This is a genomic window from Flavobacterium plurextorum (assembly GCF_002217395.1).
Taxonomy (GTDB): domain Bacteria; phylum Bacteroidota; class Bacteroidia; order Flavobacteriales; family Flavobacteriaceae; genus Flavobacterium; species Flavobacterium plurextorum.
This window is the reverse complement of sequence record NZ_MUHD01000016.1, coordinates 57,672-115,342: the sequence shown is the minus strand read 5'-3', so window position 1 is coordinate 115,342 and position 57,671 is coordinate 57,672. Positions and strand designations below refer to the sequence as shown.

48 protein-coding genes (2 of these 48 cut by a window edge) are annotated in these 57,671 nt (G+C 33.2%); 9 read left to right on the top strand and 39 right to left on the bottom strand.

The window, feature by feature from the left end:
* The 6 genes from B0A81_RS09170 to B0A81_RS09145 all read right to left on the bottom strand — a co-directional run.
* Nucleotides 1–639: the 5' portion of an acyltransferase family protein gene (locus B0A81_RS09170; RefSeq protein ID WP_089057747.1), read on the bottom strand. 510 nt of this gene lie to the left of the window's left edge; 639 of the gene's 1,149 nt are visible here — the first part of the coding sequence; it begins with the start codon at nt 637–639; its stop codon lies off the left edge, out of view.
* A 401-nt stretch (nt 640–1,040) separates the two neighbouring features.
* Nucleotides 1,041–1,691, bottom strand: a complete 651-nt coding sequence (locus tag B0A81_RS09165) for a DUF1349 domain-containing protein (RefSeq protein WP_089057746.1) — start codon at nt 1,689–1,691, stop codon at nt 1,041–1,043.
* Between the two features lie 161 nt (nt 1,692–1,852).
* Nucleotides 1,853–4,069 (bottom strand): glycoside hydrolase family 3 C-terminal domain-containing protein, encoded by a 2,217-nt coding sequence (locus tag B0A81_RS09160; protein ID WP_089057745.1) that lies wholly within the window; start codon nt 4,067–4,069, stop codon nt 1,853–1,855.
* A gap of 206 nt (nt 4,070–4,275) precedes the next feature.
* Nucleotides 4,276–5,919 (bottom strand): DUF6377 domain-containing protein, encoded by a 1,644-nt coding sequence (locus tag B0A81_RS09155; RefSeq protein WP_089057744.1) that lies wholly within the window; start codon nt 5,917–5,919, stop codon nt 4,276–4,278.
* 204 nt (nt 5,920–6,123) lie between these two features.
* Nucleotides 6,124–8,385 (bottom strand): acyl-CoA dehydrogenase family protein, encoded by a 2,262-nt coding sequence (locus B0A81_RS09150; RefSeq protein WP_089057743.1) that lies wholly within the window; start codon nt 8,383–8,385, stop codon nt 6,124–6,126.
* Between the two features lie 320 nt (nt 8,386–8,705).
* A complete protein-coding gene (locus B0A81_RS09145; RefSeq protein ID WP_089057742.1) occupies nt 8,706–9,623 on the bottom strand; it encodes an EamA family transporter in 918 nt (305 codons plus the stop codon).
* Between the two features lie 102 nt (nt 9,624–9,725).
* Here B0A81_RS09145 and B0A81_RS09140 point away from each other — a divergent pair, with 102 nt between their 5' ends.
* Nucleotides 9,726–11,144, top strand: coding sequence for an aminotransferase-like domain-containing protein (locus B0A81_RS09140; protein ID WP_089057741.1), 1,419 nt, complete (start codon nt 9,726–9,728; stop codon nt 11,142–11,144).
* Nucleotides 11,145–11,225: 81 nt separating this feature from the next.
* Here B0A81_RS09140 and B0A81_RS09135 read toward each other — a convergent pair whose 3' ends face one another.
* The 7 genes from B0A81_RS09135 to aspA all read right to left on the bottom strand — a co-directional run bounded on the left by B0A81_RS09135 (nt 11,226) and on the right by aspA (nt 18,843).
* Nucleotides 11,226–12,173: a bestrophin family protein gene (locus tag B0A81_RS09135; RefSeq protein WP_089057740.1), complete on the bottom strand. Its 948-nt coding sequence runs from the start codon at nt 12,171–12,173 to the stop codon at nt 11,226–11,228.
* 43 nt (nt 12,174–12,216) lie between these two features.
* Nucleotides 12,217–12,939, bottom strand: coding sequence for a hypothetical protein (locus B0A81_RS09130; RefSeq protein ID WP_089057739.1), 723 nt, complete (start codon nt 12,937–12,939; stop codon nt 12,217–12,219).
* Between the two features lie 77 nt (nt 12,940–13,016).
* Entirely contained in the window at nt 13,017–14,420 is a 1,404-nt protein-coding gene (locus B0A81_RS09125; protein ID WP_089057738.1) for a HAMP domain-containing sensor histidine kinase, read from the bottom strand.
* Nucleotide 14,421: 1 nt separating this feature from the next.
* The gene (locus B0A81_RS09120; RefSeq protein ID WP_089057737.1) at nt 14,422–15,096 is read right to left on the bottom strand and encodes a response regulator transcription factor; all 675 of its coding nucleotides are present in this window, start codon (nt 15,094–15,096) and stop codon (nt 14,422–14,424) included.
* 164 nt (nt 15,097–15,260) lie between these two features.
* A complete protein-coding gene (locus B0A81_RS09115; protein WP_089057736.1) occupies nt 15,261–15,881 on the bottom strand; it encodes an outer membrane beta-barrel protein in 621 nt (206 codons plus the stop codon).
* 129 nt (nt 15,882–16,010) lie between these two features.
* On the bottom strand, nt 16,011–17,279 hold the full coding sequence (locus B0A81_RS09110; RefSeq protein WP_089057735.1) for a BamA/TamA family outer membrane protein: 1,269 nt from the start codon (nt 17,277–17,279) through the stop codon (nt 16,011–16,013).
* A 154-nt stretch (nt 17,280–17,433) separates the two neighbouring features.
* Nucleotides 17,434–18,843: an aspartate ammonia-lyase gene (gene aspA / locus B0A81_RS09105; protein WP_089057734.1), complete on the bottom strand. Its 1,410-nt coding sequence runs from the start codon at nt 18,841–18,843 to the stop codon at nt 17,434–17,436.
* A 158-nt stretch (nt 18,844–19,001) separates the two neighbouring features.
* Here aspA and B0A81_RS09100 point away from each other — a divergent pair, with 158 nt between their 5' ends.
* Nucleotides 19,002–19,580, top strand: a complete 579-nt coding sequence (locus B0A81_RS09100) for a pentapeptide repeat-containing protein (protein WP_089057919.1) — start codon at nt 19,002–19,004, stop codon at nt 19,578–19,580.
* Here the strand turns inward: B0A81_RS09100 and B0A81_RS09095 are convergent.
* The 6 genes from B0A81_RS09095 to glyA form a co-directional block, all read right to left on the bottom strand.
* Nucleotides 19,577–20,992, bottom strand: a complete 1,416-nt coding sequence (locus B0A81_RS09095) for an MFS transporter (protein ID WP_089057733.1) — start codon at nt 20,990–20,992, stop codon at nt 19,577–19,579. The genes B0A81_RS09100 and B0A81_RS09095 overlap by 4 nt on opposite strands.
* 39 nt (nt 20,993–21,031) lie before the next feature.
* A complete protein-coding gene (locus tag B0A81_RS21950) occupies nt 21,032–21,598 on the bottom strand; it encodes a TetR/AcrR family transcriptional regulator (protein WP_089057732.1) in 567 nt (188 codons plus the stop codon).
* Nucleotides 21,599–21,698: 100 nt separating this feature from the next.
* Nucleotides 21,699–22,196, bottom strand: coding sequence for a GNAT family N-acetyltransferase (locus tag B0A81_RS09085; RefSeq protein WP_089057731.1), 498 nt, complete (start codon nt 22,194–22,196; stop codon nt 21,699–21,701).
* 20 nt (nt 22,197–22,216) lie between these two features.
* Entirely contained in the window at nt 22,217–23,257 is a 1,041-nt protein-coding gene (locus tag B0A81_RS09080; protein WP_089057730.1) for a GMP reductase, read from the bottom strand.
* Between the two features lie 246 nt (nt 23,258–23,503).
* Nucleotides 23,504–24,097, bottom strand: a complete 594-nt coding sequence (gene miaE, locus B0A81_RS09075; protein ID WP_089055797.1) for a tRNA-(ms[2]io[6]A)-hydroxylase — start codon at nt 24,095–24,097, stop codon at nt 23,504–23,506.
* Between the two features lie 124 nt (nt 24,098–24,221).
* On the bottom strand, nt 24,222–25,496 hold the full coding sequence (glyA, locus tag B0A81_RS09070) for a serine hydroxymethyltransferase (RefSeq protein WP_089057729.1): 1,275 nt from the start codon (nt 25,494–25,496) through the stop codon (nt 24,222–24,224).
* Nucleotides 25,497–25,605: 109 nt separating this feature from the next.
* Between glyA and fahA the strand changes: the two genes are divergently transcribed.
* The gene (gene fahA / locus B0A81_RS09065) at nt 25,606–26,889 is read left to right on the top strand and encodes a fumarylacetoacetase (protein WP_089057728.1); all 1,284 of its coding nucleotides are present in this window, start codon (nt 25,606–25,608) and stop codon (nt 26,887–26,889) included.
* A gap of 106 nt (nt 26,890–26,995) precedes the next feature.
* On the opposite strand, the gene B0A81_RS09060 is transcribed toward fahA, so the two are convergent.
* Both B0A81_RS09060 and B0A81_RS09055 read right to left on the bottom strand, forming a co-directional pair.
* Nucleotides 26,996–28,180 (bottom strand): endonuclease/exonuclease/phosphatase family protein, encoded by a 1,185-nt coding sequence (locus tag B0A81_RS09060; protein ID WP_089057727.1) that lies wholly within the window; start codon nt 28,178–28,180, stop codon nt 26,996–26,998.
* A gap of 214 nt (nt 28,181–28,394) precedes the next feature.
* Nucleotides 28,395–29,435 carry an agmatine deiminase family protein gene (locus B0A81_RS09055; protein WP_089057726.1) on the bottom strand — a complete coding sequence of 347 codons (1,041 nt, stop codon included), beginning with the start codon at nt 29,433–29,435 and terminating at the stop codon, nt 28,395–28,397.
* Between the two features lie 186 nt (nt 29,436–29,621).
* On the opposite strand from B0A81_RS09055, the gene B0A81_RS09050 reads away from it, so the two are divergent.
* Together B0A81_RS09050 and B0A81_RS09045 are read left to right on the top strand one after the other, a co-directional pair.
* Nucleotides 29,622–31,142 carry a choice-of-anchor I family protein gene (locus tag B0A81_RS09050; RefSeq protein ID WP_089057725.1) on the top strand — a complete coding sequence of 507 codons (1,521 nt, stop codon included), beginning with the start codon at nt 29,622–29,624 and terminating at the stop codon, nt 31,140–31,142.
* A gap of 201 nt (nt 31,143–31,343) precedes the next feature.
* Entirely contained in the window at nt 31,344–32,606 is a 1,263-nt protein-coding gene (locus B0A81_RS09045) for an OmpA family protein (protein ID WP_089057724.1), read from the top strand.
* A 397-nt stretch (nt 32,607–33,003) separates the two neighbouring features.
* Here B0A81_RS09045 and B0A81_RS09040 read toward each other — a convergent pair whose 3' ends face one another.
* The 4 genes from B0A81_RS09040 to clpB form a co-directional block, all read right to left on the bottom strand.
* Nucleotides 33,004–33,894 carry a carbon-nitrogen hydrolase gene (locus B0A81_RS09040; RefSeq protein ID WP_089057723.1) on the bottom strand — a complete coding sequence of 297 codons (891 nt, stop codon included), beginning with the start codon at nt 33,892–33,894 and terminating at the stop codon, nt 33,004–33,006.
* 203 nt (nt 33,895–34,097) lie between these two features.
* Complete coding sequence (locus tag B0A81_RS09035) at nt 34,098–34,508, bottom strand: hypothetical protein (RefSeq protein ID WP_089057722.1); 411 nt, start codon at nt 34,506–34,508, stop codon at nt 34,098–34,100.
* A 335-nt stretch (nt 34,509–34,843) separates the two neighbouring features.
* Nucleotides 34,844–35,725, bottom strand: coding sequence for a DUF808 domain-containing protein (locus B0A81_RS09030; protein ID WP_089057721.1), 882 nt, complete (start codon nt 35,723–35,725; stop codon nt 34,844–34,846).
* A gap of 386 nt (nt 35,726–36,111) precedes the next feature.
* Complete coding sequence (gene clpB, locus B0A81_RS09025; protein ID WP_089057720.1) at nt 36,112–38,715, bottom strand: ATP-dependent chaperone ClpB; 2,604 nt, start codon at nt 38,713–38,715, stop codon at nt 36,112–36,114.
* 204 nt (nt 38,716–38,919) lie between these two features.
* On the opposite strand from clpB, the gene ytxJ reads away from it, so the two are divergent.
* Nucleotides 38,920–39,309 carry a bacillithiol system redox-active protein YtxJ gene (gene ytxJ / locus B0A81_RS09020; protein WP_089057719.1) on the top strand — a complete coding sequence of 130 codons (390 nt, stop codon included), beginning with the start codon at nt 38,920–38,922 and terminating at the stop codon, nt 39,307–39,309.
* Between the two features lie 96 nt (nt 39,310–39,405).
* On the opposite strand, the gene B0A81_RS09015 is transcribed toward ytxJ, so the two are convergent.
* The 14 genes from B0A81_RS09015 to B0A81_RS08950 all read right to left on the bottom strand — a co-directional run bounded on the left by B0A81_RS09015 (nt 39,406) and on the right by B0A81_RS08950 (nt 55,912).
* Nucleotides 39,406–40,569, bottom strand: a complete 1,164-nt coding sequence (locus B0A81_RS09015; protein WP_089057718.1) for a hypothetical protein — start codon at nt 40,567–40,569, stop codon at nt 39,406–39,408.
* A complete protein-coding gene (locus tag B0A81_RS09010) occupies nt 40,569–41,564 on the bottom strand; it encodes a DUF2157 domain-containing protein (RefSeq protein WP_089057717.1) in 996 nt (331 codons plus the stop codon). The genes B0A81_RS09015 and B0A81_RS09010 overlap by 1 nt, the downstream gene beginning before the upstream one ends.
* A gap of 142 nt (nt 41,565–41,706) precedes the next feature.
* Nucleotides 41,707–42,987 (bottom strand): argininosuccinate lyase, encoded by a 1,281-nt coding sequence (argH, locus tag B0A81_RS09005; protein WP_089057716.1) that lies wholly within the window; start codon nt 42,985–42,987, stop codon nt 41,707–41,709.
* 205 nt (nt 42,988–43,192) lie between these two features.
* Nucleotides 43,193–44,263 carry a M20 family metallo-hydrolase gene (locus tag B0A81_RS09000; RefSeq protein WP_089057715.1) on the bottom strand — a complete coding sequence of 357 codons (1,071 nt, stop codon included), beginning with the start codon at nt 44,261–44,263 and terminating at the stop codon, nt 43,193–43,195.
* Between the two features lie 280 nt (nt 44,264–44,543).
* Complete coding sequence (gene argB / locus B0A81_RS08995) at nt 44,544–45,317, bottom strand: acetylglutamate kinase (RefSeq protein WP_089057714.1); 774 nt, start codon at nt 45,315–45,317, stop codon at nt 44,544–44,546.
* 102 nt (nt 45,318–45,419) lie between these two features.
* Nucleotides 45,420–46,367: an N-acetylornithine carbamoyltransferase gene (locus B0A81_RS08990; RefSeq protein WP_089057713.1), complete on the bottom strand. Its 948-nt coding sequence runs from the start codon at nt 46,365–46,367 to the stop codon at nt 45,420–45,422.
* 86 nt (nt 46,368–46,453) lie between these two features.
* Entirely contained in the window at nt 46,454–46,843 is a 390-nt protein-coding gene (locus B0A81_RS08985; RefSeq protein WP_089057712.1) for a GxxExxY protein, read from the bottom strand.
* A 108-nt stretch (nt 46,844–46,951) separates the two neighbouring features.
* Complete coding sequence (proB, locus tag B0A81_RS08980) at nt 46,952–47,713, bottom strand: glutamate 5-kinase (protein ID WP_089057711.1); 762 nt, start codon at nt 47,711–47,713, stop codon at nt 46,952–46,954.
* A gap of 99 nt (nt 47,714–47,812) precedes the next feature.
* Nucleotides 47,813–49,006 (bottom strand): glutamate-5-semialdehyde dehydrogenase, encoded by a 1,194-nt coding sequence (locus B0A81_RS08975; protein WP_089057710.1) that lies wholly within the window; start codon nt 49,004–49,006, stop codon nt 47,813–47,815.
* A gap of 89 nt (nt 49,007–49,095) precedes the next feature.
* Nucleotides 49,096–50,229 carry an aspartate aminotransferase family protein gene (locus B0A81_RS08970; RefSeq protein ID WP_089057709.1) on the bottom strand — a complete coding sequence of 378 codons (1,134 nt, stop codon included), beginning with the start codon at nt 50,227–50,229 and terminating at the stop codon, nt 49,096–49,098.
* Nucleotides 50,230–50,387: 158 nt separating this feature from the next.
* Nucleotides 50,388–51,365 (bottom strand): N-acetyl-gamma-glutamyl-phosphate reductase, encoded by a 978-nt coding sequence (gene argC, locus B0A81_RS08965; protein WP_089057708.1) that lies wholly within the window; start codon nt 51,363–51,365, stop codon nt 50,388–50,390.
* Nucleotides 51,358–52,551: an argininosuccinate synthase gene (locus tag B0A81_RS08960; protein ID WP_089057707.1), complete on the bottom strand. Its 1,194-nt coding sequence runs from the start codon at nt 52,549–52,551 to the stop codon at nt 51,358–51,360. The genes argC and B0A81_RS08960 overlap by 8 nt, the downstream gene beginning before the upstream one ends.
* A 4-nt stretch (nt 52,552–52,555) precedes the next feature.
* On the bottom strand, nt 52,556–53,173 hold the full coding sequence (locus B0A81_RS08955) for a GNAT family N-acetyltransferase (RefSeq protein WP_089055819.1): 618 nt from the start codon (nt 53,171–53,173) through the stop codon (nt 52,556–52,558).
* A gap of 468 nt (nt 53,174–53,641) precedes the next feature.
* Nucleotides 53,642–55,912 carry a M1 family metallopeptidase gene (locus tag B0A81_RS08950; protein ID WP_089057706.1) on the bottom strand — a complete coding sequence of 757 codons (2,271 nt, stop codon included), beginning with the start codon at nt 55,910–55,912 and terminating at the stop codon, nt 53,642–53,644.
* A 187-nt stretch (nt 55,913–56,099) separates the two neighbouring features.
* Here B0A81_RS08950 and B0A81_RS08945 point away from each other — a divergent pair, with 187 nt between their 5' ends.
* The 3 genes from B0A81_RS08945 to B0A81_RS08935 all read left to right on the top strand — a co-directional run.
* Nucleotides 56,100–56,951, top strand: coding sequence for an aldose 1-epimerase family protein (locus B0A81_RS08945; RefSeq protein WP_089057705.1), 852 nt, complete (start codon nt 56,100–56,102; stop codon nt 56,949–56,951).
* Nucleotides 56,952–56,954: 3 nt separating this feature from the next.
* Nucleotides 56,955–57,503, top strand: coding sequence for a GNAT family N-acetyltransferase (locus B0A81_RS08940; protein WP_089057704.1), 549 nt, complete (start codon nt 56,955–56,957; stop codon nt 57,501–57,503).
* A 124-nt stretch (nt 57,504–57,627) separates the two neighbouring features.
* A protein-coding gene (locus tag B0A81_RS08935) for a DUF3575 domain-containing protein (RefSeq protein WP_089057918.1) crosses the window boundary here: on the top strand, nt 57,628–57,671 show its start. Its footprint extends 511 nt past the window's final position; 44 of the gene's 555 nt are visible here — the first part of the coding sequence; it begins with the start codon at nt 57,628–57,630; its stop codon lies off the right edge, out of view.

The window sequence follows — 57,671 nt, the reverse complement described above, 5'->3', positions numbered from 1 at the left end:
CTCAAGATTTAACGACCAACCTCCAATAACATCACCTTTTGGTCCAAAAACAGTTAAATTGATAAGCATTCCCGCAAATATCAAAACGAAGATTGATAACACAGTATTTGAAAATTTACGAAAGAATAATGCGTATAAAATATTACCAATATATTCAAAGAATAACGACCATGCCGGTCCATCTAACGGATGCATTTCTCCCCATCCTCTGATTTCTAATGATGGCGGAATTGGCAATAAAGTAAAACCAATTACCATGGTTAAAATTACTTTCCACACTTCCATTCCTGCAATTTGTGGAAACATTATATCTGAAGCTTGAAAATAATAGAAAATCGCTCCTATTATCATTCCCATAATAACCATGGGCTGTAAACGAATTAAACGACGTTTGTAAAACTCCCATTGTGTCAATTTGCCCCAGCGGTCATCATAAGCATATGCTACAACAAAACCTGATAAAAGAAAAAAGAAATCAACAGCCAAATAACCGTGATTCATAAGTTGTTTAAATCGGCTTCCCTCATTAAAAGCCTCGAAAATGTGAAAAATAACGACTAGAACTGCGGCTACTCCTCGTAAACCGTCTAAAATTTCATAATGTTTTTTTGGTTTAATGTCAATAGAAATTGAACTCATAAAATACTTTTTTTTGTGGTTAAAAGATTAATTTATGTTATTTGGCATTGGCTAAAATAGCGCTTTTTTTTACAATTAATGGCTGGTTTTTGACTTAGCCGCAAATTTTTTGCATTTTTTTTGCAATAAGAAGAAAAAATATAGCAACTTAATATTTATCTGTCAGTCTCTGCTTAAAGCGTACTATTTTTTTGATACTTAAAAAATAGTACGCTTTATTTTACAAAATAATACAAAGAAGAAATATATTTCTTTCGCATTCTAAACTTTGTGTTTTTCGAATAAGTGAAATACATTTTTAATATTTTAAATCTATGTTTCTATGCGTTAGAATTAATTACCACCGGCAAAGTAAAATAGAAAGCTGTTAAAGTAACCAATTATCTAATTTTCTCAATTAACTACTCTTGGTGATTTTTAAGCCATTCTGCTCTGCGTTGATCAGGTAGATGTTTTACAGAGAAATTTTCAAATTTTGCTTCAAAACCCTTTCCGTCTGGAGAAGCGGCCATTAATCCTACCATCACGGGCTTATTATCCTGTAAAGGTGCATTTCTGGTCATCATATAATTTTTATCGTCGTAAGAGAAAAATACTTCAACAGCATCTAATCTTCTTACTGCTTTTATCCAAATAAAAGGCGGTGCTTTTTCTAGCGTTGTAACACTCCAATCACTTTTGTCGTGAGTCACTACGGTGCTAATATTAAACTTGCCGTCTACAAACTCAACTCCGGTTTTAATATAATTTTTTTCATCAACGCGAATCATAAGTCCCATTTGGTCAAAACGAGCAATATAGTTTCCTGTCAATTTTACCTTTACTTCAAACTCTCCTCCGTAATTAGCATAATAAAAAGGGGCGTCATCAACCGTAAAACCATAATGTGAAATACGCCAGTAATCACTGTTTGCAGTAACATTCATAATTAAAGCATTGTTTTTAATTTCCCATTTTTCAGGTTCATTAAACCATTGCATTTTGTTCAGGCTTTGCGCCGATAGATTTTGGGCTAAAAACAAAGTCATTGCCCCAAGTAAAGCTTTTTTCATAATAACAATTTAAACAATAAAGTATTTTATTTTTACCCTGTAAGATAGCAAGTTCAATCCTTAAATTAGATAATATCTTAATGATAAGTTTAGTTCAAAAGCAAAGCTGCAACTTTTTACACTTGCAGCTTTACTAACCAACCAATTTAGAAATAATGAAATTATTTAAGTGAGAATCCCACTTTAGATTTTATATCTGTTGAAGAAGCTCCAATAATTGCTTCGAAATCTCCAGGCTCCGCAACCCAGTCATGTTTTTTATCATCAAAGAAACTTAACGCTGTTTTATCAACCGTAAAAGTTACTGTTTTTTCTTCTCCAGCTTTAAGCGAGATTTTCTCAAAACCTTTTAGTTCTTTTATCGGACGCGGTAATGAAGATTTCAAATCACTAATGTAAAGCTGTACAACTTCTGATCCTTCTCTGCTTCCTGTATTTTTTACTTTTACAGAAAATGTAATTTGATCTCCTGCTGTCATTTGTTTTTTGTCAGCCGTAACTTTTCCGTATGCAAAAGTGGTGTAACTCAAACCATGACCAAACGAGAATAATGGTTTTGCTTTTTGTTTATCAGCCCATCTGTAACCAACAAAAATACTTTCGTTGTATTTTACAGTATCTCCACCCGGAAACTCACCTAAAGCGTGCGCTCCATTGTCTGATAATTTGGCTGGAAAAGTAAAAGAAAGTTTTCCTGATGGATTTGCATCTCCAACTAAAATTGCCGCTAGAGCAGTTCCTGCCTCTGTTCCTAAGAACCAACCTTGTACAATTCCCGGAACTTCTTTAATCCAAGGCATTGCAACTGCATTTCCAGATATATTTACAAAAACGATGTTTTTATTTACTTTGGCTAAATCAGTAATTAATTTATCCTGATTGTAAGGAAGTCCAAGTTCTGTACGGTCGAATCCTTCAGCATCTTGTTTATCGCTTTTGTTTAAACCGCCGATGAAAAGAACAATATCTGCATCTTTAGCTGCCTTTAAGGCTTCTGCAGTCAATTCTGCAGGAGAACGTTTGTCTTCTAAGCTTACTTTGGCGATAACTCCATTATAATCGCTTGTTGGATCTCCTACATAACCACGAGCGTAAACAATTTCAGCTTGACTGCCAATTCTTTTCTTTAAACCTTCAAGAGGTGTAATCTCATATTTTGCTTTAAGCGAAGAACTTCCACCTCCAACAGTCATCATTTTAATTGCATTCTCTCCAATCACCGCAATTTTCTTAGTTTTAGAAAGATTAATTGGCAGAATGTTATTTGTATTTTGAAGTAAAACGATTCCTTCTTCGGCAATTTTACGGCCAGCTTCAGCATGTTCTGGTGTTCCAAAAGATCCAAAAGGACGATTTCTATCCATTGTAGTCAAGAAAGATAAACGTAAAACACGACGTACTTTTTCATCTAGTTCTTTAGTTCCAACTTCACCTTTTCTAATCATTTCAGAGTAAGGTTTTGCTAAGAAATAATTATCATAAGCATTACTTGTTCCCCAAGAAAGTCCGTTTGTCCAAGAACCAAATTCCATGTCCAAACCATTATGAATAGATTGTTTTGTATCGCTGACACCTCCCCAATCTGAAACTACAGCTCCTTTAAAGCCCCATTCACCGCGCAGAATGTCATTTAATAAAAACTCGTTATGACAACATTGCTGACCTTTATATTTGTTGTAAGCTCCCATGATTGACCATACGTCGCCTTCTTGTACTGCAGCTTTAAAAGCAGGAAGGTATATTTCGTACAAAGCACGATCATCTACGATTACATCAACAGAATTACGTTTTGTTTCTTGATTGTTTAAAGCAAAATGTTTTACACAAGCCGCTACTCCGTTCGATTGAACTCCTTTGATATAAGGAACGACCATTTTTGAAGCTAAAAACGGATCCTCACCCATATATTCAAAGTTACGACCGTTTAATGGGCTTCTGTATATGTTTACTCCAGGTCCTAATAGTACATTTTTGTTACGGTAACGTGCCTCTTCTCCAAGTGATTTACCGTATAAATGAGCCAGTTCTTTATTCCATGTTGCCGAAAGTGCCGTTAAAGCTGGAAATGCAATACAAGAATCGTTTGTCCAGCCAGCTTGGTCCCATTCATCCCATTTTACTTCAGGACGAATCCCGTGAGGTCCGTCAGTCATCCAGTTTTCTGGAATTCCTAATCGCGGTACACCTGGAGAGCTGAATTTTGACTGCGCATGAATCATGGCGATTTTTTCCTCGATTGTCATTCGCGAAAGCGCATCCTCTACACGTTCACTAATTGGCTTTTTATCATCTAGATAAACAGGAACTTTATTTTGTGCATTCAATCCGAATGAACTCAATAAAACTAAAACAACGATTGTTTTAACGTTTTTAAACATAACTATTAATTATTTAAGCATTCAATTTAATTAAAGACACAAGTAATCATTTTGCACCTTTTAATAATATTGTAAAACTAAAACGTTATAGTTCGTGTTAGATTTTTAAACGAAAAAAAGTAGTGAATTAAAAATGCAAAATATTGATTATTAATATTTTAATAAAAATTAAGAAGCTAAAAAAGTAGTGGTTTTAAAACAAAAAACTATGCTTTTTGTGTAATCAAACCAATTTTTATGACCATTTCTTCAAAATCATTTCTCGAAACTGCTGCTTTATTACGAGCTCTTGTTCGATAATTGTAAATTGTGCTTAAAGAATAGCGAAGAAATGCAGCAATCTTAACGCTGTCTGTAATTCCAAGTCGGATTAATGCAAAAATTCGAAGCTCTGTATTTAGTAATTCTCCCTGTTTTAAAACGATCTGTTCCTCCTTGATCAAAAGCGCATTAAAGTCCTTTACAAATGTTGGATATAAATTCAAGAAAATAATATCAAAGTTTTTATACAACTCTTCAAGCTCATTATCTACAAGAGTCGTAGATTTTAGAATTTTATAAATCTCATCGAATTGTTTTGCTGTAGCTTTCTTATTCAGAATGATTCGGTAATTTTCTAATTTATTGATGTAAGTCGAACAAAGACTGAAAAAATGAGCAATATACTCCTCTTTAATATGGTTTGATTCTGATAATTGCGCGTTACGCTCTTGTAACTGCTTGTTTGTTTTGGAAATATCTTGATTTAATTCTGCTAATTTCTGACTTGTTTCATAAAGTTCTCCACGAATTTTAGAAACTCTTTTCATTTGTTTGTAAACATAAATCACAGCTACAATCAAAAAAGCCGATAATAAACTGATACATAACAAATACAGCTGCAATTCTGTTTTACGTTTTGCCTCTTTTTCTAAATAAACGGTATTAATAATCGAATATACTTCGGACATTAATAAGGTCCGAAATTGTACATTGCAGTAAAGAGCATCTTCAATAGCTGATTGTGTAAGTTTGTAAGCCATATCGACATCTTCTATTTCATAAAAAACTAAAGCCAGTTCCTGAATAGATGCATTGTCTTTGTTTACATTTTTAATATCTGCGGTGGCTGACAGCGCATAGTATTTTTTTTGTAATTCTACTTGATGTGTCTGCTCATAAATTTTCCCCAATAAATAGGTAATCATTGCATATTGAGGTTCTTCTTCTTTTGAATTTTTCAATAGAAACAGCAGCTGTTTTTGAGCGCTTGATAACTTTTTATGATAAATATCCTGCTGAATTTTATTGATTTTATAAGTTATCGATTGCGGATCTAAAATGGTTAATAAAGAATCTCTATATTTTTGTATCTGTTCAATATACTGAATACTATAACTGTTGGCCGCATAGTGCTCAAAAAACTCGCGATAAGCGATGAAATAATTTGGCAGTAAATTTTTTGATAATTTACTCTTGTCAATACTTTTTAAAATGGCTTCAGATTCGCGATATTTTCCTGATGAAGAATAAAGTGTTACTAACTGTAATTGAGCCAAATGCAGTAAATCCTTGTTTTGAAGCTGATCTGCAATTTTCAAGTTCTTTTTTACATAGAAAATAGCTGAATCAGAATTGAATTTTTGATATTCTGTATATAATGTTTTGTTGTAATTGTATTCCTGTTCCTTTGTTAAACTATCCGATTTAATCTTTTTGAAGTTTAAAATTCGTTCTTCTTTAAGTTTAACGTAATGTTCTTTGTTTTCTAAAGCACGATTTAGTTTAGCTAAAATATCATCAATGCTGTCGGCAGCAAATACGGGAACGTTTACAAAAACGAATAATAAAAACAGTAAATATTTTTTCAAGTTGATTTAAGGTAAATAAGAGTTACAAATATAATAAAGTATTCACATTGCTCTTGTTCCTAAATATTTTATTTAAAAAACTAGGAGAAACATAGTTCGGAGGCTTTGGGCACTTTCATTATGTTCAGGTATTTTTATTTGAACACCAGTTGGTACTGAATTTTTATTTGTTTTGAAAGCCCCAGCGGAGCATTTTTTTTAATGCTACAACTGTGAAATTGGCGCAGACAAACAACTTTCAGGAATATCGAAAGCATTTACGAGAGCCAAAGCATCTGGACGAATATCCCAACATAATTGATTTACCATTTTCCTGATGGCTTTTGTTTTTGCCGCTTCCATATATCCATCTTCAAGAAACCAAGCTTTGTTTTTCTCTAATTGAGAAAGTGCATATAACTGACTTAATTTTGTCAATATTTCTTTTGTTTTTAAATCTTCTACAGCTTTAACAGCGATTTGAAACTGTTCTAAAACTACTCTTTCTAAGTAAGCTTGAGACACATCTATCATTTGATGCTGCACTACATTAAACGCATCATAAGTATCTAATCCCTCATCAATTAGTCTTTTTATACGTTTTGCTGCTGATGCTAGAATTGTTTTTTCTCTATGAATGAAAGCCTGTAAATGGAATTCTCCATCAAGTAAATGCTCGTCTTCTGTTCTGCGAGTGGCAATTGGGTTCTTTTCGGTAATTGCAGTCTTTGCATTTTCATACACATAATTTATAATTCCCAGTGATCCCATTTCACCAAAGGATTTTCTAAATTCAGATAAACGATTTTTTGCTGTTAACTGCATTAAAACGGTATTATCACCTTCAAAAGTGGTGTATATTTCGGTGTCATTTTTTAACGCATCAATTCTGTTCTCAGACAGATATCCTTTTCCACCGCAAGCTTCACGGCATTCCTGCAGAATATCTCTTGTGCTCCAAGTTGAATATGATTTCAAACCAGCCGCCAATGCTTCAATTTCCTGCATTTCGGCTTCTGTTCTATTCAAGAATCTATTAGTGAGATATTGCAGAGCAAAATGAACAGCATACGTTTTTGCCAAATGCGGCAGTAAACGGCGCTGATGAATTCTGTAATTTAAAATTGGAACTTCTGATCCTCCTTCTGGTCCAAATTGTCGACGTTGATCGCTGTAACGAATCGCAATTGTTAATCCCGATTTTGCTGCTGATAAGGCTGAACGGGGAATCCCAATTCTTCCGCCAACTAGAGTTCCTAACATCGTAAAAAAGCGTCTGTTATCACTCGGAATCGGACTTTCAAATTCTCCTTTATCATTTACTGAAGCAAATCGATCGAGCATATTTTCTTTCGGAATTACCATATTATCAAAGCTGATGGTTCCGTTATCAACACCGTTTAAGCCCATTTTATGACCGCAATCTCCTATCTTAATTCCATTTAAAGTATTTCCATCTGTATCTCTTAGCGGAACTATAAAAGCGTTTACACCATAATCATGGCCGTCAATAATTAGTTTTGCAAAAACAGTTGCCATTTGACCATGAACTGCAGCGTTGCCAATGTATTCTTTTTGAGCATTTTTGTTTGGCGTATGAACTGTAAAAGTTTGATCGTTATGATTGTAAGTTGCCGTAGTTTCCAATCCTTTTACATTAGATCCATGATGTGTTTCGGTCATTGCAAAACATCCTGGAAGTTTTAAAGAACCAATATCTTTTAGATATTTAGCATAATGTTTCTCTGTTCCAAGAGATTGCACACTCATTCCCCAAAGTCCAAATTGAACTCCAAATTTTATTACCAAACTCAAATCATGATAACTCAATGTTTCCATAATGGCAAAATAATCTGCTATATTTTCTCCTCCGCCATATTGCTTTGGATATGCCATATTTCCGAGATTTTCATCTGCTAAAATTTTACACCATTTATATACTGTTTGACGGTAAACATTAATATCTGTAGAAGTTTCATAAGCAAACTCAGGCTTTGAAAGGATTGATTTTACTCTATTAATAATTGAAGCTTCTTTGCCGTTTAAAATTGTCGTTAACTGTTGAACATCAAAATTGTTTGTCGTTTGAGAGTTAACTGTTAGTGAATCTGATTTTGTTCTAAAATTCTGAATTACCTCTTCTCCCAGAATTCCAAGATCATTCTCTAGTTTTGCAAAATCAGCTTCTAAAGTCGAAATATCTAAGTCTTTCTCTGAAAGTGCAACGGCAATGTCAAAAATAGATTTTATCGACGATTTGTCTTTTATATTAGCTTCAATATCTGATTTCCACTTTGTGAGCTCATTTCGTGAAGGCGGATTTGAAATATCAACTTTTGAAAGAAGATATTCTTGTTCTTCGGCCGAAAGGTTTTTTTGAGATTTTATAAATTCTTTTAACGTAGCGAATTCTTTTTGAGTTAAAAGATCATCAGACCACACTAAATAAAACAATGGAATAAAGGCTTGAAGTTTGGCGTTTTTCATATAAATTGGGATTCGGTTTTGTAATAGCTTTTTTTTCACAGATTAAAAGGATTACTTCTTTTTGTTGAATAATAGCCACGAATTACAAAAATTTTCACAAATCCAAATTGATTTAAAAAAATTAGTATGAATAAAAAATTTGCGAAAATTTGTGTAATTCATGGCTAAAAAATCAATTTAATCGATAAAATCTGCGGCCTATACTTCACATATTACTGCATAAAAAAACAGGAATGAAAAATACTCATTCCTGTTTAAACATCCTGTTAAGATTCTGGTAATTTATATTTTAAACCAATAAAAAATATAAAAAACGGCTTTTATTTTGAACCTTTGGATACTGGGATTAATTTTTGCTTTATCGCAAAAATATGATGTGAATTAAAAACCAATACTGCAAGAAATACAATTCCGTATGCGATAATTTGAGTAGATCCAATTGGCTCTTTATAAAAGAATGCAGCCAAGAGAAATGCAATCATCGGATTAATATTCAAAAGCATCCCAACTGTTGAAGAATTAATGCCTGAAAGTGCGTATAAATTAAGGAATAACGGAAAAATCGTAAACAAAATGGCAATGGTTTCAATACAGAAATAAAACTTAAATTCTGTTGGAACCTGTCCGCTGTAAGCAGGATAAAAAGGCAGTAAAAATAAAGCTGCCAATGTAATATGGAATGTTAATACTATAAATTTATCAAAACCTTTATTGATACGCTGGCTTACTAAATAAGAGGCGTAAGTAAATCCGATTATAATACTGAAAACCATATCCATAATGTTAGTATAAGATAAAAGCAGACAGCCCGAAATACTTAAGCCAACAGCCATCCATTGTGTTTTGCTAAGTTTTTCATGCAAAATAAAATAAGCCAATAAAGTGGTTAAAATTGGACATACTAAGTAAGCTAATGAAGTTGCTTTTACACTAACATGATTCATTACATAAATAAATGTGAACCAGTTTGCCATTAAAAAAACGCTTCCGCCAATATTTAATAAAATACTTCTTCGTTTTTCAAAAACCGGCATTGCTTTAAAAATAGCTATGGTTTCTTTTATTTTTTTTCTTCTAAAAGTAAACGAAATCAAAAGCATTAGAATACTGCAGCTGAAAACGCGATAAAATAATATATCCAATGATGGATACTCATGTATTGGCTTTAAAACCAAACTAAAAAATCCCCAGATTACAAAACATGTAATGGCTGCGATGTAGTATTTTGTTGTTTTCATCTGGATATTATTTATACTTTTTTTGATGAAACAAATTTCTTAAAAATTATACAGCAATACAGATACAGTTTTTGTAAATTGCACCATAACAGTTTTTTTTTTATGAAAGATTCGAATTACTTGTATTTGCAGTTTGCGAACCGAATTGAAAAACAGATTAAATCTGGTGTTTTGAATGTGGGCGATAAACTGCCTTCTATACGTGAAGTTTGTGCAGAAACAGGCTACAGCATGAGTACCGTAAGCAAAGCATATTACGAAGTCGAAAGCAGGTCACTGATAGAATCAAGACCTCAATCTGGTTATTATGTAAGTAATATTTCGGCTAGAACAATTCCTGAGCCGTCACCAAGCAGTCCTATCTTAAAATGTGAAAATATCGACCGTGAAGATTTGATTGATCAGGTTTATGGCAACATGACTGATAAAAATATTACAATGCTGTCTTTAGGTTTTCCATCGAATGAGCTGCTTCCTATTGCTAAACTGAATAAAGGAATGGTTCAAGCCATGCGACAGCTTCCAAACAGCGGAACGAGTTACGAACAAGTTCAAGGAAACTTAAATTTGCGAAAAGAAATTGCGCGCTGGTCTTACACTTGGGGCGGATCTTTGACTGAACATGATATAATTACAATGCCAGGCTGTACTAGTGCAATCTCACATTGTTTAATGACTTTGACAAAACCAGGAGATACTATTATTACTGAAAGTCCAGCGTATTTTGGAATTTTACAATTGGCAAAATCGTTGGGTTTATATATTATGGAATTGCCAACAAATATGACTACTGGTATAGAATTGGAAGCTTTAAAAAAAGCTCTTTCTTCAAAGAAAGTAAAACTTTGTTTGTTGATGAGCAATTTCAGTAATCCATCTGGAAGTATGATGCCGGCTGAACATAAAATAGAAGTCGTTCGATTAATGGAATTTTACAATATTCCGCTGATTGAAGATGATATTCATGGGGATTTGTATTTTGGTTCCAGTCGTCCAACAAATTGTAAAACTTATGACGAAAGTGGTATTGTGCTTTGCTGCAGCTCTGTTTCTAAAACACTTGCGCCGGGTTATCGTGTAGGCTGGGTTTCGCCTGGAAAGTTTAAAAAACAAATTTTACGAAATAAAATATACCACAGCCTCTCCTCGCCTACAATTACACATGAAGTTGTGGGGGATTTTCTTAAAAATGGACGTTATGAAAATCATCTTCGTAAAATTCGTCAAATTTTAAATCGTAACTGTAATAATTATATAAACACGGTTTTAGAATCTTTTCCCGCAGGAACAAAAGTAAGTCAGCCTCAAGGCGGTTTTTTTCTATGGATTGAACTTGATAAAAGTATCGATACCGCTGCATTATATCAGTTAGCGATGAAACATAATATTAGTATTGCTCCCGGCCGAATTTTCTCTTTTCAAGATCAATTTTCAAATTGTATGCGTCTGAGTTTTGGTCTTCCTTGGACAAATGAACTTAGAGAATCGATACAAATTTTAGGGAAACTCGCTGCCAAATAAATAATTTATCAAACAAAAAAAAGCTGAGCAGCATAAATATATACTGTCCAGCCAACAATTAAGAAACTAAAATTCAAAATATTATAAAACGAAATAAGCGTCTTTCTCGACTTTTACAGGTTCATCTTTTAAATCAAATTCTTTTATAATATCAAATTCACTTTGATACTCGTTAAGCATTTGTTTGATATTTCTTTCTATTGTGTTTGCAATAGTTGTTACAGGTGTGTCTGAAGGTCTGTTTTCAAAAGGATCCTGCAAGTGAATTGCCATTCTTTCTATTAAAAAGAAAGCTGCCGAAATTGCGGTAATTAACGGAATTGCAAACCAGCTTAATACGCTTGTTAAGCCAAATGGAAGCAGGAAAATAAACAAACATAAAGTCAATCTAATGTACATACTGTAAGTAGTTGGGAAAATTGTATTTTTAATTCTCTCACATTTACCCATTTCATCACATAATCTAGACAATGTATTATCAATTTCTACTTGCTGATACATATTGATTCGCTTTTCGTTCTTAGCATTTCTAAGATCTCGCGCATGCAGCATTAAAATGGCGTTTGGTATATTTTGATGATTTTTAATATAACGTAGTTCTTCTTCGCTTACCAAACCTTCAAGCGGTTTTATAGCATCTTTATTTCGCAATGCCTGACCTAAACTATAACACCATGCGATTTGTCTTTTGGCAAAGTTCTCTTTGAATTCGCTTGCTTTAACAGAAAAATCTGGATCTTTATAAAACGTCAATACTTGACGAATTAAGGTTCTTGAATCGTTTACAATTGCTCCCCAAACAATCCTCGCTTCCCACCATCTATCGTAAGCCTGATTAGACTTAAAAGCTAATAGTAAGGAAATAATTGTTCCAATCATTGTTGGAATCGCAATTGGAATATCTACAGGAAGGTTAATAAAATAGTGATGAAAAATTTCAAATAGTATGGTATAAGTCAATACCAAGGCAATTTCTACTTTAATTTTCCCGAGAACATACTTCATTGGTATTCTTTTCTTTAATAACATATCGTCGGTTTTAATTAAATTAATTATTTAAAAGAGATTTGATTTAAACTAACTCTTCGTACAACGAAAGAACAGGAAGTCCTAGTCGCTCATTGATACTTTCTTTTTTAGTTTTCTTAAATTTGATTTTCTCTCCTTTACGAGTTTCCACAAGCAAATCAATATCATATTTTGAAATTGCTTCGTTTAGATATGGAGCCATATCTTCATAATTATCATCGATTTTTGAAGTTTGGCTTACAATTTCATATGAAAAATTATCATTCAAAAATTGCTGAACATCTTTAATGTGCATATTTGCCTTACCGTTTTCGATATATAGTGCTTTGTTGAAATCGTTTTTAGGCTGTTCAATTCCTAAGTGCAGAATTGGGCATTTTTGGTTTCCAGCCAATTGCGTTAAATACTGATGAATACGTTTGGTCTCTTTTTTATAAGAATGAGTTAAGATGACCAATTTAACAGAAAAGTTGTCTATAATACCTCTAAAAATTGGTGATGAAAGACCGTACTGATTGTGGATTTTAATTTTGCAGTTTTGCGTATGACCAATCATATATCTGCAAGTTTCTAAAACTTCTTCTTGGCTTCTTGATAATCCAGTTCTCATTTCACGTAAAAAATGAGAAGAAGAAAAAGTATCCGGAGTATCAGAAACCATCATTAAAATGATTTCGCACTCCGATTCTTTTGCTTGATTAATAGCAGCATTTACTGCGCTGATTGTATCGTCTTTTAATGTAGTAGGTATAAGGAAATTTTTCATAAGTATAATCTTTTAGTTTATACATACAAAATAACTCCTTGGAAATTAGATCGTTCTTAAGCTCTAATTAGATTTTTCTAAGATTCAACATTAGAATTTTTAATGTTATTCTTTTTGATTTTTGATTTATTAAAGATTATGGTAACGATAGTTCCCTTATTTTGCTCGGATTGCACCTGAATTTCTCCATCGTGCATGCGAATAATTTTTGAAGCTAAAGGAAGCCCTAAACCATAGCCAATATACTTGGCAGCAATTTTACCTCTAAAGAAAGGTTCATATAAATGAGGAATATCTTCAGGAGGAATCCCGATTCCGATATCATTAATAGAAATTTTAATAAAATCCTGATTAACGGTAAGCACAACAAAAACCTCATTATTATCTGAATATTTTACTCCATTGGTAATAATATTATTAATAGCGAGTTCTAAAAGAGGTTTATTGCAAGGCAGCAGTAATAAACTTGAATCTTTTGGAGCAAAGTTCAACTTGATGCTTACTCGGTTATCAGGGAAAATTTTATCTAAATCAGATTTAACGTCTAATAACAATTCGTCAATTCTGGCAATATCTAAAACTTGTTTTTTTCCGTCATAACCTGTTTGTGTAAGCTTAAGTAAACTTTCCGTTAAGTTTCCTAATCTTGATGCCTGACTATAGATATTTTCTAGAGATTGAACGTACTCTTTTACTTCACGTTCTTTAAGAAGCATAATTTCTGCTTCGGCAATTATTGTTGTAATTGGTGTTTTTAATTCGTGAGAAGCATTATTTATAAAATTAGCCTGTATTTCAAAAGAAGTTTCTAAACGATCCAGCATATCATTAAAGGTTTCTGTAAGATCTGAGATCTCATCAGAATTTTTGACTTCAGGAAGACGATTGTGCAAGTTTGATGCACTTATTCGATTTACCTCTTTAATAATTCGCGCTACTGGATTAATAACTCGTTTGGCTAAAAATTGCCCTAGAAAGAATGCTAAAAACATGAAGGCAATACCGCCAACGATTAATATTTTTACAATATATATAGAAGTAGTTTTTCCTTGACGGTCTCGCGCACCAACAATTACTATATATTTTTGATTTCCTTCTTTAAAAATCTGTCCTAAATAATATTTGCTGTTTATTTCATAATAGTTTCTTCCAGTTTCTAATATAGTAGAATAAAATTCATTAGGAAGATTTAAGTCGGTATTGTAATCAAAACTGTTTGCGCTGTTTACTTTAAGCACATACTCTTCCTCCTCGATAAGTTCTTCGAGTCCGTTTTTCTTTAAATTACTGTAATATTTTATCTTTTCAGGATCATTTTGAAAATGAATAGAGGACACAATTTTTGCTCTGTCATCTAATCGTTTCAAAAAATGATAACGATTGTTTTCTCTAAACAAAACAAAAACAAGTACACTTAAAAGTAAGGTACTAAAAGTTGAAAGCGCTACATAGGTTAAAGTAATTTTTTTTCTTATATCCATTTTATGGTTTTATAACATAACCTAGTCCTTTCATTGTATGAATGAGTTTGGTTTTGAAAGGTTTGTCTATTTTTTTTCGCAAATACGTAATATAAACGTCTACAACATTTGTGTTCATATCAAAATTAATATCCCAAACGTTATCTAAAATTTGATCTCGAGATACTATCATACCTGCATTTTTGCCTAAATAATACAATAATTTAAACTCTTTAGCTGTCAAAATTATAGATTCTCCGTCTCTTTTAACCGTTTTCGCACGTCCATTTATCTCTAAATCGCCAACTGCAATAACATCGATCTTATCGGTTTCTTGATGTGCTCTACGGTGTAAAGCATTGACTCTTGCGTCAAGTTCTCCAAATTTAAAAGGCTTAACTAAATAATCATCCGCTCCTGCATTAAGGCCGGTTACAATATTTTCGGATGTTCCTAAAGCTGTTAAAAGTAAAACGGGCACAAAGTTTTTACTTGCGCGAAGTCTTCTGCATATTTCAATTCCATTAATATCAGGCAGCATTACATCTAGAATTACAACATCAAAATTATAGTTGTGAATCATTTCTAGTGCAGTTTTACCATCAAGCGCCACACTTACTTCGTTGTTATTTTCTGCAAATCCTTTGCGTAAAATCGATAAAAGATTTGGTTCGTCTTCGACTATAAGTAGTTTCATATTAATTTGTATCAACAACAAAAATAGGGATTGCCATTAAAAATACTATTCATAACTGTTATAAATTATGATTTTATTATGAACAATTACTAAGATTTTGATGCAAAAAAAAAGCAACTCAGAATAAGTTGCTTTTTTATATACTAAAATTGGGTTGTTTAATACTAGTTTTTGAAATTAAAGCTCAATACAGCTCCTAAACCAAACTGAAAAGTAGAAACATAATCATCAACTGCAACTGGTCCATACCAATATGTCCAATAATAACTCTCACCAACCGCTGCTGACATAGATTGTAAATAGGCATTAATATTTACAGAGACTGATGATGCAGTTTTGATCTTTACCCCTCCTTTTATGTCCCATGCAAAATAAGTACCACTTCCGCCCTGAGGTGTTTCAATGATACCAACTCCCGCTCCAGCGCCTAGATAAGGTAAAAGATTTGATCCTGTATCGAAATAATGAGTAAAATCTGCAAGAATAAAATTGAAAGCTCCTTTATCATTTCCAGCATTGATTTGATTTCCAGTTGGACCATAAAATGGTATTTTAGTATCAGCTCTTAAGTATTTTAATTCAACCGAATTGTTTGTTGAAAAGAAATACTCGAAACCGGCTCCATATTGAAAACCATCTTCAACTGTTGCTGAATAACCATCATAATTGATGCTGTCCGAAAAATTGTAACCACCATACAAATTAAGAGAAAATGACCTCGCATCTTGTGCATTCATTCCTATTGCAAATAGGAAAAAAACTAAAAATAAACTGTACTTTTTCATAAATTTTGTTTTTGAAAGTTAATAGGGAACTCAAATTTAAGTTTTTTCTTCTGAATTTTAATCTTTTTTTAACAAAAAAAATCACACTCACAAATACTTAACCAATTAGAAAACATTTGTTTACATTTTTCAAAATGTTTCACCAGCATTCAAATAGAATCCTTTAGAACTATTTCCCCATGCATAATCAACGATTAAATTTGTTCGAGTTTTTTTATCAATTAGAATTCTTAATCCAATACCCGCTGCCGGCTGAATTGCATGAAATAGAGATGTATTTGCATCGTTATTACTAGCTGTCACAAAATTGGTAAAAATGGTACCGCTAATCATTTGATTGCAAGTAATGGGGAATCGAAGTTCTGTAGACAGATAAATCAATCCATCTCCTCTAAACAAACCTTGTGTATAACCTTCTCCACTCCTGCTGCGCTGATCCCAGCCTATTGCAGGCAAATTTAAATAAGGCACCTTTCCTCGTGTTACAAACTGTCCGTAGGCCCAGATTCCCAAAATATAACGGTCGTTTTTACGTGATAACGGAATAAACTGTCTGAATTCTGTATACAAAACATTACTGTATTGCTGATTATCAAATAAAACAGGATTAAAACGATAATTAACATTGGCGAACCAGCCTCGATTCGAATTCACTTGATTATCTCGTGAATCGTATACCATATTAAAACTTACTCCTGTTAGAAAATATTCTAAATTGTCAAATCCGTGCAGCTGACTGTAATTGTAATGGTAAGTTAAATTGCCGTTAGCGACATCCAACTCTTTGTCGTTTATATTAGTGTACCAATCAATATTTACACCTCCGCCTACATAAAAATTCTTTCTTACTTCAAAAGAAGCCGTTTGATGAAACTTAAAATAATTATAATCCATTGATTGCGCAATTGAGTCGATACTAAAACTTGGATCTCGATCGCGACGAGGCGGAATAATATCGGTGCCTAAACCGTAATTGGGCTGTGAGAAAATATATAGACGATAATCACCGCTTAGAAAAATTCTATTATTCTTCAACAAAATATTATTTTTCACATTGATCATCCATTGCTTCTTCAAAGTGTAAATAATTCCAAGATTTGCGACAGAATATTTATCAGCTTCTTGTTTGCCTTTAAACGTGTATTGCGCAACACCGCCAAAAAAAAATCCGGTCGCTGGTTGTGAGCCAATTGCCGGAATTACAAGAAAAAAGTTGCTTTTGGTAGGTTTAACAATATAAATAGAATCTTTCTTTTTAAAGACTTCAAAAATAGTTTTAGGTGCGCATATTTCTGAATTATTTGTCTCTGATTGTGCATTTAAATATAAAGGCGTAAAAAGAAGCAAGAATGCTAGTTTCAGGATGTGTTCAAAATAAGTATTTTCTAAGAATTTCACTCTTTAAAAGTTTTAATTTCTACTAAAACCACATTCAAACCTAATGTAAATATAGCTTATTTTCAATACATTACTAAAATTTAATGCGTTTAATTGTATAAAAAAACCGTCAATTTGCATTGACGGTTCCTATTAACTAATTATATAGAATTAACTATTTCGTAATAAACTTTGGATGAATTAAATTTTCTAATGAATAAATTTCATCCCATTTTTCTTGTGTTATCAGCTTTCTTTCTAAAACAGCAATTTGATGTACACTTTTATTTGTTTTCAAAGCTTCACCGGCAATACTTGCGCTTTCTTCGTAGCCAATAATTGGATTTAATTGTGTTACAATTCCGATGCTGTTCATTACCATATTATAACAGTGATCAACATTTGCCGTAATTCCGTTGATACATTTATCAATTAAAGTCTGAATTGCATTTGAAAGATAATCAAGCGATGTAAACATTGCAAAAGCGATTACAGGCTCCATAACATTCAATTGCAATTGTCCTGCTTCTGCGGCCATCGTAACCGTTAAATCCTGACCAATTACATAAAAACAGGTTTGGTTTACTACTTCTGGAATTACCGGATTTACTTTTCCTGGCATTATAGACGAACCTGGCTGACGTGCAGGCAGATTAATTTCGTTTAAACCTGTTCTCGGCCCTGAACTTAATAATCTTAAATCGTTACAGATTTTAGAAATCTTAACTGCAGAACGTTTTAATGTTCCCATAATCTGTACGTATGCTCCAGTATCAACCGTTGCTTCGATTAAATCTGGAGACAGCGTTAATGCAATTCCAACTTCTTCAGCTAGATATTTCACGCAAATTTCAGGATAACCTTCAGGTGCATTTACTTTCGTTCCAATTGCAGTTGCTCCCATATTGATTTCCAGTAATAATTCCTGAGCATTTCTTAAACGCTGAATATCTTCACCAATCGTAGTCGCATATGCTTTAAATTCCTGCCCTAAAGTCATCGGTACAGCATCTTGCAGCTGTGTTCTTCCCATTTTTAGAACTTCTTTAAACTCCTCACCTTTCTTTGCAAAAGCGATTTCTAATCCAGAAAGCGTTTTAATGAAACTTTCCATTTTTAGAAACAATGCAATTCTAAATGCTGATGGATATGCATCGTTTGTAGACTGTGAACAATTTACATGATTATTTGGATGTAAAAAGCTGTATTCGCCTTTTTTATGTCCCAAATATTCAAGTCCAATGTTTGCAATCACTTCATTAGCATTCATATTTACAGATGTTCCTGCACCGCCTTGAATTAAATCACTCACAAATTCGTCATTAAATTTACCAGCAATTACTTGATCACTTCCGTAACAAATCGCCTCGGCAATTTTAGGATCTAATGCACCGCAGTCTTTGTTTGCCAAAGCAGCAGCTTTTTTTACATATCCTAAAGCTTTGATGAACAAAGGCTCTTTAGAAATAGGAATTCCTGTAATATTAAAATTCTCTACCGCTCTAAAAGTCTGGATTCCGTAGTATAAATGATTAGGTATTTCCAGCTCTCCCAGAAAATCATGTTCCTTTCTTGTTGATTCCATATAATAAAATTGCTATGTTTTTAACTTAAAAATAAATGTAAAGCTACATCAAATTATGCATTAAAAATGTGAATGAAAACAAAATGATTTACGATTTGCATAGAATATTTTATTCTAAATTATTACCTTTTCACTCTCAAACAATTATCAAAACAGAGTTGAAAAAAGAAAGCGAATATTTTCTTGATAAAGAGTTTAATACTATTATTTACGACAAAGACGATCTGAATTTTAAAGATTTTGAATGCTGCGTTTTTAATAATTGTAACTTTTCTGCCTGTACTTTTCTTGCTGTTACTTTTATTGACTGCGTTTTTAACGATTGCATTTTTAATGAAGCAAAGATTAATTATGTTGCTTTTAGAACAGCTTCTTTTAATCGATGTGAAATTAAAGAAGTAAACTTCGCCATGTGTGACAAACTGATTTTTGAAGTCAGTTTTACTGATTGCATTTTGGATTTTTCAAAATTTTATACTTTAAAAATAAAGGGAACTCCATTTGTCAATTGCAGTTTAATTGCCGTCGATTTTATGGCTGCCGATTTAACCAATGTTATTTTTGACAATTGCGATTTATACCGCTCCGAGTTTGATAGAGCTATTGCCAACAAAGCCGATTTTAGAACGAGTTATAATTATACAATTGATCCATCAAAAACGAAGCTTAAGAAAGCCGTTTTTGCTTTAAAAGAATTGAAAGGTTTATTGTTTAAACATGATGTACTTGTGAGTTAATAAGTAACATTAATCTGTTTTTTTTTAGGAAGTACTGAATTTGGCAATAAGAACAAAATCAACAAAACACTTGTCAAACAGAATAAATGGATAAGCGTACCATAGAAAAAAGCATTATAAAAATGTAGAAAGTCTGTGTTTCCTTTTGTTAAATAGTAAAACACACTTCCAGTAATAGTAATTCCTAAAGCACCAAACAATTGCTGCAATGTAGAATAAACTCCTGAAGCATTTCCTATTAGATTTTGAGGTAAATCTTTCAAAGCAATATTAGCAAATGAGGGCAAAACCAATGCAACGCCGGCACCATGTAAAAACATTACAAAATATCCTCTAAAATCAAATGTTTGGCAATAAAAAAGTACAAGTTGTAAAATAAGTGCAACTATAAGCAGCAGTGCACCAATAATCAATACAACTTTTCCATAACGCAGTACTAGTTTGGCAGAAAAAAAAGAGGACAGAATAAAACCGCTCCCTTGAAATACAATAAAATATCCTGCATGCATTGGAGAAAGTCGAATTCCTTCTTGTAAAAAAATCGCAAGTACAAAAAAATAAGCATCGAGCATCAACATAAAAAGTGCAGATGCTGAAACTGCCATATTAAAATTTCTATTGGCAAAAAGTTCTAAGTTTAATAAAGGTTCTTTTTTCTTAGATTTTCTTCTTATTTGTCTAATAATAAAAATAAGAATTAATATAATTGACACAGGCAGACTAATGACAGCTTGACTGCTTTGTTCTAATCCTACAGCCATAGAAAAAACCAGCATTGCAAGACCTGCGCATAATATACAAGCACTCAAATAATCCATTTGCAAGGAAGAATAGTCTCTAGAATGATTAAGAAAGCGAATAGCGAGCAAAATACCTGCAGCACAAATAGGCACATTTATTAAAAATATATAACGCCAAGAATGATCAATAAATAAAGGCTTTAGCTCTACAAGAAAACCTCCTAAAAATTGCCCCAGTATAGTACCAATACCAATTGCAATTCCGTACCAACCCATTGCGTACGTACGCTCCTTATGATCAGTAAAAAGAACTTGTATATAAGATAAAACTTGCGACGACATTAAAGCCGCACTTATTCCTTGAAAAAATCTAAGTAAAATAAGCTGGTCTGTAGTTCCTGCAAAACCACATCCTGCAGAGCAAACCATAAATAGAATCATTCCTATAATAAATATTCTTTTTCTTCCGTAATAATCCCCCATTTTACCTCCAATTATTAAAAAAGATGCAAACCCAACCATATACATCGCAACCACTAACTGAATTTTCGCATTACTGGAACCAAGTCCGCGTTGAATTGACGGAATAGCAATGTTAACAATAAAAATATCCAAAATGGTTAGCAAATGCCCAAGTAATAATATAAGTAATGAAATATATTTATTTTTCATAATATATAGAATGATCTATCTATTTAAGGTTAAAAAAAATTAGAGTAGCTGTTTTAAAGTGTTTTTTACAGCTTTGAGATCGTCAGTGTTTCCGTGTATACTTGCAGAAACTACCGCTCCTTCTATCATTAAAAAGATTGTATTCTGCAATGCATTTTTTTCTAACGGCAGATTTTTAACTACACTAATTTTAGTAATTAGAGTATCAATATAATCACTTTGACGCTTTTTATGCGAAATGATAAACTGCTTTATTTTTTTATCTTCCCGTCCAATTTCAGCATTTACTTTGATAAAATGACAACCGGAACAATTAGACTCGTCTTGCAATTTAATACGGTAATCTATTAGTTTAAGTAATTTTTGTATTGGGTCTTTCTCCTCTTTTAAAAAGTCATCGAGATTAGCAAAATACTCGATTTCTTGCTGTTCAAGATAATGGTATAACAAATCGCTCTTTGATTGATAATGCTTATAAAGAGAACCAATAGCAATACCTGCTTCAGCAATAATTTGGTTAATTCCCGTGCTGTTATATCCTTGATGATAAAACAAACGAGAGGCCGTTTCAAGTATTCTTTCTTTTACGCTGATTTTCTGTTCCATTCTCTTTTTTTTTCAAAGATACAACAAAATAGATAGATCTATCTATACAATGTATTTCTAATTAATAAAAACTTGAAGTTTGAATTTAACTAATCAAAGATTACAATGATTTTCCCATCACAAAATCTTCCATTAAATAACCATTTCCAATTTCGATATCCACTTCTTCCTTCACATCGAAACCGATTTTTTTATAGAAATTCAATGCTGTGTTGAAACGGTTTACATTTAATAAAAGCGCAGTAGAATTATTTTCTAAAGCTAATTTTTCAATTAAATCGAAAACTATTTTCCCATACCCTTTTCCTTGAGTTTCAGGTAAAAGATATACTTTATGAATTTTAGTTACAGCTTCATTTTTGTAATTATGCTCAATTCCAATGAATCCTATTGTTGATTCTGAATCTAAAATTAAGTAAAACAATTGTTCTTTATCTTCTATTTGTTTGATTAAAGTTTTATCTGAATAAAACAACCCTAACATGTAGTCTAACTGTGTTTTAGATAAAATACTGCCGTACGTAATTGGCCAAGTGATATTTGTAATTTCTTGAATTATTTTAACATCGTTTACTCCTGCGTCTGAAATTGTAATCATATTATATTCTGAAAATTCTTTTAAATTGTAAAAACTTGATTTTCCTGTTCGCTTACTCTAATAAATGTAGTTCGCTTAGAAAGTTCTTTTAATCTTGGAGCTCCAACATAAGTGCAAGTGCTTCGTAATCCTCCTAAAATATCCAAAACAGTTTGAATGACATTCCCTTTAAAAGGCACCTGAACTGTTTTTCCTTCGCTTGCTCTATATTCTGCAACACCTCCAACGTGTTTGTCCATTGCAGTTGTTGAGCTCATTCCGTAAAATTGTTTAAATTTTTCACCATTTATTTCAATCAGCTCCCCTCCGCTTTCAGTATGTCCCGCGAGCATTCCGCCTAACATTACAAAATCTGAACCTGCTCCAAAAGCTTTTGCAACATCGCCCGGAGTTGTACAGCCGCCGTCACTTATAATATGTCCGCCTAAACCATGAGCAGCATCGGCACATTCAATAATTGCAGAAAGCTGCGGATAACCAACACCAGTTTTCACTCGTGTTGTACAAACAGAACCTGGTCCAATACCAACTTTTACAATATCGGCACCAGCCAAAAGTAATTCTTCTACCATTTCGCCTGTAACGACATTGCCGGCAATAATGACTTTATCTGAATATTGTTTTCGTGTTTGCTTTAAAAACTGGGCAAAATGTTCTGAATATCCATTGGCAACATCAATACAAATAAATTTTAAGAGCGGGTTTGCAGTAACTATTGTTCCAATTTTTTCGAAATCTTCTTTTCCTGTTCCTGTACTTATGGCAATATAATTATAGAAATCTGGAGTAACATTTTTTAGAAAACTATTCCATTCCTCTAAAGTATAATGCTTATGAATTGCGGTAAAAAGTTTTTCTTTTGCCAAAACCTGCGCCATTTCAAAAGTACCAACTGTATCCATATTTGCTGCCATAATTGGAATTCCTGTCCAATCTGCTGTACTGTGCAAAAACTTGAAATTTCGTTCGAGAGAGACTTCAGATCTGCTTTTTAGTGTAGACCTTTTCGGGCGAATCATTACATCTTTAAATCCTAGTTTCAGATCAGTTTCTATTCTCATAGTTCAAGATTTTGGTTACTCTCAAATATAAGGAATTTTAGATTGCAGGCTTTAGATTTTAGATTATAAAATCCTAAAATTCTGAACGCTGATTAACCTGATTCGCTATCGCGAAAATGCGGATTTAAAAGTTTTTTTCTTTCTATACTTTTAATAGGCTTCGACCTCGCTCAGCCTGACAAACGTAAAAACTAAAAAAAAACTGAAACTGAACACTAAAATCTGAACACTGAATACTTAAAAAATCTACCCGTGAATAGTTTCACCTTTTCCGTAATTGGTAATAATTGATTCTTCAAATTCCAACCATTCTCTCCAGCGTTTTTCAACATCTATTCCAACTCCGTATTTTCTTGCATAAGTAATAAAGGTTGTATAATGACCTGCTTCACTTTCCATTAATTCTCTGTAAAAAACGGCTAGTTCTTCATCTTTAATATTTTCAGAAAGCACTTTGAAACGTTCACAGCTTCTGGCTTCGATCATTGCAGAAAATAATAATCGCTCTACTAAACCTGAAACACGGCTTCCGTCGCCGCTTTTCTTCATATATAAATAAAGTTCATTTACATAATCGTCTTTACGTTCTCGTCCAAGCTTTAATCCTCTTTTAATAATGATATTGTGAACTTGTTCAAAATGATCGATTTCTTCTTTGGCTAAAGCCAATAAATCCTGAACTAAATCTTGATGTTCTGAATTATTAGTGATAATTGTAATCGCATTTGTTGCTGCTTTTTGCTCGCACCATGCATGATCTGTCAAGATTTCCTCTATATTTTTCTCAACAATATTTACCCATCTAGGGTCGGTTGGCAATTGTAATCTTAGTACGCCCATGGTTTTTTGTTTTTTTTGTTTCAGGTTTCAGGTTCTTTTAGTAACGAAAAAAGTTTAAAGTTCTAAACCGTCTTTTGAACAGTCCAAAACTTTAAACTTGAAACTTTAAACTTGAAACTATTTTTTAGTAAGCAAAAATTGGTCTTTCGCTCATCATTTCGTTTACTTGTTCAGCAACTTCTTCGATAACATCTTCATTTGTATGATCTGTAAGAACTTTATCAATAAGTGCAACAATAGTTTCCATGTCTTTTTCAACTAAACCACGAGTTGTGATTGCAGCTGTTCCTACACGGATTCCAGAAGTTACAAATGGTGATTTATCATCAAATGGAACCATATTTTTATTTACAGTAATTTCTGCTTTTACTAATGCATTTTCAGCTTCTTTACCAGAAATATTTTTATTTCTTAAGTCAATAAGCATCATGTGATTATCTGTACCTCCAGAAATAATATTGTAACCTCTTTTTACGAAAGCATCAGCCATTGCATTTGCATTTTTTTGTAATTGCATTGCGTATGTAAAGAATTCATCTTTAAGAGCTTCACCAAAAGCAACTGCTTTTGCTGCAATAATATGCATTAAAGGTCCTCCTTGATTTCCAGGGAAAACAGCTAAATCTAATAATGAAGACATCATTCTGATTTCTCCTTTTGGAGTTTTTAAACCTTGTGGGTTTTCAAAATCTTTCCCCATTAAGATCAAACCTCCACGAGGTCCGCGTAATGTTTTGTGAGTTGTTGTTGAAACAATATGACAATGAGGGATTGGATCATTCATCAAACCTTTTGCAATTAAACCTGCAGGGTGAGAAATATCAGCAAATAAAATTGCTCCTACGCTGTCTGCGATTTGTCTGAAACGAGCAAAATCCATATCACGAGAATAAGCCGAAGCTCCTGCGATAATTAATTTTGGCTGTTCTTTTGTAGCAATTTCTTGGATTTTGTCATAATCTAAACGACCAGTTTCAGCATCTACACCGTAGAAAACTGGACGATACAAACGACCAGAAAAGTTAACTGGAGAACCATGAGTTAAGTGGCCACCATGAGATAAATCAAATCCTAAAATTGTATCACCAGGATTTAAACAAGCATGATATACAGATGTATTTGCTTGTGAACCTGAGTGAGGCTGTACGTTTGCATATTCAGCACCAAACAATTCTTTTGCTCTGTCAATAGCAATTTGCTCAATAACGTCAACTACTTCGCAACCGCCGTAGTATCTTTTGCCAGGATACCCCTCGGCATATTTATTAGTTAAAACAGACCCTGCTGCTTGCATTACTTCATCACTTACAAAATTTTCTGAAGCGATAAGTTCTAATCCGTGAATTTGTCTATCTTTTTCCTCTAGGATAAGATTAAAAATTTGTTCGTCGCGTTGCATTTTTTCGTTTTTCGTTAATTTCCTGCAAAAATACAAAAAAACGTTTGTGATACTGTTAGATTATGATATATTTGACAAGTAATTTTTCAACAAATAATTAACATTCAACATGCCAATAACCGCCAACGATACCAAAAGAAAATCATGGTTAGAAGTACCAGAAAATAGCGACTTCCCTATTCAAAACATTCCTTTCGGTGTATTTCTTACTAAAGAAAATATCGTGACTGTAGGAACAAGAATTGGCGATTACGCTATAGATTTAGGGGCTTTACAACAATTGAACTATTTCGCAGGAATTGATTTGACTGACGATATGTTTATACAAGATACGCTTAATGATTTTATTTCTGATGGAAAAAAAACATGGCGTTTAGTTCGAAATCGCATTGCAGAGATTTTCGACGAAACCAATCCACAACTAAGAGATTCAACAAAAGACAGAGATATTGTTATTTTTAACATCGATGATGTAGAAATGCAGCTTCCAGTTTTAATTGGTGATTATACTGACTTTTACTCAAGCAGAGAGCACGCTACAAACGTAGGTAAAATGTTCCGTGATCCTGAGAATGCACTTCTTCCAAACTGGTTGCATATTCCAGTAGGTTACCACGGTAGAAGTTCAACAATTGTTCCGTCAGGAATTCCGGTTCACAGGCCAATGGGACAAACTTTACCGGCAGGTGAAAAATACCCTGTTTTCGGACCGTCTCGTTTAGTTGATTTTGAATTGGAAACTGCTTTTATTACGACTGACGTGAATGTAATGGGTGAAAACATTTCAACCTATGAAGCCGAAGATTATATTTTTGGTATGGTTTTACTAAATGACTGGAGCGCACGTGATATTCAAAAATGGGAATATGTGCCACTTGGGCCATTTTTAGCTAAAAACTTTGCGACTTCAATTTCTCCGTGGATTGTGACTATGGATGCTTTAGAACCTTTTAGAACAAAAGGACCTAAGCAGGATCCTACTCCGCTTCCTTATTTACAAACAAAAGGAAAAAAAGCATTTGATATTCATTTAGAAGTTTCAATAAAACCTGATGAGCAAGAAGAAACTGTCGTTTCTAAATCAAACTTCAAATATTTGTACTGGTCAATGAGTCAGCAATTAGCACATCATACTTCAAACGGATGTCGCGTTAATTCTGGTGATATGATGGGTTCAGGAACTATTTCGGGACCAACTCCTGATAGTTTTGGTTCTATGTTAGAGTTGACTTGGGGCGGAAAAAATCCTCTTAAGTTAAATGACGGTACTGAACGTAAATTTATTGAAGATAACGACACGGTAATTATTAGAGGTTTCTGTGAAAATAATGAAGTACGAATTGGATTTGGAGAAGTTTCAAGTCAATTATTGCCTCCATTCATCAGACAATGAAGAGCGGATCAATCTGAAGATATACAGTAATAAAAAAACCTTGGTGAGAACCAAGGTTTTTTTATGCTTTATATTTAATCTTGAAAAAACGATAAGAAAAAGCAATTTATTCTAAGATCACCTTTATCCAAACCAAACGATGATCGGAACTTGACTCCCGTTTTTCGACTAATTCTGACATTGGTTCGCCTTTTGCAGGCCAGAATACACCGCTATCGACAACCTTAAAACCAAGTCTGGATGGTAATACGTAATCAGCTCGCATTCTCCAAAAGGCTGTATGATTAACTCCAAAAGGATTTTTGGGACTATATCCCGCACCACCTTTACTAGCAGGCGTAAAATCGTTATTAATTTTCGGGCTCTCTATTAATGACTTTATACCTTCTCTAATGGCATCCCTCTCAACTGGTGAAGCATTTTGATCACCCAATATCACAAATCGAGAATCCGGAGGCAAACCACCTTTTTTCCCTTTGTCATCATAAATATACGAAGCTGAATTGTCTGAAATATAATCTCTCCAGAATCGGATTTCATCATGATTTCTTTTTCCATTTCGATCTTCATCACCATCAAAAGTAGGAGGAGTTGGATGACTGACTAAAAAATGAACTGTTTTATCACCAATCTCTACAGGAACATCCCAATGAGATTTTGAAGATAATGGAAATTCCTTCCATGCTTTCTTACTGTACCAATCCGATCCATCGGCTTTTTGAGTAAGCAATGCTCCTGGCATATCTTTCCATTTAAAATATTGAAAAGTACGAACTGCCTTAACATCAATTGGATATTTAGACAAAAGCACCATCCCATATTGCCCAGGATACATACCATATCCCCATGCATCATTTCCAAAATTGTTAAACTTTCCATCATTGTTCAAATCGTACGGACTTGGCTGACCAGTATTCACTGTGGAATAATAGTAGTAAGGATAGTCAATAGCCGTTGCTCTGCCTTGGCTTACATTTAAATAGTTTTTTATAAACGCCTTTACACCAAGTTCAGGATCTTTAATATAGTCAAATTCGTTTAGCAAAATAACGTCCGGACGAACAGTCTGAATAATCTCGGCAATATTTCTGATCTGAGTATTATGCCCTGAATTAAGCTGATAAATCAATATTTGCTCCGATTTTCCCATTGCGCCTTTGGGAGAATAATTATCAGATTCCATACTCACATTGTAGGTCGCAAATGTAAGCTCAGTTTTTTTCTGCGATTCTGACTGTGAAAATAGAACTTCGAAAGAAAGTATGAAAAGAATGAAAAATATTTTCTTCATATAAAATTAAATCTGCATTTCTGCATTGTTAAACATAAGTATAATAAGAAGGATACTGAGACACAGAACAAATTTGTCTCTTAAAAATACAACAAAAAAAAGCTGCCACTTTTGATGACAGCTTAAATAATATAAGAAAGTCTCTTTGTATCTGATAATTTCATCACAGATAAAAAAAACAAAACGATTATTTTAGAATCTGTGGCTGCTATTTTTACGCAGGAATCTGCTGACTTAAGCAATGCAAAGTTCCAAATCCCCAAATAAAATCAATACAACTTATTCCGATTACTTCTCTATCAGGGAAACACTCAGCTAAAATATTTAAAGCCACGCGATCGTTGCTGTCGTTAAATATTGGTACTAAAACGCAATTATTTAAGATTAAGAAATTAGCATAACTCGCAGGCAATCTTAAATCCTCGAAATCTACACGTTTTGGCATCGGAAGCGCCACAATAACAGGCGATTTCCCGTTTTCTAATTTTGCATTTTGCAAGCGTTTCAAGTTATCCTGTAAAGGTTTGTAATTTGAATCATTTTTATCTGTTTCAACAATTGTTACAATCGTATCTTCATTTACAAATCGGCATAAATCATCGATATGACCATGAGTATCATCGCCTTCGATTCCGTCACCCAGCCAAATTACATTCGTAACGCCTAGATATTCTTTAAAAACAGCTTCGTAATCTTCTTTTGTAAAACCTTGATTTCGAACCTGAATAGTAGGATGCATCAAACACTCTTCGGAAGTAAGTAAAGTTCCTTTTCCATTTACATCAATCGCACCACCTTCTACAATTACTGGTTTTCCTTTGTACGTAACTTGAGTTAAAGGCACGTCAATAAAATCAGCTATTTTACCAGGAACAAACTTATCCAATTGATAGTTTTTGTATTTCGCCCATCCATTGAAATTAAAGTTCAATGCTTCTCTTTTTGAACCATTTTTCACAATAATCGGCCCAGAATCACGCATCCAGCTTCTGTTGGTTTTATGAATGATAAATGAGATGTTATTAATGTTTACACGAGCTCTCTCAAGCATATCGGCAACTTTTTCTTTTAGTTTTTCGTCGGCCACAACTAAAAACACAGTTTCAAATGTTGCTGCTTTTTTTATAAATTCTACAAAAGCCCATTGAACAGCTTCATATTTTCCCGGCCAGTCATTACCATTATGAGGAAAACACAATACAATTCCTTGCTGCTTTTCCCATTCTGCTGGAAATCTTCTATTATTTGTTGACATAAAAAGGTTCTATTTTGAAAGAGTACAAAGATAAACATTCGTTAGGATTTTAAAACATTTGAATAGAAATCATCTGATATTTCATCATTATTATCTTCTAAAAATTAAGTTAAAGATTAAATAATGAAGGCTTAATATTCTGCCGAGATTCGCTAATTACATTTGGCGAAACTAAAAAACTAACAAATGAAAAAATTAAGTATCACATTATTAGCAGCATTAGCTCTTATGACAAGCTGTAATAACGATGAAAACTCAAAAAATGAAGAAAACGAAATTGTTGCAAATGAAAACCCAGCAACCTTTAAAGAAATTGGGTCAATCACAATAGGTGGAGAAGCTGCTGCAGAAATTTCTGCTTACTGCGAGAAAACTAAGAAACTTTTTACAGTAAATAATAGTGGAACAAATCAAATTGATGTAATTGATTTATCAGATCCAAGTAAACCTGCAAAAATTGGAAAAATTGATTTAACACCTTACGAAGGTGCATCAAACAGCGTTTCTGTGTATAATGGAAAACTTGCTGTTGCTTTAGAATCAACAACAAATAAACAAGAAAACGGAAAAGTTGTAATTTTCAATACAAGTGATTACAGCTTAATAAAACAAGTAACTGTTGGAGCTTTGCCAGATATGATTACATTTTCTCCTGATGGTAAATATATTATGACTGCAAATGAAGGAGAGCCAAATACAGATTATTCATTGGATCCTAACGGAACAATCTCAATCATTGATACTAGTACTTATAATGTTACAACCCTTGATTTCAGCTCGTTCAGCAGTCAAGCTGCAGCATTAGCAAAAGATGGATTTAGGATTTCTAAATTTGCAAAAAGTTTCGCTCAGGATATTGAACCAGAATATATTACCATTTCAGATGATTCGAAAACAGCATGGGTTACTCTTCAAGAAAATAATGGTGTTGCAAAGGTAGATTTAACTTCAAAAACAATTACAGCTATCTATCCGCTTGGTTTAAAAGATTTTAACACTGCTGAAAATGCGATTGATGTAAGCGATAAAGATGACAAAATCGCTTTTAATCCATGGAAAGTAAAAGGAATGTATATGCCAGATGCAATTAGTCATTTTTCGGCAAACAACGTTCCTTACTTTGTTACAGCTAACGAAGGAGATGCGAGAGAATATGCGGCTTACTCAGATATTAAACGAATGAAAGATATGAAGCTGGACGCTGCTGTTTTCCCAGATGCTGCAACTTTAAAATTGGAAACAAATTTAGGAAGACTTAATCTTGTTACTGATATGGGTGATACTGACGGAGACGGCGATTTAGATCAAATGGTAAGTTTTGGCGCTCGCTCTTTCTCTATTTGGAATGGAAATACTGGAAAAATTGTTTACGACAGCAAAAATGATGTCGATAAAAAAACAAATGAATTTGGAACTTATGATGATAAACGAAGTGATGACAAAGGATCTGAACCTGAAGCTGTAGTTGTGGCTAAAATGGGAAATCAAAATATTTTGTTCGTTGGACTTGAAAGATCTGATGCTTTTATGACTTACGATGTAACAAATCCTGCTTCACCGCAATATTTGCAAACGGTAAAAACTGGAGATGCTCCTGAAGGGCTTCTTTTTATTCCAGCTTCAAAAAGCCCTAATAAAAGAAGTTTAGTTGTAGTAAGCAGCGAAGGTGATGGAACCATAAAGATCTATCAACCAGATCTTAAGTAGTTAATTTTAACAAATTTATTAAGAGGGTGAAATATTAATTTTACCCTCTTTTTTTATCAAAAATTGAGTTTTTATTAACTAATTTACATAATTAAATGCCAAAATATGGGAATTATGTAAGACCTAATAGAACACAATCTAAAACATGAAGCATAATTTTGTCAGGAGTTTAATAATAAAAACAACTAAATTTTTGATATCATGAAAAAGAAATTAGCTTCCTTATCACTTTTATTCTTAGCATTTGCTGCAAGTGCTCAAAATATGGCAACGACCTCTGCGCAGTCAACTGTTGATCAACCTGCTTATAACAAATGGTCTATCGAACTTAATGGCGGTGTTAATAAACCAACACGAACAATGACTTCTGGTTATTCTACATCAACTTTGAACCCATTTCATGCTGATTTAGGCGTTCGATATATGTTTAGTCCAAAATTTGGTGTTAAACTTGATGTTGGATACGATCAGTTTACAGAACGTGACAATACTCCGAATTTTGAAAGCAGATATGTTAGAACAAGTTTACAAGGTGTTGTAAATATTGGACGAGCTTTAAATTTTGAAACCTGGACTAATACTATCGGAATCTTAGCTCATGGTGGATTTGGTGTTTCGCAAATAAGCACTGAAACTGGTTTTGGCGGTCAAGATTATATGGCGCACGGAATTATTGGTTTAACAGGACAAATTAAAGTAAGTAACAGAGTTGCTTTAACTGGTGATCTTACTGGAATTGTAAACGGAAGACAAAATTGGAATTTTGACGGAATGGGCAATACTACAACTGGATCTTTTGACGGTGTTTTATTAAATGCCTCTGTAGGTCTGACGTTTTACTTAGGTAAAAATGAAAAACATGCAGACTGGGTAAGCGAAGAAGATCGATACGGAAAATTGGAAAAAAGAGTGGACTTGATAGAAAGCGGTCTTTTGGACACGGACAAAGATGGTGTTGCTGATTTATACGATTTAGAGCCAAATTCTATTGCTGGTGTTGCGGTAAACACAAAAGGACAGTCAATTGATACAAATCAAAATGGAGTACCTGATGAAATGGAAAGTTACTTAGACAAAACTTACGAAAAGAAAGGCAATGGAACTGCAACTAATAATACTGTTGAAGAATTAATTAACGGTGGTTATGTAAATGTTTACTTTGACTTTAATTCGTCTAAACCTACAAACGCTTCATTATCTGGTGTTGATTTCTTAGTTAAATATCTAAAAAATAATCCAGGAAAATCAGCTGATATTATTGGTTATGCTGACGAGATTGGAAACACAAGTTACAATCAATCATTGTCTCAAAAAAGAGCTGAAGCTGTCAAAAAAGTAGTTATTAACGCTGGTATTGATGCTTCAAGATTAAATGTAATTGGTAATGGTGAAGACACTTCTGTAAATAAAAAATCAAAAGAAGCACGTCAAATCGTGAGAAGAGTTACTTTCCAAGTAAAGTAATTTACCTATAAAGCTAAAAATAAAAAAAGGAGCTGTATCATTTTTGATACAGCTCCTTTTTATTATTTTAGAAGAACTCCTTACGAAGCTTTTCATAGCAAATTTTTGTTAATTGAATGCACAATTCAATTAAGCTCCACAGGAGTAAATAGTTATAGCAAAGGATATACATTTGCACTATAAAGCTCCAGCGGAGCTAAATATTTATAGTATATCAATAAGACAAATAAAAAAAGCTCCAGCGGAGCGACATTTGTTAGGTTTAAAAAAGATGTCACTCCGCTGGAGCTTTATATTGTAACCATTCATTCTTTGCTATAAATATTTCGCTTCTCTGAAGCTTAAAAAAGGGCAAAATAATATTATTTTGCCCTTTTTATATTTATGATAAATCTAATTATCTATCTATTGCTCTTTTTGTAATATCTCCGAAAGCATCAATTCTTCTATCTCTAAAAAATGGCCAGTTTTGACGAACATTTTCTTGTAAATCTAAATCAACTTCGGCAATTAGAATTTCTTCTTGATCGTGAGAAGCCTGCGCTAGAATTTCACCTTGAGGGCCAGCAATGAACGATGCTCCCCAAAACTGAATTCCTTCTGTTCCTTCAATGTACTTTTCAAGGCCAATTCTATTTGCTGCCGCAACAAAAACACCATTTGCAACTGCATGACCTTTCATTACATTCATCCAAGCGCCATATTGGTTTTCACCATATTGTTCTTTTTCTTTTGGATGCCAACCGATTGCAGTTGGATAAAATAAAACTTCTGCTCCTTTTAAAGCTGTAATACGTGCTGCTTCTGGATACCATTGATCCCAACAGATTAAAGTTCCTACAGTTCCTTTTTTAGTTTCAATTGCTTGAAAACCTAAGTCTCCAGGTGTAAAGTAGAATTTCTCATAAAAATGCGGATCGTCTGGAATGTGCATTTTACGGTACAAACCAGCTTCTGTTCCATCAGTATCAATAATATAAGCACTATTGTGGTAAATACCAGCCATTCTTTTTTCGAAGAATGGAACGATAATAACTACTCCCAACTCTTTTGCCAATGCGCTAAAAGCAATAAATGAAGTGCTGTAAAGTGGTTCTGCTAATGCAAAATTATCTACATCTTCGCTTTGGCAGAAATAATGACTGCTATATAATTCTGGAAGCAAGATAACCTCTGCTCCTTTTCCAGCAGCATCTCTTACCCAGCTGATACATTTTTTAAGATTATTTTCGGCTACGTCATTCAAATTTAATTGAATAACCGCTATTTTATACTTTCTTTTCGGCATGACATAAAATTTAGAGTGCAAAAATAGTAAATTTTAGAGGAATGACAAACCAAGCGTATCGGGCGTTTCTAGAAAACTACAATCAAACTTTTCTAAAATTAGAAACTTTGTAAAGTTTATTTTAAAAGAAAACCATTTCACATCAACTTAAAAAAATTAAATCTCTGCAAAATGGCTTCTCAACCTATTTTTCTTATAAGAAACTATTCAATAACCACTTTTTGAGTCAGGAATTCAGTTTCAGATTTTTTGAATTTAATTTCAAAAGTTCCTTTTGCGGTAGATTTAAATTTATAAACAGTTTTCTTTGGTTCTGGAACTTGTAGTGTACAAACTCCTGTTGGGTATTTTACATCTATCTGCAAACCTTTTACTTCACCAATAGTTGTTTCAGAAATTTTTACAAATTCACCACAAGCATTATCGATAAGATAAGTTACATCATAACTTAATTCTTCATTTACTTTTCCAGTTTCTGGTCCTTTAATTTCTGTTGCAAATGCCGCTTTTGTTTTTTCTGGAGCTGTTGCTTTATCGTCATCGTTACTACATGAAACAAATGCAGTTGTTAAAAATAATACTACTAATGTTGATGTTAATCTAATACTTTTCATATAAAATAATAATTAATTGTTAATTACTATGAAGATGTCTCAAAATTGAGATGGTTGCTTTTATAAAATGTTAAAAAACGCACCAACAAAATAACACACTAGTAATCAAGTATTTATTTTGGAATATTTTTTTGAAAAATAATGAGATTTTCTAATAAAAAGCTAAATATCTCATATAGCCCCGGTAGAAACGGCATCCTTTTTATCCGCTTTTTAGCGGCTGAAAAGATACAGTGGATAACGGGACAAATGGTCTGGAATGAAACTTAGAACTGCTTCAAAAAAAAAAACATCAGCCTTTCGACTGATGTTTTTTATGATAACTAATCTAAATTTTATTTCTTCTTTTTAAATATCATTTTGAAAAGATTCACAACACCTAAAACAACAAGTCCTAAAGCAAGTCCAATTACAAACTCTTTTATAATTGTTGGGATATTTATTGTTTCTGATAAATGGTGAAAATATGGAATATAGTGTACAAAGATACCGCCGGCAACTAATAGCAAGGCTATTGTACCAATTACGGTTAAACTCTTGATTACTAATGGAAGTCCTTTTACTAAAAGATTTCCAATGAAGTTTGATATACTTTTTTCTCCTTTGCTAAATTTGATCAGTTTATAGCCAGCTTCATCCATTCTAACGATAAGAGCAACAATACCATAAACTCCAATTGTCGCTACCAAAGCGATTATTGACGTTACAGCGATTTGCTGTGAAATTGGTTTTCCTATAACAGTTCCAAGTGCAATAATTACGATTTCAACTGATAGAATAAAATCGGTTACGATTGCTGATTTTATTTTTCCTTTTTCGGCTTCTAAAATTTGTTCTTCTGTAAAAGTTTCTTCTGTAATTCCTTCAGATTCTTCATGACTGTGAGGAAAAATAAATTCGTAAATTTTCTCTGCACCTTCATAAGCTAAGAAAAGTCCGCCTAGAACAAGAATTACAATGATTGCAATAGGAAAAAATGCACTTAACAAAAATGCAATTGGCAAAATGATAATTTTATTAAGAAGTGAACCTTTACTGATTGCCCACAATACAGGAAGTTCTCTTGAAGAAGCAAATCCCGATGCTTTCTCTGCATTTACAGCTAAATCATCGCCTAAAATTCCTGCTGTTTTCTTTGCTGCAACTTTACTCATTACGGCTACATCATCCATAATTGCTGCAATATCGTCTAGTAATACGAAAAAACCTGATGCCATTGATATTTGTTTTTGTTTAAATTTAGTTGTGCGAATCTAAGACTTTTTATGCTAATCTTAATGATGTAAAATCACAATTAATTCCTAACTGCACTGTCCTAACAGCACCCAAATAATTATAAAAATAAACACAGTGCTAAAACAACCGCATCCTAATTTCTTAGCACCATAACCTGCAATTAATCCTCTAACTATATTATTCATGTCTTTTATTTTTAAACTACTGTAAATTTGAGAATTAATCATGAGATTGACTTACATTACTTATAAAAAAAGTTTCATTATTTTATGGACATAAAAAAAAACACCAGCATTTCTGCTGGTGTTTTTCTGGTGAGTAAAAAGATGCAAATATGCGCATCTCTTCATTATTTTCAACTACTAAATTATTTTACTTCGTGGGTTTGGTTTCTGAAAACCAATTTTCCATCGAAAGCATCAATTAAAATAATACTGTCTGTTGTAATATTGTTTGCCAAGATTTCTTTTGACAACTGGTTCAGCACTTCTCTCTGAACAATACGTTTCACTGGTCTTGCACCAAACTGAGGATCATATCCTTTTTCAGATAAGTAAGCAACAGCTTCTGGCGTAGCATCCATTGTGATACCTTGCAAAGCAAGCATTTTTGTAACACTCTTAAGCTGCAAACCTACAATTTTCGAAATATTATCAACTGTCAATGGCGTAAACAATACAATTTCATCAATACGGTTTATAAATTCCGGACGAACTGTTTGTTTCAATAAGCCTAAAACTTCAACTTTAGCAGCTTCAGTAGTATCTTCAATACTTCCTTTTAGATTCTCAAACTTTTCTTGTATAATCTGGCTTCCCATGTTAGAAGTCATGATAATAATTGTGTTTTTAAAATCGGCAAGACGACCTTTATTATCCGTCAATCGACCTTCATCTAAAACTTGCAATAAAATATTGAAAGTATCTGGATGCGCTTTCTCTATCTCGTCTAATAAAACTACAGAATATGGTTTCCTGCGAACAGCTTCTGTTAACTGACCACCTTCATCATAACCTACATATCCTGGAGGTGCACCAACCAAACGGCTCACACTGTGACGTTCTTGATACTCACTCATATCGATACGAGTCATAGCATTTTCATCATCAAAAAGATATTCAGCCAACGCTTTTGCAAGTTCTGTTTTACCAACACCGGTAGTTCCTAAAAATAAGAATGTACCAACAGGTTTTTTCAAATCTTGCAAGCCTGCACGACTTCTGCGAACAGCATCACTTACTGCTTCAATTGCCTCTTCTTGTCCTACAACACGTTTGTGCAACTCGTCTTCAAGATGTAAAAGTTTCTCTCTTTCAGTCTGAAGCATTTTCATTACAGGAATACCTGTCCATTTTGCTACTACTTCGGCAATATCTTCTCTTGTTACTTCTTCTTTAATTAAAGAAGTTCCTGACTGAAATTCTTGCAGTTGTTTTTGCAATGCTTCAAGACGTTCTTGTGCTTCTTTTATTTTTCCGTAACGTATTTCAGCTACTTTTCCATAGTCACCGTCACGTTCAGCACGTTCAGCTTCATATTTAAAATCTTCAATTTCTAATTTTACAGCCTGAATTCCGTCTACAATATCCTTTTCAGATTTCCATCTAGCATAGATCTCGTTACGTTCTTCTTTCAGATTTGCTAAATCCATGCGAAGGATTTTCAGCTTACTTTCTTCTTTCTCACGTTTTATCGCTTCAATTTCGATTTCAAGCTGCATAATTTTACGATCTAAAACATCTAATTCCTCAGGTTTTGAATTGATTTCCATACGCAGTTTTGAAGCAGCTTCGTCCATTAAGTCAATAGCTTTATCTGGTAAGAAACGGTTTGTAATATAACGCTGCGAAAGTTCAACAGCCGCAATAATAGCTTCGTCTTTAATTTGAACTTTATGATGCGTTTCGTACTTTTCTTTAATACCACGTAAAATTGAAACTGCACTTTCGGTATCTGGCTCATCAATTAATACCTTTTGGAAACGTCTTTCTAAAGCTTTATCTTTTTCAAAATACTTTTGATATTCATCTAAAGTAGTTGCTCCAATGGCTCTTAACTCACCACGAGCCAAGGCTGGTTTCAAGATATTAGCCGCATCCATTGCGCCTTCTCCTCCACCCGCACCTACAAGTGTATGAATCTCATCAATAAATAAAACAATATCACCCTCGGCAGATGTAACTTCTTTTACTACCGATTTTAAACGTTCTTCAAATTCTCCTTTAAACTTAGCTCCTGCAATCAAAGCTCCCATATCTAATGAGAAAACGATTTTATCTTTTAAGTTTTCAGGAACATCTCCATCAACAATTCTGTGCGCTAAACCTTCTGCAATTGCAGTTTTACCAACTCCTGGTTCACCAATTAACATTGGATTGTTTTTTGTTCTACGAGTTAGAATCTGCAATACGCGTCGAATTTCTTCATCACGCCCAATAACTGGATCTAATTTTCCTGTACGAGCTAATTCGTTTAAGTTTTTTGCGTATTTATTTAATGAATTATAAGTTTCTTCGGCAGATGCTGATGTTACCCTTTCACCTTTTCGAAGTTCTTCGATAGCAGCTTTTAAGCCTTTTCCTGTAACGCCTTGATCTTTTAAAATTTGTGAAACTTTGCTTTTAGAGTCGAAAATAGCTAAAATTAAATGCTCGATCGAAACATATTCATCGTTCATTTTTTGTGCTATAATTTCGGCTTCATTCAAAGCTTTGTTTGCGTCTCTTGAAAGCAGAATATCGCCTCCTGAAACTTTTGGAAAGCTTTCAATTGTGCTGTCTAATATTTGTAAAAACAACGGCACATTTACATTGAGTTTTTTCAAAATAAACGGTGCAACATTTTCATCTACTTCAAAAATAGCTTTAAAAATGTGTTCGTTTTCTATTTGCTGCTGACCATTTCGTTGTGCCAACTGTTGTGACAGCTGAATGGCTTCCTGCGATTTAATTGTAAACTTGTTTATGTTCATATTTTTTCGATTTGATTGATTTATTTGCTTGATTTTCAATAGGATTAAAGTTACAATTTATTAAGTTACATTTTTAACCTAAATAATTTAACTTTGCATTTTAACAAACAAATTATATTCCATAGTAAAAAAGCAGACAAAACGACATGAAAAATAACTAAATTGCTCATTTTAAATGTCAAAAAGTCATAAAACAAGTCAAATATGAGTTTTTTAAATTCAATCTTCGGAAGTTCAGAGAACTCAGAAGCTCCAAAAAGCAAAGTAAACTGGACAGAATTAACAGATATTCTTCAGTTAATGGAGATCGAAGCGATCTCAAATGAAAAACCAGTAGTTATTTTTAAGCATAGCACAAGATGCAGCATCAGCCGTATGGCACTGAAACAATTTGAAAGAGATTTTGATCTTGAAAATGTAGTCGATGCTTATTTTCTAGATTTAATTGCACATCGTGATATATCGAATGAAATTGCAAGCAAATTTGGTGTTTATCACGAATCTCCACAATTGATTTTAATCAAAAATGGAAAAGCCGTTTATGATGTTTCGCACAGCGATATTGATGCTGAAGCATTGAAAAGTAAAGTATAAATTGATGTGAAATGATTTTTGTAAAAAGTGAAATGTGAGATGCAAACTTATTGTTACATCTCACATTTCACTTTTTACATTTAACAAATAACACAATTAAAAACTTTCACCAGATCCACCGCCGCTAAATCCGCCGCCGCCAAAATCCATAGGAGAATCTGTTTTTACTTCTGGTTTCATACCAAAAGTTGAAGCCACAATTAAAGCTTCGGCATTTAAAATTGCATTAGAATTATTTATCCTGTCTGGTTTAAAAGTTAATCCTTCTTCTTTATTTTTCAACTTTTGAATAGATAAATACGCTATTGCAAACATCACTAATCCGCCAAGTGTTAATGCCACTTCGATTGGCAAAACAGAGTAATAGAATCGAATCGTAAAAATAGAAAATCCTATTGCCGCAAAGCTAATCCAAAGCATGATTCTGTCTCTTGTTCTCAAAGCTTGAACCAAGTAAACAATTGGCACTATAAAAGTAAAGGCATAAAAGAAGAAAGCAAACGGAATATCTTGACCAGGAAGAACATCTACTCCTAAAAGCTCAAAAGAAAGCTCTCTTACAACTAAATAATTACAAGAAAGATAAAATAGAATCAGACAAAAACTGTTTGCTAAGGTGAGTCCATCACGAAAATAAACTTCGGTTAGATTTTTTATTTTTCCTTTAGTTAAGAAATAAAAACCAGCCGAAACTAACATTGTAACAAAAGGTAAGATTGTTTTTCCAATATCGCCAATTTCAAACATTCCATAAAATAAAACGGCGGTACTTGCGAAACAAAAAACCAGCATAGAAAGTGGGTGCAAGTATCTTCTATAGGTTAAATATGAAGCAATAGCAACAAAAACAGCAATACTAATCTCTTGCCCTTCTGTGCTGATTGCGACTGCAAAACCAATATTTAAAGGAATTCCTAAAATAAAAGCATCATCTAAACCATGTCTGTAATAATTTTGATTACCCAAAAGTTCTGCTCCTGCGATACCAACTCCTGCAAAAAGATAACAGCAAATTTTAAAATAGAAATCTTCACCGCTGAGCCCAATTAATGAAATGGCGCCGCAAATCGACGAGTACAAGAATGATCCTAATAGAAAAAATCCTAATCGAACCAAAATATTACTTTGACTTCTAAATGCCGGTAATACATTCTTAATTATCTTTTTTTGCTCTTTACTAATAAAACCTCCGCTTTCCAAAGTTTCCGCTTCTTCAACTAGAGCTAAATTATTCAATAGATTTTTGTCGTGTAGTATCATTAGGCTATTTCTTTATGGAAGTTTTTAATCAGTTTTATAAATAGTACAATTGAACCAATAAAATAGGCCGGCAAAAGAAAAATAAAAAGTTCCCAAATGTCTGAAAAATCTATGTGTTCAAAAATTCTAAATAAGACAATATTTAATCCGATATAAGCGTAAACAATCATAAAAACATACAATGACATTGCTTTTAAATCATGACTGACTTTATAAAAATAATACGATGAAGCTGCCAAAATACAGGCAAAAATCATCCAGAAAAATTCGTGATTAACTAAATTACTTATTGAAGCAATTGCAATAATATGCAAAGCAAATGTTTGATAAATTATAGCAAAATGAGTTTTTAAACTGATTCTAAAGCTATAAACTGTCCATAGAATAAGCAGAACTCCAAGCATAATTGCCGAATAACTTAAGGTTTGATTGTCATAGAAACTATTATTCTCATTAAAAATATCCTGCGGTGTTACCGAAAGCCCTACGTAAGCAGCTAAACCAGTCACTGCAATCGTTAAAACACTTTTATTATCAAAATAATAAGCACAAACAAAGCTGACAATCGTTGGTACTAAAGTTGCCAAACCATAATGTGTTCCGAAAGTTTTATATTGAAACTGAAGATATCCAATAAAAATGCAAGTCAAAATATTCGCCAATAGAACCAAATACTCTAAAACAGGATTATCAAAAGTAGTTTCTGTTTTTTGAAAACCTTTTGAATTTTTAAAACAGTAATAAAAACAACCTGCTATAATTATGAGCAAGATCGAAAGAAGAGCAATATGCCCAATAGTATCAATATTATTATAAATCAAAATTCCAATTCCAGAAGTAAAAAGCAAAACCGAAAAATAGAGTAATAATTTTAACTCTGCATTTAGAGAAAATATTTTCAAACTTCGATATTTATTAATCTCCTGAAACTGATTCTCAGTAATTAGATTTTTCTCAAAAAGAGCTTGAGCAGCCTGTTCATCAAATCGCGTCATATCTTTAATTTAAAAATAATAGATTCTCAAATTTAAAGAATTAGGTCGAAATTTCTTAAATTTCAAAAATATATTTTGCTGCATAAAAAAAACCGATTTGTAAGTTTTACAAATCGGTTCTATTATTTTGAAAGAAGCTCTTTTAAAAAGCATTTTTCATTTTATCTTTAATCGCATCTAAACATAAATTATTAATGCTTCCTTCGTGTGTGTGTTTGGTCTCTTTTGGAGATTTATACGTTCCTGCTTCCAATTGTTCGGCAACAGCTTTGTAAGCGTCTCTAAAAGGCATTCCTTCTACAACCATTTCATTTAATGTATCGACAGTAAACAAGTAATCGTATTTTTTATCTTCTAAAATATGATCTTTTACAGTAATGTCTTTTATAGAGAAAATAGCAATATCTAAACAAGATTTTAAAGTTTGAATTGCAGGAAACAATCCTTCTTTTAAAAGCTGTAAATCTCTGTGATAACCACTTGGAAGATTATTGGTAATTAAAGTAATTTCGTATGGAAGCGCCTGAATCTTATTGCATTTTCCTCTGATTAATTCGAAAACATCAGGATTCTTTTTATGAGGCATAATGCTTGAACCTGTTGTAAGATGCGCCGGAAGACCAATAAAGTCAAAGTTTTGACTCATATACAAACAAACATCCATAGCAAACTTTGATAATGTTCCTGCAACGCTTGTCATAGCAAAAGCAACTGTTTTTTCTGCTTTTCCGCGGCTCATTTGCGCAGCAACGGCATTGTATTTCAAGGTTTCAAAACCTAATTCCTGCGTTGTAAATGTTCTATTGATTGGGAACGAGCTTCCGTAACCTGCAGCAGATCCTAACGGATTCTGGTCTACAATTTTTGAAGCTGCGTTCAACATCGTAACATCATCAATTAAGCTTTCGGCATAAGCAGAAAACCACATTCCGAATGATGATGGCATTGCGATTTGTAAATGCGTATAACCTGGCAATAATACATTTTGATGTTTCTCTGCTGATTCCATCAACAAGTCAAACAATGTTTTTACTTGCTCTTTTATCGCTTTTAATTCGTCTTTTAAATACAAATGAACATCTACCAAAACTTGATCGTTACGAGAACGTGCGGTGTGGATTTTTTTTCCAGCATCGCCTAGTTTTACTGTTAGAAGATATTCGATTTTAGAATGTACGTCTTCGAAACTGTCTTCGATTTCGAAATTTCCAACTGCGATATCTGCGATGATTTCGTTTAAAGCTTCAACTAAAGAAGTTGTTTCTTCTGCAGTTAGCAAACCAATCTGTCCTAACATTTTGGCATGTGCAATAGAACCTAAAGCATCGTATTTTGCTAAAACCAAATCGAGTTCACGATCGTTTCCAACGGTGAATTGTTCGATTTGTTTATCTGTTGGTATTCCTTTTTCCCAAAGTTTCATAAGATGTATGTTTTTTTGTTTCACAGAGATACTCAAAGTATGCTCAGAGATTCACAAAGTTTCTTTTTTTTCGTTTCTTTCTTAGTTTCCGAATGCCCTAGCCCCGATAGTAGTGGAAATCCTTTTGTGTCCGCCGCGGCGGATACAAAAGATTGGAACGGATAGCGGGATTAGCTCCTAATCCTTCGACTACGCTCAGGATTCTTTATAATTTAAAGAAATCTGTTAGTATTTTGATATACAAGTCGACTCCTTCTTCAATTTCATTTACAAAAATAAATTCGTCTGCTGAATGTGAACGCAATGTTTCTCCTGGTCCTAATTTTAAAGACTGACAGCTTAAAACTGACTGATCTGAAAGAGTTGGCGAACCGTATGTTGTTCTTCCTAAAGCAATCCCTGCCTGAACTAAACCGTGCGCAACTGGAATAGAAGATGCGTTTAAATGCATGGATCTTGGTGTTACTTCGGCGTTTACATTTGTTTTTACCACTTCAAGAATTTCTGCGTTTGTATAACGATCTGTTACGCGAATATCAACTACTAAATCACATTCTGAAGGCACTACATTATGTTGCTTTCCTGCATTAATCTGTGTTACGGTCATTTTTACAGGGCCTAAAACATCTGAGATTTTGTCGAATTTATAGTTTTTAAACCATTCCATTACCGGAATTGATTTGTATAAAGCATTATCGTCGTTTTGATGTGCGGCGTGGCTTGCGGTTCCTTTTACTTTTACATCAAGAACTAATAAACCTTTTTCGGCAACTGCTAATTGCATTAAAGTTGGTTCTCCAACAATGGCGCAATCTAATTCTGGTAAACTTTTCAAAACGCTGTTTAATCCATTTTTTCCGCTGCTTTCTTCCTCGGCCGAAGCCACAATTACGATATTATGCGATAAGTTTTGATTTTCGTAAAAATGCACAAATGTTGCCAGTAATGAAACCAGACAACCGCCTGCGTCGTTGCTTCCTAAACCAAATAATTTTCCGTCTTTTTCAATGGCTTTAAATGGATCGTTTGTATAAGCTTGGTTTGGTCGTACAGTATCGTGATGTGAATTTAGTAAAAGTGTCGGCTTCTTTTCGTCGAAGTATTTGTTGAAAGCCCACACATTATTGTTTTCTCTTTTGAAAGGAATCTCGTTTTGATTGAACCAATTTTCGATTAAAAGTGCCGTTTGATCTTCTTCACTTGAAAATGAAGGGGTTTCGATAAGACTTTTTAATAAACTAATTGCTTCTTGAGTAAGCGTTGCAATATTTTTCATAGTTATGGTTTCTTTGCCACGATCCCGATAGCTATCAGGACGAAGTCACAAAGTTTTTTTAATTAAATCGTGACATTTTTAATTTGCGCAAATTTCTTAAATTAAATTTTAAAAGCACTGCGCAGTCATGTTTTTTTGCCACTAATTGCACGAATTTTCACAAATTATCTTTTTGTCACAGAATTAAAATCAAAATAAACTTTTTACTGTACTTATAAAATTATTTTCTCTTTTAACAGAAAAAATTAATGTCAATTTGTGTAATTCGTAGCAATACGTTTTATAATGTAATGGTTGTATGCAGAACATCTGGATTTTGGAGCATTTTGTGATGCCCAATTTTGATTTTCTGTACACCTCTTGATAAACTATTGAAGCAATTGTCCAATTTTGGAATCATTCCAGAATGGATTACTTTTTCTTCTTTTAGTCTATTATATAATGCTTCGTTGATTTCTGTTATAACCGAAGAATCGTCTTCTGAATCTTGTAAAACACCTTGTTTTTCAAAACAATACGTGAGTGTAACATCAAAAACTTCAGATAAAGCGATCGATAATTCACTTGCAATAGTATCAGCATTTGTATTTAGTAATTGTCCGTTTTTGTCGTGTGTGATTGCACAGAAAACAGGTACAATTCCAGCTTCCAATAAAGTCGCCAGTAATTTGGTATTAACTTGTTTTACATCGCCTACAAATCCATAATCAATAGTTGGATGATTTCTTTTTACGGATTGAATTAAATTTCCATCGGCTCCAGAAAAACCAACTGCGTTATTGTCTTTTGCCTGCAATTGAGCAACAATATGTTTGTTGATTTGCCCTGCGTAAATCATGACCACGACATCAAGCATCGGAGCATCAGTGATTCGGCGTCCGTCAATCATCTGCGGAACCAAACCAATACTCTGCGCCATTTTTGTAGCCGATTTTCCACCACCGTGAACTAAAACTTTATAGCCTTCAATTTTAGAAAAATCGGCTAAGAATTGTTCTAATTCTGCTGGATTATCAATGATGTTTCCACCTATTTTTATTACTGATACGTTCATTTCTTTTAAGGTTCAAAGAGACAGAGGTTCAGAGGAACAGAGGTTTTGTTACGGTTTTTAAAACCTTTGAACCTTTGTTGCTTTGTACCTTTGTACCTAAATTTACAATTTCTTAAGAATCTTCTGTAAAACTAATTGTGCTGAATACGTTCTGTTATTTGCCTGTTCAATTACGATTGAACTTTCTCCGTCTAGAACTTCATCGCTTACAATTACGTTACGACGAACCGGAAGACAATGCATAAACTTTCCGTTATTGGTTAAAGCCATTTTTTCGGCTGTTACAGTCCAATTTGAATCGCTGTTGGTTACTTTTCCGTAATCGTTGAAGTTACTCCAGTTTTTCACGTAAACGAAATCAGCATTCTCAAAAGCTTTGTTTTGATCGTATTCTATTTTGCAGTCTTGTGTGATTTCAGGACTTAATTCATAACCTTCAGGATGTGTGATTACAAAATCCATATCTTTTTGCATCTGCATCATTTCTACGAAAGAATTAGCCACTGCCTGAGGCAAAGCTTTTGGATGCGGTGCCCAAGAAAGAACCACTTTTGGTTTGTGTTTCGTTTTGTGTTCTTCCATTGTAATAGCATCTGCCAAAGATTGTAACGGGTGACGAACTGCACTTTCCATATTCACAATTGGCACGGTAGCATATTTCAAAAATCCTGAAATTACAGTTTCTTGATAATCTTTTTCTTTATCAATTAATCCTGCAAAAGCACGGATTGCAATAATATCACAATATTGAGAAACTACTTCTGCCGCTTCTTTAATGTGCTCTGAAGCACCAGAATTCATAACTGCGCCGTCTTCAAATTCTAATGTCCATCCTTCGTTGGTAAAATTCATTACCATAACGTTCATTCCTAGATTTAAAGCCGCTTTTTGAGTACTCAAACGCGTTCTTAAACTCGGATTGAAGAATAACATTCCCAGAGTTTTGTTTTTACCTAATTTTTTATTTTTAAGCGGATCCTTTTTTATTTTGATCGCACTTTTAACCCATTTTGATAATGAGTCGATATCTTTTATTGAAATATAATTCATCTTATTGTTTTCTTATTGGTTTCTAAAAAATTAAACGCGGATTTTACTAATTCGCTATCGCGAAGACGCAGATTAACGCGGATTTTTTATATTCTTATTTTCCTAGTATTCTCAAATATTTTTCGTCTAAATTCTGGTTTAGTTCCAAAATTTAGAAGTAAACCGACTTCACAATTTGTGCCTTTTAAATAATTCAAAATTTGATTCTCAAATTCTATCACTATACAATTAGCCGCTTTCAATTCTAATATTATTAAATCTTCCACAATCAAATCTGCGTAATATTCTCCAACTTCTATTCCTTTATAGTAAACTTTAATTTTTCTTTGAGCTTCCACATACAGACCTTTATTCTTTAGCTCTAAATACATAGAATTCTGGTAAACTCTTTCTAAAAAACCATATCCTAATTCATTATAAACCTCGTAAAAAGTTTTAATAATGGCCTCTGTTAGCTCTTGATGTAATAATTCCATAATTGAAAATTTGCATGAAATATACTGCTTAAAATTAAAACAACTGTAAAAAAATCAGTTTTAATCAGCGTCTTCGCGATAGCGAATCCGTATCATCCGCGTTGAATATCAAAGAATTTTAGTGAAAGGAATTTCATCTTTTAATGCTTTTAAAATAAAATTATCATTTAATCCGTTGACGATCCAGGTTTCAATATTCGCAGCTTTTGATATTCCTGCCGCTTCTATTTTTGATTGCATTCCTCCTGTTCCGTGCGATGATTTCGATTCTCCGATTTCTTTTTCCAATGTTTTTAAATCAGTCACTAATTTAATCGTTTCCGGAACTTCATTATGAATAGATTCTTTGGTGTAAATTCCGTTTGTATTGGTCGCAATTATCAGAATATCAACATTTAAAAGAACCGCGGTTAAAGCTGCTAACTTATCGTTATCCCCAAACCGAATCTCATCTGTGGCAACAGTATCATTTTCATTAATAATCGGAATGTAATTGTTTTTAACCAATACATTAATTGTATTTACAATGTTCTTTTTGGTCTGCTCTTTTTCAAAATCAGAATATGAAAGTAAACACTGCGAAGTATTTAACCCTAAATCCTTAAAATTTTCATTGTAAATCCGCATTAAATGAGGCTGTCCAATAGAAGCTAAAGCCTGTTTCACAAAAACATCTTTATCTTGATTATCCAGTTTTACAAATTGTTTTGCAGCTGCAATTGCCCCTGAACTAACTATGATAAATTCATATTTATCGTTTAGAGCCGCAATCTGTATTCCGAGGTCTTCAATCTTTCCCCGTGAAATATGATTAGTTTCCTTGGTTAAAGTATTACTTCCTATTTTTAATAAAATCCTTTTTTTGCTCATTTTTTTTAAGGTGCTAAGGTTCTAAGATGCTAAGATTCTAAGTTTTTCCACTTCGAATTTTCTAATTATCTAATTGCCTCAATTTTCACATTATTTCAATTACCTAATCTGTCCTTCTCCGTAAACATACCATTTATTAGTAACCAAATGCTGCAAACCAATTGGACCTCTTTGATGCAGCTTATCTGTGCTTATTGCAAGTTCTCCGCCTAAGCCAAATTGTCCGCCGTCTGTAAAACGGGTTGAAGCATTTTGGTAAACTGCCGCCGCATCTATGGCTTCCATAAATTGCTGTGCAGCATCATTATCTCTTGAAATAATAGCAGCAGAATGCCCGCCGCAGTATTTATTTATTTTTTCAATTGCATTTTCCTGAGAATCAATTGTTCCAATTACGATTTTATAATCTAGAAATTCTTCATACCAAATATCTTCATTTTGAAGTGTTTTCGTATTTTCGAAATTCTCTAAAGACTTATCAACAATAACTTCAACTTTTGCTTCAATCAAGGTTTCAATCAACATTGCTGCAAAACCTTCAAAATTTGGCAGTTTAGAATCTATTAAAACCTTATCAACTGCATTACAGGCCGATATTTTTGCTGTCTTTGCATTCAAAATAACTTTCAAAGCTAAATCCGTATCTGCTTTCTCATGAACGTAAACAAAATTATTTCCGCGTCCACTTACAATAACTGGACAAGTTGCATGTGCTTTTACGAACTCAATTAGTTTTTCTCCGCCTCTTGGAACTATTAAATCAACTTTTTGAGTTGGTTTTTCTAAAAACGCCTGAGTTTCTGTTCTATTATAATTCAGATATTCTACCCAGTCTTTTGAAACTTCATTTTCTTCTAAAGCTTGATGCCAAAGACTTACGATTTTCAAGTTTGACTTTAGAGACTCTTTTCCTCCTTTTAATAAAATCTTATTTCCGGACTTAAAAGCGATTCCACCGGCTTCGATGGTAACATCAGGACGTGATTCGTAAATGATCAAAATCGTTCCGAAAGCAGCTGTTTTATTAATAACTCTAATTCCATTATCGTGAGTAAAATGAAAACGCTCAACACCAACAGGATCTTCCTGAGAAGCCAATTGGTTTAACGATAAAATCATTTCATCGACTTTTTTATCATCTACTTTTAAGCGCTCTTCCATAGCTAAATCTGAGCCGTCGTAATCAGCAAGATCTTCTTGATTAGTCAAGATAATTTGATTCCGCTCCTGCTCGACCAGCTTTGCCATAGATCGCAAAACGAGATTGCGTTTTTCAATTGATAATGGATTCATTTTTTTGGTTTAATTGGTTAATTAGTTTAACTGTTTAATCGTTAATTCGTTTAACCGATTAAACGAATTAACAATTAAACGAATTAACATTATAGTTCTTCTAAACTTTCTTTTAAAGCTTTTACAAACGTATCAATATCCGCTTTTTTCACAGTCAAAGGCGGTAAAATTCTTAATAGATTTTTATTATTTGCGCTTCCTGTAAAAATGTGTTTTTCAATGATTAATTTCTTTCTTAAAGCAGCTACATCAAAATCAAACTCTACTCCAAGCATTAAGCCTTTTCCTTTTACTTGTTTGATACCTTCAACTTCTTTGATTTTTTCTAAGAAATATTCATAAACTTCATTTACATTCTTTTGTAAATCCAGTTTTTCAATTACATCTAAAACTGCAATTGAAGCTGCACAAGATAAATGGCTTCCGCCGAAAGTAGTTCCTAATAATCCGAAACTTGCTTCAAATTTTGGAGAAATCAAAATCGCTCCAACAGGGAATCCGTTCCCCATTCCTTTTGCAACTGAAATAATATCAGCGTTGATTCCGTGATGTTGGAATGCAAAGAATTTTCCGCTTCTTCCATATCCTGATTGTACTTCATCTAAAATCAAAACAACATCGTGTTTCTTACATGCTTTTTCTAAAGCCTGAAAAAATTCAGTTGTTCCTTGATCTAAACCTCCAACTCCTTGAATTCCTTCGATAATTACTGCTGTAACATCGCCTTTAGCCAATTCAGCTTCAACTAATTCAATTTGGTTTAGTGGTAAAAAAGTAACTTCTTGCTGTGCATTTAGCGGCGCAACGATTTTCTTATTATCTGTAACGGCAACTGCTGCAGAAGTTCTTCCGTGGAAAGAGTTATCAAAAGCGACAACTCTCGATTTTCCGTTATGAAAAGATGCTAATTTTAAAGCATTTTCATTCGCTTCAGCACCAGAACTGCATAAGAACAATTCGTAATCTTCAAGGCCAGAAAGCTTTCCTAATTTCTGAGCCAATTCCACCTGCAAAGGATTCTGAATTGCATTAGAATAAAAACCTAAATGGTCTAATTGATTCTTCAATTTTGATACATAATCCGGTTGAGTGTGTCCAATAGAAATCACACCATGTCCGCTGTATAAATCTAAATATTCTACTCCTTTGTCGTCAATAATTGTACAATCTATTGCTTTTACTGGAGTGATGTTGTATAATGGGTAAACGTTGAATAAGTTCATTTTTTTTGTTTGTTTTGTTTCAGGTTTCAGGTTTCAAGTTACGTACAGAACGTGAAACTTGGAACTTAAAACATGAAACTGATTTGCGTTTCCGTTACATATTTCAAGTTTCGTATAAAACGTGGAACTTGAAACTTTAAACCTGAAACAATTTTTTCCTAAAATCCGCTTGGTTTCAAATGTAAACCTGTGGTTTCTTCTAATCCGAACATTAAATTCATGTTCTGAATCGCTTGTCCTGAAGCACCTTTGGTTAAGTTATCTATAATTGATGTTATGAGAACCCGGTTTCCTTTTTTCAATAAACTAATTATACATTTATTCGTCTGCACCACTTGTTTCATATTGATGTTTGCTGTGGTAACGGTTACAAAAGGCTCATTTTTATAGAAATCCTCATATTTAGCAACCAATTGCTCTAAACTATCATCAGAAAGTGTATATAATGTTGCAAAAATTCCTCTTGGAAAATCTCCTCTATTCGGAATAAAAAGCAATTCGCTGTCAAAATCGTCTTGTAACTGAACCAAACTTTCTGAAATCTCGCCTAAATGCTGGTGTTCAAAAGCTTTATAGTGTGACATATTATTGTTTCTCCAGCTGAAATGAGAAGTTTCTGAGAGACTTACTCCTGCTCCTGTACTTCCAGTTGTAGCATTAATATGGACGTCGTTATTCAACAAATTGTGTTTTGCTAATGGTAATAAAGCTAATTGAATAGCTGTGGCAAAACAACCTGGATTTGCGATATAATTTGCTTTTTTGATTTCAGCTTTATTTATTTCAGGCAATCCGTAAACAAAATCTTTTCCTTCGAAATGAGCGTCTTTGTTCAATCTGAAATCATTTCCTAAATCAATGATTTTAGTATGGCTTGCGAATTTATTTTCTTTCAAAAAAGAAATAGACTTTCCGTGACCTAAACACAAGAAAACAACATTTACATTTGGATTTATTTCATCCGTGAAATTCATTTCAATATCCCCCATCAAATCTTGGTGCGCCACAGTAAGTGGTTTTCCAGCATTTGTTGTGCTGTAAACAAAATCAATGTTTACTTTGGGATGATACATTAAAATTCTGATGAGTTCTCCGGCCGTGTAGCCTGAACCACCAATTATTCCGACATTAATCATGATCTAATTGATTTACAGATGAAAATATGTTTTGTGCATTACCAAGAATTTTGATAAATCCTTTTGCATCATCAGATGTCCATGCATTGTTCATTTCTCCGTATTGACCAAAACCTGTGTTCATCAAATCATTTTTAGATTCAATTCCGTCAAGTGAGAAATGATATGGTTTTAATGAAACTGTAACAGTTCCATTTACTGTTTTTTGAGTGTCTTGCAAGAAAGTTTCAATGTTTCTCATCACTGGATCTAAGAATTGACCTTCATGAAATAACATTCCGTACCAGTTTCCTAATTGTTCTTTCCAGTATTGCTGCCATTTTCCTAGAGTGTGTTTCTCTAATAAATGGTGTGCTTTTATGATAATTAAAGGCGCAGCCGCTTCAAAACCAACTCTTCCTTTAATTCCGATAATTGTATCTCCAACGTGAATATCTCTACCAATTGCATAAGCATTTGCTAGTTTTTCAAGAACTACAATATTATTAGATGGTTTATCTGTTTTACCGTTTATTCCAACTAATTCGCCTTGTTCAAAATGAAGTGTTACTTTTTCTTCTCCTTCTTTTTTTAATTGAGAAGGATAAGCTTCACTTGGCAATGGCTGACCTGAAGTTAGAGTTTCTTTTCCTCCAACACTTGTTCCCCAAAGTCCTTTATTTATAGAATATTGCGCTTTTTCCCAAGAATAGTGAACTCCGTTTTGAGCCAAATAATCTACTTCTTCTTGTCTTGATAATTTTAAATCTCTAATTGGAGTAATGATTTCAATTTCTGGAGCAATGGTTTGGAAAATCAAATCAAAACGAATTTGGTCATTTCCTGCACCTGTACTTCCATGCGCAATCGCGCTGGCTCCTACTTTTTTAGCATATTTTATTGCCTCAATCGCCTGAAAAACACGCTCCGCACTTACTGATAATGGATAAGTATTATTTTTTAATACGTTTCCAAAAATCAAATATTTTATAGCTTTATCATAATATTTGTCAACGATTGTAAGATTTGCGTGTTGCGCACTTCCTAATTCGTAAGCTCTTTTTTCTATTGCTGATAATTCTTCTGCATCAAAACCTCCTGTATCAACAAGCACAGTATGAACTTCGTATCCTTTTTCGTTCTTTAAATATTTCAAACAATAAGAGGTGTCTAATCCTCCGCTATAAGCTAATACTACTTTTTTCATAATGTTACTTTTTTAAAAATAAGGCTTGTTTAATGGTTCTCAGTCTATTAAGAACTTTTTCGTTAAAAGGGTGTTTTGGCGGTATTTTTTGTTTTTCCTTTGGATCATACAACATACCTGTGCATAAACACATTTTGTTTTCTTTACTTTGTAAAATTTGATAATTGGTACAGGTTTTACAGCCTGCCCAAAAACTAGGATCAGTTGTAAGTTCTGAGAAAGGAACTGGTTTGTAACCTAAATCCGAATTGATTTTCATTACAGCTAAACCAGTTGTAATACCAAATATTTTAGCGTCTGGATATCTTTGCAGTGAATAATCAAAAACTTTAGACTTGATTTTTTTTGCCAATCCTAAACTTCTATAATCAGGATGAACAATTAAACCAGAATGCGCCACGAATTTTCCGTGCTGCCAGCTTTCGATATAACAAAAACCTGCAAATTTCCCGTCTGCCAGAGCAATCATTGCATCACCATTCGACATTTTTTTCTGAATATACTCAGGAGTTCTTTTAGCGATCCCCGTGCCTCTTAACAAGGCCGATGATTCTATCGTATCGCAAATTTCTTGTGCGAATTTGAAGTGTTCTTCCTGAGTAACAACAATAGAGATCTTCATTTCAATAATTGAAGTTAGAGTTAAAAATTAAAGCATACTGTTTGGTTTGAAATTCAGAATTGAATCCAATAAAATTAAGCAAAATAGAAGTAACATTCTCAAAATCAAAATATTGATTAAGAAAATTTACAAAATAATAAATACTTTTAGGATATGTTTGTCCAATGGACAAATTATGTAATTTCAAAATGAAAAAGGAGTATGAATAAATATACGGCTAAAAACTCAATGAATACTATATAGATAGTATCCGTACTTCGGGAGAAGTACTAGGTGAGTTTGTCCGTGACAAAAAAGTTATATGTAAACTTATTTTATTCATTGGGGCAAAAGTACACAAAAAATTAATTCACAAAACAAAATTTTTAAAATATAACATTTTTTTAATGAAATGTTAATTACCTAAAATAAAAAACCCGACAGCTATTAATAACTATCGGGTTTTAAATATTTTAACTTTTACGTTCTTTAGTCCTTAGTAAACGGTATTACTTGTCCGTTAGCCAAAAGTATCATGTCAACTCCTGTTCTAGCTTCGTTAAATTTAAATTTTACTCCCGCACCAGTAGACTGAAATGAATCTTTTTCATTTTCAACTGCTGTTAAAGGAAATTTAGGATAATTAGTAATTTCAACATTTAAGGTATTACTTTTTTCGCTGAAAATAAGTTTTAATGGTGCTTTGCTTGTTGAGAAATTCCCTAAATAACTATCTAAAATTACATCTTTCTCAATTTTACCTTTTCCTGCTGTCCAAACATTGTTTGCATCGTTGTTATCTGGAAAAAGATGTTCTGGATCAAGTGTAATACTCTCAATTTCTTCTGTAGAGTTATGTTTAAAAGTCCACACGTTATTACGCTGCCAAACTTCGACAGGCAATTGTACTCTTGAAACTTTACCGCTTTTTGTTTTTACATCTAGAATAATAGGCATTGGCATTTTATCGAAGTTTTCAACGGTAATTGCAATTCCTTTTGAAGGATCGTTTTTAATGTATTTAACCGAATTAATTCCTTGATCGAATCTCCAGTTATTTACAAACCAGCTTCTCCAAAACCAGCTTAAATCTTCACCTGCCACATTTTCCATTGATCTAAAAAAGTCATCTGGCTGCGGATGTTTGTATGCCCAACGTTGGATATAAGTACGGAAAGCATTGTCAAAACGCTCTTTTCCTAAAACTTGCTCTCTTAAGATAATTAAAGCAGAACTTGGCTTAAAATAACATAACATACCAATATTTGCTTCTTTCATATTATCTGGAGAACTCATTACAGTTTCTAAATCCGCACGTGTAAATGATTCTGCTCTTTTATGAAAATCTGTTGGTTCTTCTTTATATTCACCATTATTAAATGCCGCTGTACTTAATGAATTTATAAAAGTATTAAATCCTTCATCCATCCAACCGAACAATCTTTCATTTGAACCAACAATCATCGGAAACCAAATATGTCCGAATTCATGATCTGTAACTCCCCATAAATCTTGTCCTTTCGATTCCCATCCGCAAAAAACAATTCCTGGATATTCCATTCCGCCCTCATTTCCTGCAACGTTTGTTGCTGCTGGATAAGGATATTCAAACCATTGTTTAGAATAATGTTCAATCGATGCTTTTACATATTCTGTCGAACGCCCGTAAGCACCTTGACCGGCACTTTCTACTGGATAAGCTGATAATGCTAAAGATTTTTTACCGCTTGGTAAATTAATCTTTGCTCCATCTAAAATAAAAGCAGGAGAAGATGCCCAAGAAAAATCACGAGCATTTTTAATTTGGAAATGCCATGTTTTTTCACCTGCTGCATTTTTATTTGCAGTTGCAGCAACTTCTTCGGCAGATCTAATGGTAACCGTTTTATCACTCAAAGACGCTTCTTTATAACGCTTAAACTGATCTGCTGGTAAAACTTCAGCTCCATTTAATAATTCTCCAGAACCTACAACATAATGATTAGCTGGCACGGTAAGTTTTACATCAAAATTTCCGTATTCTAAATAAAACTCAGAAGCTCCTAAATAAGGTGCAGTATTCCAGCCTTTTACATCATCATACACACACATACGAGGGTACCATTGTGCGATCGTGAAAATTTTACCATTTTTAGTTTCTAAAACTCCCATTCTATCTGATCCTTCAAAAGGAGAAATGAATGAAAACTCGATCTTAATTTTTACTGTTCCTCCTTTAGACGCTAAAGCTTCTGGAAGAAACACTTGCATTCTAGTGTCGGTAACTATATATTTCGCATCAACCGTCGTTGGTTTCTTACCTCCAGTAATGACCTTTACAGATTTTATTTTATTTCCCCCTTCAAAAACCTGACCTTGAGCACCGTTACGACTTCCCGTTAAAGGCACAACTGAATTTCCTCTAGAATCTTCTTTAAATAAGTTTTGATCTAAATTCAACCAAACAAATGATAATTTATCAGGGCTGTTGTTGGTATACGTGATTTCATCTGTACCAACAATTTCGTTTGTGATTCCGTTTAACTTTGCTGTTATTTGATAGTCAGCTCTATTTTGCCAGTATTCAACTCCAGGCTGCCCGCTTGCCGAACGGGTTGCAGTACCATTTTTAGTATAAAAATTTGGCCCAAATGCATCATGGTAATTGTAATTATTAACCGGATTTACTGCTGTTGTTGCCGGCGTTTGTTGCGCCCAAACAGAAGAAATCCCAACAAATAAAGCCATGGTTAGTAAGGCTTTTGAAGATTGTATTTTCATATTTTTTAGCTGTTTATGTAGCAAATTAATGAAAAAAAAAGCTATTTATCGAGAAAACTATATGCCTAAATTTAATTTTAGTAAAACTTTATCAAAAAAAATATTTTAAGGTTTTTTCTTAAAAAAACGAATTTTATAAAATACATTTACATCAAGATTAAGTTTAATTTTATTCAACATTATTCCATTGAACACAACCATCTCAAACTCAATACTTAAAGCTTCTATCAATCACGCGGGAGCAGAATTATTTTCATTAAAAAATAATCAAGAGAAAGAATACATATGGGAAGGCAACCCTAATTTTTGGGGCAAACACTCACCTATTCTTTTTCCAATTGTTGGAACATTAAAAAACAATACTTATACGATTGATCAAAAAGAATATCAGTTGTCAAGACATGGTTTCGCACGAGATATGGAATTTCAATTGATTGAAAAAACAGAGAACAGTGCAGTGTTTTCATTAGAATCAAACCCAGAGACTCTAAAAAAATATCCTTTCGAATTTGAATTACAACTTATTTATTCACTTGAAAAAACATCATTGAATATTGAATATATCGTAATTAATAAAAGCGACCGAAAAATGCCGTTCTCAATTGGCGCACATCCAGCAATTGCTTTGCCCGAAAATTTTGAGAACTATTCTTTTAAATTTGAAAAAGAAGAACTTTTAAAATTTAATCTTTTGGAGAATGATTTAATTTCTAATAAAACTGAGGTTTTAAAAACCTCTGATAATTTAGTTCGATTGAATTATAAACTTTTTGAAAATGATGCTTTAGTTTTCAAAACATTAGAATCGAATTCACTAACTATCCTCGAAAATGAAAAACCTTATATTGAGGTTGACTTTGAAGATTTTCCCAGTTTAGGAATCTGGACAAAAGATCAAGCACCATTTGTTTGTATTGAACCTTGGTTTGGTTATTCAGATACAGCCGAAAATTCTGGAGATTTATATCAAAAAGAAGGCATCTTACTTCTAGATACAGACCAAATATTTCACTCAAAATTCAGTATAAAAATTTTATAAAAAATGTTAGAATTTAACTTTCACCCTTTTCCTATAATTGAAACTGAACGTTTAGTTTTAAGAAGAGTTGCAAATGATGATGTTAATGAGGTTTTCGAATTACGATCGAATCCTGAAACAATGAAATACATTCCCCGACCTTTGGTAAAAAACCAAGAAGATGCACTTAACCACATCGCAATGATTGAGGAAAAAATCATTAATAATACAGGTATCAATTGGGGAATTTCATTTAAAGACAATCCAAAGCTTCTTGGAATCATAGGTTTTTACAGAATGCAGCCTGAAAACTATCGCGCTGAAATAGGTTATATTTTATTACCCGAATTTCACGGAAAAGGAATTGTTCCAGAAGCAGTTAATAGATTAATAAAATATGGTTTCGACGACTTAAAACTACATTCAATTGAGGCAGTTATTGATCCTGAAAATTACGCATCTGAAAAAGTACTTCAAAAATGCGGATTTGTTAAAGAAGCTCATTTGAGAGAATCTGAGTTTTACGATGGTAAATTCCTGGACAATGTAATATATTCATTATTAAACAAGTAAAGCAATGAATTTATTTTAACAATAATTACCCTTGTTAAAACCAAGCTTAGTTGCAATAGTAAAGTACTTGTTGCGTTATATTTGTGCCGAAAATAAATTAAGCCCTTTTGATCTTAAAAATTCCATGAAAAAAATACTCTTTTTAGCCGTTCTTCTCTTCTCGATTCA

Excerpts from the sequence above, each read along its gene's own strand:
- B0A81_RS09165 (WP_089057746.1), bottom strand. The coding sequence starts at position 1,691 with ATGAAAAAAGCTTTACTTGGGGCAATGACTTTGTTTTTAGCCCAAAAT.
- B0A81_RS09160 (WP_089057745.1), bottom strand. The coding sequence starts at position 4,069 with ATGTTTAAAAACGTTAAAACAATCGTTGTTTTAGTTTTATTGAGTTCA.
- B0A81_RS09150 (WP_089057743.1), bottom strand. The coding sequence starts at position 8,385 with ATGAAAAACGCCAAACTTCAAGCCTTTATTCCATTGTTTTATTTAGTG.
- B0A81_RS09145 (WP_089057742.1), bottom strand. The coding sequence starts at position 9,623 with ATGAAAACAACAAAATACTACATCGCAGCCATTACATGTTTTGTAATC.
- B0A81_RS09140 (WP_089057741.1), top strand. The coding sequence starts at position 9,726 with ATGAAAGATTCGAATTACTTGTATTTGCAGTTTGCGAACCGAATTGAA.
- B0A81_RS09135 (WP_089057740.1), bottom strand. The coding sequence starts at position 12,173 with ATGTTATTAAAGAAAAGAATACCAATGAAGTATGTTCTCGGGAAAATT.
- B0A81_RS09130 (WP_089057739.1), bottom strand. The coding sequence starts at position 12,939 with ATGAAAAATTTCCTTATACCTACTACATTAAAAGACGATACAATCAGC.
- B0A81_RS09125 (WP_089057738.1), bottom strand. The coding sequence starts at position 14,420 with ATGGATATAAGAAAAAAAATTACTTTAACCTATGTAGCGCTTTCAACT.
- B0A81_RS09120 (WP_089057737.1), bottom strand. The coding sequence starts at position 15,096 with ATGAAACTACTTATAGTCGAAGACGAACCAAATCTTTTATCGATTTTA.
- B0A81_RS09115 (WP_089057736.1), bottom strand. The coding sequence starts at position 15,881 with ATGAAAAAGTACAGTTTATTTTTAGTTTTTTTCCTATTTGCAATAGGA.
- aspA (WP_089057734.1), bottom strand. The coding sequence starts at position 18,843 with ATGGAATCAACAAGAAAGGAACATGATTTTCTGGGAGAGCTGGAAATA.
- B0A81_RS09095 (WP_089057733.1), bottom strand. The coding sequence starts at position 20,992 with ATGAAAAATAAATATATTTCATTACTTATATTATTACTTGGGCATTTG.
- B0A81_RS21950 (WP_089057732.1), bottom strand. The coding sequence starts at position 21,598 with ATGGAACAGAAAATCAGCGTAAAAGAAAGAATACTTGAAACGGCCTCT.
- B0A81_RS09085 (WP_089057731.1), bottom strand. The coding sequence starts at position 22,196 with ATGATTACAATTTCAGACGCAGGAGTAAACGATGTTAAAATAATTCAA.
- B0A81_RS09080 (WP_089057730.1), bottom strand. The coding sequence starts at position 23,257 with ATGAGAATAGAAACTGATCTGAAACTAGGATTTAAAGATGTAATGATT.
- miaE (WP_089055797.1), bottom strand. The coding sequence starts at position 24,097 with ATGGGCGTACTAAGATTACAATTGCCAACCGACCCTAGATGGGTAAAT.
- glyA (WP_089057729.1), bottom strand. The coding sequence starts at position 25,496 with ATGCAACGCGACGAACAAATTTTTAATCTTATCCTAGAGGAAAAAGAT.
- fahA (WP_089057728.1), top strand. The coding sequence starts at position 25,606 with ATGCCAATAACCGCCAACGATACCAAAAGAAAATCATGGTTAGAAGTA.
- B0A81_RS09060 (WP_089057727.1), bottom strand. The coding sequence starts at position 28,180 with ATGAAGAAAATATTTTTCATTCTTTTCATACTTTCTTTCGAAGTTCTA.
- B0A81_RS09055 (WP_089057726.1), bottom strand. The coding sequence starts at position 29,435 with ATGTCAACAAATAATAGAAGATTTCCAGCAGAATGGGAAAAGCAGCAA.
- B0A81_RS09050 (WP_089057725.1), top strand. The coding sequence starts at position 29,622 with ATGAAAAAATTAAGTATCACATTATTAGCAGCATTAGCTCTTATGACA.
- B0A81_RS09045 (WP_089057724.1), top strand. The coding sequence starts at position 31,344 with ATGAAAAAGAAATTAGCTTCCTTATCACTTTTATTCTTAGCATTTGCT.
- B0A81_RS09040 (WP_089057723.1), bottom strand. The coding sequence starts at position 33,894 with ATGCCGAAAAGAAAGTATAAAATAGCGGTTATTCAATTAAATTTGAAT.
- B0A81_RS09035 (WP_089057722.1), bottom strand. The coding sequence starts at position 34,508 with ATGAAAAGTATTAGATTAACATCAACATTAGTAGTATTATTTTTAACA.
- B0A81_RS09030 (WP_089057721.1), bottom strand. The coding sequence starts at position 35,725 with ATGGCATCAGGTTTTTTCGTATTACTAGACGATATTGCAGCAATTATG.
- clpB (WP_089057720.1), bottom strand. The coding sequence starts at position 38,715 with ATGAACATAAACAAGTTTACAATTAAATCGCAGGAAGCCATTCAGCTG.
- ytxJ (WP_089057719.1), top strand. The coding sequence starts at position 38,920 with ATGAGTTTTTTAAATTCAATCTTCGGAAGTTCAGAGAACTCAGAAGCT.
- B0A81_RS09015 (WP_089057718.1), bottom strand. The coding sequence starts at position 40,569 with ATGATACTACACGACAAAAATCTATTGAATAATTTAGCTCTAGTTGAA.
- B0A81_RS09010 (WP_089057717.1), bottom strand. The coding sequence starts at position 41,564 with ATGACGCGATTTGATGAACAGGCTGCTCAAGCTCTTTTTGAGAAAAAT.
- argH (WP_089057716.1), bottom strand. The coding sequence starts at position 42,987 with ATGAAACTTTGGGAAAAAGGAATACCAACAGATAAACAAATCGAACAA.
- B0A81_RS09000 (WP_089057715.1), bottom strand. The coding sequence starts at position 44,263 with ATGAAAAATATTGCAACGCTTACTCAAGAAGCAATTAGTTTATTAAAA.
- argB (WP_089057714.1), bottom strand. The coding sequence starts at position 45,317 with ATGAACGTATCAGTAATAAAAATAGGTGGAAACATCATTGATAATCCA.
- B0A81_RS08990 (WP_089057713.1), bottom strand. The coding sequence starts at position 46,367 with ATGAATTATATTTCAATAAAAGATATCGACTCATTATCAAAATGGGTT.
- B0A81_RS08985 (WP_089057712.1), bottom strand. The coding sequence starts at position 46,843 with ATGGAATTATTACATCAAGAGCTAACAGAGGCCATTATTAAAACTTTT.
- proB (WP_089057711.1), bottom strand. The coding sequence starts at position 47,713 with ATGAGCAAAAAAAGGATTTTATTAAAAATAGGAAGTAATACTTTAACC.
- B0A81_RS08975 (WP_089057710.1), bottom strand. The coding sequence starts at position 49,006 with ATGAATCCATTATCAATTGAAAAACGCAATCTCGTTTTGCGATCTATG.
- B0A81_RS08970 (WP_089057709.1), bottom strand. The coding sequence starts at position 50,229 with ATGAACTTATTCAACGTTTACCCATTATACAACATCACTCCAGTAAAA.
- argC (WP_089057708.1), bottom strand. The coding sequence starts at position 51,365 with ATGATTAATGTCGGAATAATTGGTGGTTCAGGCTACACGGCCGGAGAA.
- B0A81_RS08960 (WP_089057707.1), bottom strand. The coding sequence starts at position 52,551 with ATGAAAAAAGTAGTATTAGCTTATAGCGGAGGATTAGACACCTCTTAT.
- B0A81_RS08955 (WP_089055819.1), bottom strand. The coding sequence starts at position 53,173 with ATGAAGATCTCTATTGTTGTTACTCAGGAAGAACACTTCAAATTCGCA.
- B0A81_RS08950 (WP_089057706.1), bottom strand. The coding sequence starts at position 55,912 with ATGAAAATACAATCTTCAAAAGCCTTACTAACCATGGCTTTATTTGTT.
- B0A81_RS08940 (WP_089057704.1), top strand. The coding sequence starts at position 56,955 with ATGTTAGAATTTAACTTTCACCCTTTTCCTATAATTGAAACTGAACGT.